Here is a 57,671-nt window from a genome sequence, read left to right as displayed (position 1 = left end):
GATGCCATTAAAGTTACTGTTAGCAATATAGAGCCTTATGGAGTTTTTGTGGATTTGGGGAATGATATTGAAGGTTTTTTACATATTTCTGAAATTTCTTGGAATAAAAATATCCAAAATCCAGAAGAGTTTTTAAAGACAGGGCAGGAAATTGATGTAGAAGTTATCGAAATTGATACAAAAGACAGACGCTTAAGGGTATCTCTTAAGAATCTCTTAGACAAGCCTTTTGACAAATTTGCTAAAAAATATAAAGAAGGTGATATTTTAAAGGGCTGTGTTGCAACTTTGACAGATTTTGGTGCTTTTATTAAATTGGACAATATTGATGGTTTGTTGCATAATGAAGATGCCTATTGGAATAAGAATGAAAAATGTAAAGATTTGATGAAAATTGGCGAAGAGATTGAAGTAAAAATTGCCAAAATTGATAGAAAAAAAGAACGAATTTCTCTAACGCGTAAAGGGATTATTGCTTCTCCAGTAGAGGATTTTGCTAAGAAGTATTCAATAGATGCTGAAGTAAGTGGTGTAGTAAGAGATATTAAAGATTTTGGCATTTTTATTAAAATTGATAATGAAGTGGATGCCCTTATTAGAAATGAAGATTTACCACCCCTTAAAAAAGAAGAGATTCAAATAGGCGATAATGTTACTGGTGTTATTTCACTGCTTGATTCCCCAAATAATAGAATTCGTGTTTCTATTAAAAGATTAGAAAAGCGAAAAGAAAAGGCAAAATTGAAGAGCTTTAATGATAATGTAGATGATAAAATGACTTTAGGAGATATTATTAAAGACCAAATTTCCTAATAGAAGATATTATGCAAGTAAGAGTATTGATGAGTATTTTAATCTGCTTTATCTTAATTACATTATTTGTGCTTATCCATAAATATATAGATGCGATGACTGTTGCCTTACCTACTTTTAAGCCTTATGAATTAGCTGTTAATAGTAATAAATTAGACTTCGTTGATACCTCGAATTGGGTTGATAAGCTTTCTAATAAAAGCAGTAACCCTTTTGTGTATCCAGCTCCGGTTTTGCAGGTTAAATTGCTTTTTGAAGATGATGTTCAAGAAAATAGTCAAGAAGTCTTTAGGGTTTCAGTAGGAGCAATTGATGATTATCAATTTTTTTGTATCAATCAAGTTTTCAATGCTCATAAAATTAAATATTCTTATTATAAGGCTGGAGAAAATGTTTGGTTGGTAGTATTAACGCAAGATGAAAATTATCTTCGTAGTGTTTTAGATAAGCTGAAATATTATGAAATTAATTATGTCTTAGCCAAAACTTAAAAGTGGAGTGTTAGAGATGTCAAAATTTACAATTATTGTCTGTGATCATATTCATCAAAGTGGCTTGGAATTATTAAAAAAAGACAAAGAAGTGGAGATGCTAAATTTAGCCCATTTACCAAAAGATGAGCTAAAAAAAGAGTTATACAAAGCCGATGTAGCAATTACTCGAAGTTCAACAGATGTGGATATGGATTTTTTAAATTCTGCTTCTAGGCTTCGTGCTATTGTACGCGCTGGTGTTGGTGTGGATAATGTAGATATTGAAAATTCTAGTAAAAAAGGTGTTGTTGTAATGAATGTCCCTACTGCTAACACTATTGCAGCAGTAGAGCTTACTTGTGCGCATATTTTGAATACCGTAAGAAGATTGCCTGAAGTTAATGCACAATTAAAAAATGAACGCAAATGGAAACGTGAGGACTGGTATGGAACAGAATTAAAGGGTAAGAAATTAGGCATTATTGGATTTGGAAATATTGGTAGCAGAGTAGGAAAACGTATGAAAGCTTTTGAAATGGAAGTTATCGCTTATGACCCTTATATCAATGCTACAAAGGCTACTGATTTAGGCATTGCCTATACGAAAAATTTTGATGACATTCTATCTTGTGATATTATCACTATACATACCCCAAAAAATAAAGAAACTATCAATATCATTAATAGCAATGAGATTGCAAAGATGAAAGAAGGCGTCATTTTGATTAATTGCGCAAGAGGTGGATTATATAATGAAGATGCGCTCTTTGATGCCTTACAATCCCAAAAGATTCGTTTTGCTGGAATAGATGTTTTTACGAAAGAACCTGCTATTTCTAATAAGCTTTTGGATTTAAATAATATTTATGTAACCTCCCATATTGGAGCTAATACTTTAGAATCTCAAGAAAAAATTGCTATTGAAGCAGCAAAAGCAGCTTTAGAAGCCGCAAGGGGTTCTAGCTTCCCTAATGCTCTTAATTTACCTGTTAGGGAGAATGAATTACCACATTTTGTAAGTGGCTATTTGGCATTGGTGCAAAAAATGGCGTTTTTTGCTATTCAGATGAATAAAGATGAGATTCGCTCTATTCAATTAGAGGCACAAGGAGAGATTAAAGAATATCTCTCTTCTCTTTCTACCTTTGCATTGGTAGGTATTTTAAATGCTACATTGGGGGATAAGGTTAATTATGTTAATGCCCCTTATGTTGCGAAAGAACGTGGCATTGAAGTGCATTTAGAGGGAAAAGAATCTCAAAATGTTTTTAAAAATCAGATTAAACTTACATTATTAACGCAAAAAGGCGAATTTAGTGTAAGTGGTGCAGTGTTTAACGAAGATACTTTAAAAATTGTAGAAATTAATAAATTTTCTTTAGATATTAAACCAGAAGGTAAAATGATACTCTTTAGGAATAATGATACTCCCGGTGTGATAGGTTTCATTGGAAGTATCCTTGCTAAGCATAATATTAACATAGCGGATTTTCGTTTGGCTCGTTATAAAAAAGAAGCTTTAGCTGTGATTATTGTTGATGATGAAGTGGAATCTGGAGTTTTAAAAGAGCTTTCAAGCATTGATGCGTGTATTAGCATACAATATGCTGTTTTATAGTCATTTACGATTCAGTATAAATTGAGTTAAATTATGTATAATTGTGGGCTATTTTGTAGCCGGGGTGGTGAAATTGGTAGACGCGCTAGACTCAAAATCTAGTGGGGGAAACCCCGTGTCGGTTCGATTCCGACTCTCGGCACCATATCTTAGAGACTTTGTTTTGTTCTTCTGAATATTTTATTGCTTATCCATAATGTGAAATTCCTAGTAGATACCTATATAGCATAAATTCATTAATATTTTTAATGAGCAATTTTGTGTAGGGACTTTTAAAATATGATTTAAATTTAGAAATTCATTGAATAATGTTTAATCCAATAAAGCTAGATTCTAATGAATATAAATTGATTTGCTTGAAGACTAAAACAGCTAAAAGTTTGGTATTACAGCTGACTTAAACATACTCTATAAAGAAATATTTACTGAAATGATAAATAGTCCCAAAACAAATTCTTGTATAATTTTGGTCTTTTGTGGTAGAGCAAAATAAAGTTTGAGGTAAATTTTCTGCTGAAAGCATAGGATTAGCAAACATATTATTAAAGATTTTTACAAATCATCTTTAAAGGTATAGAATTTCTACTATCGTTAAATATCTTTATGGCGTCAAAGGATAAAAGCAAATAGGCGAGTTAAGCTTTTTGTTTTTAGTGTTTCAAATATCAATATGGCAAGTTTTTATAAGTTGGTTTTTTGTAATGGGTTGCATTGCAATTCTTTAGTAATATTTTGTTTTCTCCAGGATTTGTTTAATTTGATTTTTCAAAATATAATCCTAGATTCTTAAAGTCCTAAACAGCATTTATGTTTTTTACTTGATACTTGCGTTGATTATGCTTTTGGATTTTATTGTAGTGTTGTTTAAGGTTTTCTTCATATTGCTAAAGAGTGTAATATGAAATTTTATTGGGGATTGTGTGGTGCTAAAGACTAAGTAAGGTTTATTTAAAATTAATGATGGTGCGGAAAAGAGGACTTGAACCTCCATGCCTTGCGGCGCCAGATCCTAAGTCTGGTGCGTCTGCCAGTTTCGCCATTTCCGCATAACTTAGGAAAGCAATTATATTTAAACAAGCTTAATTTAGCATTATATAGATGTATATCTAAATTTTTGGAGTGCTTCAAAATTAAGGGTTTTGTAGGGGAATTGCATACTAATGCAATGTAAGCTTCCGTGTTGTCTTATTAAAACAGAGCAATCAATAGGGATAATTTTATGTTTTGGTAAAGCATCTTGTAGAATTTTTATTGCTTTTTGGTCATTGCTGTCCTTATAGATTGGCAATAATACACGATTATTAATAAACAAAAAATTTGCATAAGTTGCAGGAAGTCGTTGCTTTGCGTAATATTTTGGTGTGCAAAAGGGTAGAGGGACAAGGGAGAAAGGTTTTCCTTCTAAGTTTTTAAAAGCCTTTAATTCTTTTTTCATTTTTAGTAGCGATTTATAGTGTATATCTTCTTTATCCTTGCATTCTAAGTAGGCTATGGTATTAGGATTTATGAATCTTGCAAGAGTATCAATATGACTATTGGTATCATCACCCTCTAAAAAACCATTATGAAGCCAAAGAATCTTTTTTAAACCAAAATCTTTTTTGAGGATTTTTGCGAGTTTTTTTTGAGAATAGGCAGGATTGCGATTTTTTTCTAAAAGGCATTGTGTATTAGTTAGTAAAATACCATTTCCATTAGATTCTATACTTCCTCCTTCTAAGATGAGTTTTTTTGTTTTGAGTTTTTGTAAAATTTTGAGTTTTTGTAAATTGCTAGTAATTTGGTTATCAAGATTTGCGGCAAATTTTAACCCCCATCCATTAAATCCATAATTTAGTGTAATATTGCAATCATTTTTATAAATGGTAATCCCTCCAAAATCTCTAACCCAAGTATCATTGGTTGGCATTTCTATGAGATAAAGATTGTAAAGAAGTTGTAAATCCCATTGGTGGGTTAGAAAATAATTTTGCAGATAGATTGTGGTCTCTTCTTTGTTTTGAGAGATTAATAGACAGGCTTGAACTTGCAAAATTTGGTAAATAATTTCGCAATAAACCGCTTGTGCTTCCTCTAAGTATTCCCTCCAATCAGAATCTTTATGGGGGAAGCAGAGTAATACACCATCTTGTTTTTCCCATTCGCCGTAAAGTTTTTTCATTTCTGCCCTTTTTTAAAAAAATGCCGATATTATTACATAAATTTTGTCAAGGAGGACATAATGGCTATAGAGAGTGTAAAAGGTAGTTTAGAATATAGTAAGGATTTGCAATCTGCGATGGCTTCTAATCCACTAAAAGAAGAAACAACAAGTGAAACGCAAAGGCAAAAGAATATTCAAGAAGCAGCTTCTAAAGTTGATGCAAAAGCTCTAATGAATAGTTATGTAATGGAATTTCAAATGAATATTAGTAGCACTAGCGAAACTAATTTTAATAGCCAAAATGGTGCTAATTTATTAGGAGGCAATGCTTTAAATGATTCTAATAGATTAACTAATATTCTTAATGGTTTAGATTTAAATGCTATTGGTTATAGAGGTAAGCCATTGCAGGAATTAACAGCTAATGAGGCTAAAGCTTTAATTGCAGAGGATGGATTTTTTGGTGTTGCAAAAACTTCAGTGAGGATTGCGGATTTTGTCATAGCAGGTGCAGGTGATGATGTAGAAAAGCTAAAGGCAGGGAGAGAGGGGATAATACGGGGTTATAATCAAGCACAAAAGGCTTGGGGAGGAGAGTTGCCAGATATTAGTAAAGAAACCCTCCAAAAGTCTTTAGAGAAAATTGATAAACGATTAACAGAACTTGGCGTAAATGTTTTAGAAGAAAATGCTTAAGGAATAATTTGAGTGGATTAATTTTAAGTATTGAAAGTAGTTGCGATGATAGCTCTATTGCACTTACAGAGATTCAAACAAAGAAAATTATTTTTCACCAAAAAATTTCTCAAGAAAAGGAGCATTCTGCATTTGGTGGAGTTGTGCCAGAGCTTGCAAGCCGATTGCACGCAGAGTTGCTTCCTCAAATTTTAGAAAAAACTCAATCTTATTTGAAAGACTTAAAAGCAATTGCTGTTACCACCCAGCCCGGTTTAAATATAACTTTATTAGAGGGGTTAATGATGGCAAAAACTTTGGCTTATGCTTTAAACCTTCCTTTAATTGGTGTTAATCATTTAAAAGGACATCTTTATTCCCTTTTTTTAGAAAAAGATTCTATTTTTCCATTGGGCGTATTATTGGTTTCAGGCGGACATAGTATGCTCTTTGAAGCAAGAAGTTTTACAGAGATGAAGATTGTAGCAAGGAGCATTGATGATAGTTTTGGAGAGAGTTTTGATAAGGTTTCTAAAATGTTAGGATTGGGGTATCCAGGAGGTCCTATCGTAGAATCTTATGCAAAAAATGGTAATGATTTGGCTTTTTCTTTTCCTCTCCCTCTAAAGAGCAAGAAGCAGTTTGCCTTTAGCTTTTCGGGTCTTAAGAATGCAGTGCGGTTAGAAATAGAAAAATCTAAAACTAAAACGATGGATTTAGAGAGATTTAAGGCTGATATTTGTGCGAGTTTTCAAAGGGTAGCTGTTGAACATTTATGCCAAAAATGTAATATTTTTTTACAACAAAACCAACAACAAGATAAGCAATGTCAATGGAAGCATTTTGCTATCGTGGGAGGAGCAAGTGCTAATTGCTTATTAAGAGAAAAGATTGCCAAACTTTGTGAAGATTATGCCCTTATTTTACTCCTATCGCCTTTAGAATATTGTTCAGATAATGCAGCAATGATAGGGAGAGTAGCTATTGAATCTTATATGCAAAAGGAATTTGATGATTTCAATCTTCAAGCAATTCCTAAAATGCAAACTTTTTAATTTTATTTTTAGTTAAAGTTATTTAAAATCGAGGCTCTTAAATAAAATATTGAAGGATAATGTTATGGTTACTTTTAAAGGAAGTTCTGTTAAATTGGCAGGTAAAGAAGTAAAAGTTGGTGATAATGCCCCTAAGGTAGAATTAGTAGCGGGTGATTTAAGTCTTAAGTCTATTGGTGGTTCAACTGGAAAGTATCAAATTATTAATGTTGTCCCATCATTGGATACTGGTGTTTGTGCGACACAAACAAGAAAATTTAATGAAAAAGCAGCGAGTTTAGATAATACAGAAGTTTTTGTTGTTTCTTTAGATTTACCTTTTGCGCAAGGTAGATTTTGCTCTACTGAAGGAATTAAAAATGTAGTAGCATTAAGTGATTTTAAAAGTAAAAAGTTTGGTGAATCTTATGGAGTATTGCTAGATGGTTCTCCTTTAGATGGACTTTTAACGCGTGCGGTTTTTGTTGTTGATCCACAAGGTAAAGTTATTCATAAAGAAATTGTTTCTGAAATCACAGAAGAACCTAATTATGAAAGTGCCTTGAGTTCTATAAAGTAAGAATGCTTTTATATTTGCACGGATTTAGAAGCGTAGGATTGTGCTATAAAGGCACAATCATTCGTAATTTTTCTTCTTGTTCTCTTACTCCCAATCTCCCTTATGTTCCGACTTTAGCTATAGAATTTATCCAATCCCTCATTGAAAAATATCAAAAACAACATAAGATTTGTTTAATAGGAAGTTCACTTGGAGGGTATTATGCTACTTTTTTAGCAGAAAAATATCATCTTAAAGCCATATTGGTTAATCCTGTTGTTGATGGGTATAAGACTTTGCTTCCAGCAGTTGGAAGAATCCATATTCCTTATAGTAATGAGACTTTTCTTTGGACTTTAGATTTGGCTTTGAGTTTAAAACAATATTTTGTGGAGAACATTACCCCTAGTCTTTATTATGTGATGTTGCAAAAGGGGGATAAGGTTTTAAATTATAGAAATGCTGCTCAGAAATTTAAAGATTCTAAAATACTTCTTCAAGAAGGTGGTTCGCACCGCTTTGAAAACTTTCAAGACCAAAAAGATTCTATTTTGCAATGGGCAAATGGTATAGAATAATAAATTTAATCAAGACTAAAAATTTTTATATTTTTAATCTTTTTTATAAAATAATATGGTTATAATACAAACTCTTTCCAAATTAAATTTATTTAAGGAATAAAATGGAGCAATCAACAATTGGTGTTTTAAGCACTTATATGCCTATGGCTCAACGATATAAATCTCAATTTATATCGCTTAATACATTGCTTAGTAAAACGACACTTACAGGAAAAATAAGCTCTTTAGATATAGCAGAAAATTTATTTGATTATATGGAAAAAACGCAAGAAAAATTTGAATCTTTGCAAGATAAGTTAATTCATACAATTATTGAGCAGAGTTTTTTAAATGGTTACGAAGAAGCACAAGTTTCTGTGAAAATTATAGGAGATAGAATTGTTAGTGTGTTGGAGGCTTGTTATAAAAGCATTTCTATTTTAGGGAGAAGTTCTCACGCCATACACTTGTATAAAGAATTTTATTCTAAATGCAACACAAATAAAGATGAGGCACTGGAAAAATTAGAAGAACTCCGGGGGTATTTGTCAGCTTTTAAAGAGAGTTATTTAGTCTATAAGGATGTTTTGTTGTTTGATACTCAAGGAAAAGTTGTATTTTCTTTAAGTGAAAATGTAGCATCAACAACAAAGATGTCGGCTATTTTAGAGGCTGATGGCATTGCTCTTTGTCAAGATTTTTACCAAAAAGTAGATTTTTATGGTGAGGATTTAGAATATCAAAATAATGAATACTTTTTTGTAGTGCCTATGCGTGAAGATAAAGACCAAAAATCATTTGCCACCATTGTTCTTGTTGTAAAATTGGATGATATTTTTAAAGAAGTTGTTTCTTTGTTCCCTTATAGATTGCCTCAAGCTAATATTTTTGTCGTGGATTCCAAAAATCATATTTTATACTCAGATAATAGTAAATTGTTTGCAGAAGGACAAGTGGTAACTTTTAATGTAAATAAGGATTTCACCTTTATGAGTGTCCGCTCCAAGCTTTGTCTTACAGCCTCACAATCTTTATCTGTTGTAGAATCTCATAAAAGTGTTGCCTCTGAATGGAGAATTTATCGTGTTGTTCCTTTATCGGTAGTGTTTGATGTTAAAAGTCGTAGTAAGCGCGACATAGAAGCCTATCTGTTAGAAGATTCTTTATTAATTACTGGAGATTTGAGTAATGTAATTATTGAGGCTGAAAACATCAATGAGGATTTAGGTGATGTTGTTATTAATGGGGAGATTATTGCTTCAAAGAGTCATTCTTATGCCCTTAATCCGATTTTAAATAATATTAGAACTCTCAGTGAAGAGATGAATGCCTTATGTATTACCTCCACTGAAGAACTCCAGAAAGGTATTTATTATACTTTGTTTAATGTAGTTGGGTATTATTCGCAATATTTTGTTAGCATAATGGATGTTTTATTGTCTAACTGCATCAAAGATATTCATTGGATTGAAAATCTTGTAGGCTTTAGGAAGTTTTTAGAAGAGCCTAATGCAGGAAATGAAGTGGATATGATTGCGCTTTTAGAGAGATTGGGTAATAACTTCCAGTCTTATTATAATATATTGTTTTTCAATGAAAGAGGAGAAATAATAAAAAATTCTAGGAAGCAAGATGATATTAATGGTCAAAAAGTTGCTATTGCGGAGAAAGTCTCACAAGTTTCTATTTATAAAAATGGTGTTTTAATATCAAATTATGAGAAAAGTAATTTTTATAACAATAAAGAAACTTTTATATTCTATATCCCAATCCTTAAAGAAAATCGTGTAATAGGGGGATTGGCTTTTGTTTGGGAATCCGACATTTTAGCAACGATTTTAAAATCTTCTTTATTGCAAGATCTCTCTATTATCTCCGAAAAGAGTGAGATTTTTACTGTTTTGTTTGATTCTAGCGGAACAATTTATGCTACCACAAAAGATGATTTTTCTTTTGAAAATTTCTTTGAAAAACAAATGGAGTTTAAAAGCCTTAAAAGCACTAAAGAAATTATCAAGATAGGCAATAAGTTTTATTTGATGTCTTTAGAGACTGCCAATGGTTTCCACACTATTCCTCAAAGAAAGTCGCTATATTGCGCTATTTTTGTTGCTATTAAAGAGGATAGTGAGATTCAGTAAATGACAAGATTTTCTAAAGCAGGATATGTTTTAGCAACTGCTGGTAGTGCCATTGGTCTTGGTGCTATATGGAAGTTTCCTTATATGACTGGACAAAATGGAGGAATGGCATTTGTTCTTGTATTCACTTTAGCTTTTTTATTATTTGGTATTAGTGTATTTATTGTTGAAATATTCTTTGGTAGAACCTCTGGACAAAACGCTTTCAAGACTTTTGAAGATTTGGCTCCAAAAAATATGAGATTCCTAAAATTTGGTGGATTGATGATATTTTCTGGAGTCCTCATTTTTTCTTTTTATGTCGTGGTTTTGGGCTGGTTATTGCATTATCTATTTTTAGTTATAGATGGAGGATTGCCAAAGAGTTTAGACACTGCTCAATCTTTATGGACTGAATTTGTAAGTGGTGAGATTTTTTATCAACTTCTTTGGCATTTTGTGATTGTTGCTATCTGTGCTTATGTTTTAAGCAAAGGTGTTAAAAAAGGGATTGAACGTTTAAATTTGATTTTAATGCCTTTATTGCTTCTTATTTTTATAGGACTGCTTGGGTATTCTATGCTTCAAGATTCTTTTATGCAGTCTTTTGAGTTTTTATTTACTCCAGATTTTAGTAAGCTTAATGCAAAAGTGATTGTAGAGGCGATTGGACAAGCTTTCTTTTCTCTTTCTTTAGGGGTGGGTGTGATTTTAACTTATTCTAATACAATGCCTAAAGAGGGGAACTTCATTCGTTATGCCATTATCATTGCTTTATTAAATTTCGTCTTTTGTTTGATGGCGGGATTGGTTGTTTTTACCTTTATTTTCGGTTATGGAGCAGAGCCTTCAAGTGGTCCGGGTCTTGTTTTTATTTCCCTTCCTTTAATTTTTTCTCATATGGGGACTGCTGGAGAGATTATTGCACTTTTATTTTTTATTGCTTTAATTTTCGCAGGAATCACTTCTGCGGTTTCTATGTTAGAACCTTTTAATGCTTATTTAATGGAACATTTTTATTGGAGTAGAAAAAAGACAAATCTCTTTAGTGTGGGCATTGCTTATATTTTAGGAGTGATTGCTTTGTTGAGTGAATCGCTAACTTTCTTTGATAAAAATCTTTTTGGATGGTTTGATTATATTACATCTTCTTTTATGTTGCCTTTAGCTGGGGTATTTATGTGTATTTATATGGGTTGGGTGCTTAAAAAAGATAAAGTCTATGCAATGAGTGGAGGATATTTAAAAGGCATTTATTTTCAAACTTGGTATTTTATCATTCGCTTTATTGCACCAATTGGTATTATTGTTGCGATGATAAATTTAATTTAAGAAATTCTATTATTCCCCATTTTGAAAAATACTCTCTTGAATGTTTTTTTGTAACTCTTGAGCCTTTTTTAATAATTCTTCTTGCTCTTTTGTTGTATTTTGTGTGGATTGTTGCGGAGATTTTAGTGGATTACTTTTATCTATGATTCCCATTTTTACAAAAGTATCTTCATAATTTTTACCACCTTTTTTAATACGAATATAGACTTGTCCGCTTGCTTGATCATAAAGATAGGTGTCATCTAAATCGCTAAACATCACCCAAGGTTGAGCATTTAAAGATTGAGTATTTAGTAGTGCTATGGTCAAGAAAATGATATATAGGGTTTTCATTCAAATATTCCTTTTTGAGGTTGTGGAATTTTAGCAGATTTTAAAGAGCAAAATTTGATAGAATATTGTTATTTGAAATTATTTTTAGGAATTTTATGAATTTTATAGAAGTGAATAGATTAAATAAAAGTTATGGCAATTTACAGATTTTAAAGAATATTAATCTTGCTATTAAAAAAGGTATAATTTTTGGTCTTGTTGGTCATAGCGGAGCAGGTAAAAGCACTTTACTTAGGACTTTTAATGGGTTGGAAAATTTTCAAAGTGGTATTTTAAGAATTAATAATGTAGAAATTAATACATTAAATAGCAAAGAATTAAGAGAATTTAGAAAAAAAGTTGGAATGATTTTTCAGCATTTTTCTTTGATGGGTAGAAAAAATGTTTATGAAAATATTATTTTGCCTTTACAATGCTGGAGAGAAAAAATCGACAAAAAGAATATTTATAATCTTTTAGAACTCGTGGGTTTAGAAGAAAAAGCCAAATTTTATCCCAATGAATTAAGCGGTGGGCAAAAACAAAGAGTAGCCATTGCTAGAGCTTTAGTAATGAATCCCCATTTATTGCTAAGTGATGAAGCTACAAGTGCGCTTGATCCCTCTACCACAGGCTCTATTTTGGATCTTTTAGAACAGATTAATTATGAGCTTGGTGTAACAATTGTGCTTGTAACACATGAGATGGAGGTCGTTAAAAAAATTTGTAAAGAAGCTGCTTTTATGGAAGGAGGAGAAGTTTTAAAGAGTGGGAATATTGAAGAATTATTTTTAGAGCCTGATAAAAAAATGCGGGAATTTTTAGGGGAAAACGAGATTTTACCTAAAGAGGGTATTAATATTCGCATCTATTTTCCAAAAGAAGTTGCCCAAAATCCCATTATTACAAAAATGGCTCGAGATTTAGAAATGAATTTTAATATCGTTTGGGGTTCTTTAGAATCTTTTAGTGGGATAGTCTTGGGTGTGCTTGTTATTAATATCCCCAAAGGATTTAAAGAAAGTGTTTGTAATTATCTTAGTAAGAGCGGAGCGCGTTGGGAAATTGTTCAAGGAGAATAGATGGACTTTAAAATATTAAAATTGCTTTTTGAAGCTACTTGGGATACTTTGTATATGAGTGTTAGTGCGACTTTTATCGCAACTCTTTTGGCGATTATACCTGCGGTTTTGCTTGTTCTTTGCTCCCCTAAGGGATTATCACCAAATTTAATAGTTTTTAGAATCTTAGATACTATTACTAATACTTTACGTTCATTCCCTTTTTTAATCCTTATGGTTGTCTTGTTTCCACTAACGCAATGGATTTTAGGCAGGAGCATTGGTGCTACTGCAGCAATTATCCCCCTTAGTATTGGAGCAGCTCCTTTTATTGTTAGGATTTTAGAAAATGCTCTTAAGGAGATTGATGGGGGTGTTATTGAAGCAGCACAGAGCTTTGGTGCTGGAAATATTCAGATTATTTTTAGGATTATGTTGGTGGAGGCTTTACCAAGTATAATTTCTGGTATCACACTTGCTTTAATTTTGGTGATTGGATTTAGTGCTATGGCTGGTGCAGTCGGCGGTGGAGGTTTAGGAGATATAGCCATAAAATACGGTTATTATAGGTTTCAAAGTGATATTATGTTATATACCGTTGTGATTTTAATTTTCTTAGTGCAAGTTATTCAAAGCTTTGGGGACTTTTTATATAGAAAATTAAAACATTAATCTTATTATAAAAGGAATGGAATGTTTAAAGCAATTATAGGTATTTTTGGAATAATCATTGCTTTGGTGTTGGGCGGTTGTGGTGATGATACAAAGATGGCTTCTAATGTGGCAGAAGAAAAAACTATTTTAGTAGTAGGTGCTACACCAGAGCCTCACGCAACAATATTAGAGCAAATTATTCCTTTATTGCAAGAAGAAGGAGTGAGTTTAGAGATAAAGGAATTTACAGATTATGTAACCCCTAATCTTTCTTTGCAAGATGGCTCTTTAGATGCGAATTTTTTTCAGCATAAGCCTTATTTGGATGAATTTAACAAAGAAAAGGGAATTACACTTGTAAGTGTTGCTGGTGTGCATTTAGAGCCAATGGGAGTATATTCTAATAAAATCAAAAATTTGGAAGAATTAAGAAATAATGACTTAATCTCTATCCCCAATGATCCCTCAAATGGAGCTAGAGCTTTAAGGATTTTAGAAAAAGAAGGGATTATTGCACTTAAAAAAGATGTTAAACTTGCTTCTGTGCAAGATATAGTAGAAAATCCTAAGAATCTAAACTTTAAAGAAATAGACGCCCCCCAACTTACCCGAACATTAGATGATGTTAGTGTGAGTGTTATTAATACGAATTTCGCACTTTTAGCCGGGCTTAATCCTCTTAATGATGCGATTGCCATAGAAGATAAAGATTCACCTTATGTCAATATTTTGGTTGTAAAAGAAGGTAGAGAAAATGACGAAAACATCAAAAAGCTAATTGGGGCTTTACAAAGTGCAAGGGTAAAAGATTTTATTCTGCAAAAATATAAAGGGAGTATTCTTCCTAGTTTTTAGGGATTCCCTAAATTCCACCAAAACGTCTTTGTCGCAAAGAGAATTCTTGAAGCATTTTAGCTAGTTCTTGATGAGAGAAGTCTGGCCAAAGTGTTTTGGTGAAAAATAATTCCGCATAAGCACTTTGCCACAACAAAAAATTAGACAATCTCTGCTCTCCTCCTGTGCGGATAAGCATATCAACTTCTGGAAAATCTGCTGTGTCAAGATATTGTCCAATGCTTTCTTGTGTAATAAGCAAATTTTCTTTATGAAGTTTTAAAAATGTGCGCCTTAATTCATCTTTAGAGCCATAATTAAGGGCAAGGATTTGTGTAAGCTTATTGCAATCTTTTGTGAAACTTTCTAGCTTTTTAATTTTTGTTTGTAGCTTTTGTGGAAAAATAGAGATATCTCCAATGCTTCTAAAACGAATATTTAAATCTAAGTAAATTTGTTTTTTTTGCGTTAGGTATTGGTTTAAAAGCTGTATTAAAAAGTCAATTTCTTTTTGGGGACGTTTCCAATTTTCTGTTGAAAAAGCATAGAGGCTTAAATACTCTATTCCCAAATGCAGACAGGATTCTGTTATGCTTTGAATCTTTTTAGCCCCCTCTTGATGTCCAAAAAAACGAGGTTTTAAACGCTTTTGCGCCCATCTTCCATTACCATCCATAATGATTGCTAAGTGTTTTACTTCCATTTATCCCTCTAAATCAAGAAGAAAATCATTAAAATCATAAAGGGGTTTAATTTCACTATTGGTATAGATATTGACTTGATTGATGAATGCTAATTCATTAAGATTGTTTTTCAAGAGTTTTGCAATGCTTTCATACATTACATTAATGTCGAGTTTGATGTGATTGTCTAATTTGTATAAATATCCCCAAGTAGCACCAAGATTAGCAAAAACAGAATAAAACTCTAAGTAATCTTGATTATTCACTCTTTTTTTTCGTAATTGTAAGAATCCATCTTTTTCTTTATCGTCGTAATGGAGAGGAAGTGTTAGGACTTTTTGTTTTAGAGACAGTAGCATATGGCTTAAAAAGGCAAATTCCCATTTAGATTCTGCTTGTGCTAGTCTATCGATTAAAAATCCTTTCATTGTTTCAAAGGGATTATCTCCTTCTTTTAGGAATTGCGCCATAGCTTCTGAACTAAGCTTTAAAGGGATATTTTGTGTTTTGAGTAAATCAGGTTGCTTAATAAGGTTTGATAGTGTAATAGAACCATTAGACTTTCCCATTATTGCCCAATACTTCCCTCCAATTTCTAATTCTTTTAAACTTTTGGTTTCCATAGTGATATTGCCAACTTTTAGCATATATCGGATACCTTGCATTTTTTCCATTACTTCTAAACGTATAGGCAAAGTTGCATTAAATTGTGCAGGTTGTGTTGCCAAATTTTGTAAATTGTTTTGAATCTGTGTAAGCTCTCTTAGTTGCTTAATCATAGATTTTTTGCCTCATTCAAAATAGCAAAGCTTAAATGCAGTTTATCGTTATACCCTAGATTTTTTTGTAAATCTTTTGTTATCCAAATAATCTTATTGTCTTTAGAATCCATAGGGCTAAAGCTAGGTGAAATCTCATTAAGGCAAATAGCATCTAAAGATTTTTTATTGAGTGTTTGTAAGGCATTGTTGATACCATTTTCATCTTCTAGCTTAAAACCAATGGTGATTTGGGATTTTTTTATGCTTTGTAAGATGTCTATATTTTCTTTTAAAGCCAGATTCCATTCTTTGCCTATTTCTTGTTTTTTTAATTTCTTTTGAATAAATGTCTGTGGGACATAATCACTAATGGCTGCATTCATTATTAAATACGCATTTTTTGGATTTTGGATTTTTTGTTGCCAATTTTGTATGGCTTGTAGATATTCCTGTGTGGTTTGCACTTTTATTTTTTTGATACCTAGTGGGAGAGGATAAGATTCTATGGAATAGATATAGCATACTTCTGCACCTAAAAAATAAGCACTTAAAGCAAGATTAGCCCCCATCTTTCCACTAGAAAAGTTTGACAAGTAGCGAACATTATCAATCTTTTCTTTGCTGCCACCGCTACTAATGCAAACCTTTTTTTGTAGCCAAAAATCATCTTTAAAAAACATTCTTAAGACTTCATAAATAATTTCTAAAGGCTCTGCTAATCCCCCATTGCCTATTTCTTTACAAGCCAATTCTTTGCTTTGGGAGGCAATAATAGTCATACCTATTTGTGATAGAGTTTCTAAGGATTTTTTGGTTATGGGGTTTTCTATCATTTTTGTATTTGCAGCTGGTGCAATGATTTTAATCTTATCAAAGGCTAAAAAACTTTCTAAAAGGATATTATCGGCAATACCACAAGCAAGTTTATTAATGGTATTAGCAGTTGTGGGAGCTATTAAAAACATATCACCCCATTTTGCTAATTCTATATGATTGCAAGGAGATTCTCCCCAATTTTGTGAATCTTTATGTAGGACCTGATGGTGGCTTAGGGCTTCAAAAAGAAGGGGTTGGATAAATGTTTTAGCCTTTTTAGTCATAACCACTCGAACTTCTGCACCGAGCTTTTCTAAGGAGCGTAAAATTTCAATAGATTTATAAATCGCAATACTGCCACAAACTCCCAAAATAATCTTTTTTCCCTTTAAAAGCTTTGGTAAATGCTCAATCATCTCTATCCTTTATAAGGCTATTTTGTTTGCTTGGAACATAGCCTAGATCCACTAAAACATTAGAGAGTTTAGCTAATATGGGTCCAGCAGTTCCTGAACCACTACCCCCGTGTTCTACTATAATAGTAATCACATATTGTGGGTTATTAGCAGGAAGGAATCCTGTAATCCAAGCTTGTGAGCGATGAAAATAGTCCATTTCTGCTTCTTTAAGTCTTTCTTTATCGGCTTGAGAAATTTCTATAACTTGTGCCGTTCCTGTCTTGCACGCTAAATAAGCTTTGCTTTCTTGTGTGGCTAAATGAGCTGTCCCTCCTGCTTCATTGCAAACTTGACGCATACCCTCTCTTAATATAGAGAGTTTGCTTTTTTGAAAATCTGTTAATGTATCTTGTGGCACTCTTGCAATGATTTGATCTCCCATTTGGTTAATAAAATGTGGAGTTGGGAGTTTTCCAGAGGCTATGAGGGCGGTATAATTTGCAATTTGTAAAGGGGTAGTTAAGAAAAAACCTTGCCCAATGGAGCTAACTATACTATCTCCAGCATACCAATCTTGTTTGTATCGTTCTTTTTTAGATTTTGGTGAAGGGACGATTCCTATGAATTCATTGGGTAAATCTACTCCGGTTTTTTGCCCTAAGCCCATTTGCCTAAGGACATTAGCGATGTTTTGAAAATCGGTTTTTTGTGAGAGAATATAAAAATAGACATCTACACTTCTTTTAATGGCTTTAAAAAGATCAGAGCTTCCATGCCCATCTTTTTTCCAATCACGGAATTTTCTCCCTCCTAATTCAATAAAAGGTGGAGTTTTAATTTCTGTTGTTTCATCAATTTGCGCATATTCTAAAAAGGCTAATCCCATTCCCATTTTTACAACAGAACCGGGTGCGTAGAGTCCATTGATGAATTTATTAATTAGTGGTTTATAGGGACTATCTCGCAGGGCATTCCAATTTTCATGAGAGATTCCACCAATAAAATGATTAAGATTGTATTCTGGATAGCTTCCTGCTGCTAGAATCTCTCCATTATGGGTATTCATTATAATGGCTGCACCATTTTGTCCTTCAAAAATTTTATCCATTTCTTTTTGAACTCTAATGTCTAAGGTTGTGGTTAAATGTCTATTTTCAACAGCTTCTTTATAAGATACGACTTCAACTTCTTTATTTAAAGCCGTTACTTTAACGATTCTTGAACCTATCTCACCTTGTAGATAGGTATCATATTGTCTTTCTAATCCTTCTTTACCTATGGTATTTGTGTATTTGGCAATAGGCTGTTTTTCTATATCTTTATTGTTTGCATTACTCACATATCCAATAATGTGGGAAGCACTTGTAAGATTTGGGTAATAACGTTTAGCAAAAGGGATAATGCGTAAGATATCACTTTGAGAAATCTCTGGGTAGTATTTTAATATCACATCGTGTTCTACAAAGTTAATAATAGGAATATAGTCGTGATTATAAGGAGAATCCCCCTTTTTGTAATTGTTAATAAGCTTTTCTTTGGTGTATTGTGGAAAAAATGGTAGAATTTTTTCTATTTCTTCTTCTAAGATTTTAGATTGAGAACGTAAGGATAAACGGGGTGGAAGAGAAATCATAAAACCCACAGTATTAGTAGCTAAGGGTAATCCATTGCGGTCTGAAATTTGACCCCTAGTGGGGATAATAGGATCTTCCCTTAAAGTATTATTAATGGCTTTTTCTTCATAGAATTTATAGGATAATATGCTGACATCAAAAATTTTTATTAATAATATTATCCAAACGACAATAAACACTGCAAAGACAATAAGGACTCTATTATTCATTCTATAATCCATAAAAATAACCAAACAAGGATAGATTCACATATCGTATAAGAGAGTAACAACCAAGAAAAACTTGGAACATCATAAAAAGAGCGAAAAAGGTATAAAAATCCAAAATAGCCAAAATAGGCATAAAAGATAAAAAGTGGAATAAAAATTTTATGATAGCCAAAGAGTTTTCTAAATCTTGGTAGGATTATCTTAAAAGAAAAAGCCATAAAAAGCACAACGCTTAAAAAAGGAAAGCCTTTACTTGCTTCAAAAAAGATACAAAAAGGGACAAGAAAATAGAATATATTAAATTCCTGATTTTCATAATGCTCTTGTGCTAAGACATAAATAATGCCAAATAAAGGGGGGAGATAATAAATAATATCTGTTATACAAACATAAACCACAAGTAAAATCCAAAAAGGGATTTTTAGATATATTTTATGAGTGCTACTTCGTCGCATAGAGGGAAATGTTTGCATAAGATACAATCCGCCCAAATTTTTTGATTAGGAATTTTTTCTTTATTAATTTCAATAAATCCTAATTTTTCGAATAAGACTTTTTTATAAGTCAAGACCAAAATTTCATTGATATTAAGTTTTGTTGCCTCCTGAATACAATCTAAGATTAGGGCTGTTGCGATACCTTTGCGTTGCGCAAAAGGTGCAACAATAAGACTGCGAATTTCTGCTAATGTTTGAGAGTGGATATGCAAGGCACAAAAGCCAAGCATTTTAGGATTTTTCATATCTTGTAAAGTTTTGAAAGATAGATTAAGTCTTTGATGAGTTTGTAAGTTTTCTTCTTCTTCCCAAGCGATATGGTAGGATCGAATCATATTTGCCATAACTTCAATGGGACGCTCTAAAATAACCCCACGTTCTACTTCTGGAGCTAGAAGCTCACGCATAGAAGGAATATCTTTAAGGGTTGGTTGTGTGATAATCATAGCACTTCCCCCAAAGCACTTTTGATAAGAAAATTTCGAATCTCTACAACATTGGTTTTTTGTAGGTTGCTACTAAATTTTGCCTCATTAAATACCTTTTTGAGTTTTGCCTTTTCATTGGCGTTTAATTTGTCAAATTTGGTAAAAATTTGTAAAAATTTTTGATCTTTTCTTAAAAATCTTGTGATAAAGCTTACCAAATTTTTATCAATCTCTAAAAAAGGATGCCGACTATCTATTAAATGGACAAAGAGTTTAATGCTATCACGTTGTTGTAAAAATTCTATAAGGTTTTTATTCCATAGATCTTTTTGGGTTTTTGAGACTTTTGCATAACCAAATCCGGGTAAATCTACAAAATAGAGCTTCAAAACTTCTTTATTTTGATTAGACCATTGCGTTAAAAAGAAATTAATAAGCTGTGTTTTACCAGGTGTTTGTGAGCTTTTTGCAAGGTTTTTTTGGTTGCAAAGGAGGTTAATAAAAGTGCTTTTTCCCACATTGCTTCTTCCTAAGAATACGACTTCACTAAAAAGTGGTGAGGGGCATTGTGAGATATTCTGCGCCGAAGTAACAAAAGAGCTTTGTAGCGGCTGATAATCTAGCATTATTGTTCTTTCTCAAATTTAAAGATTAAACGGGCAGGTTTGTTGCTATTACCTACGACATTGATATAGCCATCTTTATAGCGAATGATAATTTTATCTCCTTTTACTTCATTGTTTTGAGCGGGTTCTTTAACAACAACATTGCCCAATAATTGGTATTCTTGAATATTGGGTAGATAGATTACTTCATCGGATATCCCCTCTATTTTGCGGTTATTTTCTAAAGTGAGCCAAAATTTGACATTACCTAATGCTTGCATTTTATCTGGTTTGTTTTTGTTATCAAAATAAATATAAGCTTGATTAGATAGTAGCCTATCATCTTTGCGTTTAATATCTACATTTCCTTTTAAATGTGTGGTTTTCTTTTTTTCATCACCAATAAACTCTTGCGCACTTATTTCAATTTCATCGGCAAATCCGTTCTTGTATAGGAATGTTATCATTAATAATAAAAGCATTAGATTTTTCATTGTTCGTCCATTTTTAAAATACCTTTTATGGCATTTGCAGAGGTTTGGTTGTCTTTATAGATAATATCTTTACCCTTAATATGGTAGGCATTAGAAGAAATGATGAAATCCCCATTCCCTAAAAGTTCTTTTGAGGAGGGAGTATAAGCTGCCCTCTCACTCCAAAATTGTATATCATTACGAACATAATAAACTCCTTTGGGAAAATTGATAGTTTTATTATCATATATGGCAAGGTAGGAATATAAAGCTTCTTGTGTGTGAGTATCAAAAAGATAATGGTTAATATTGAAATTTTCTAATTCATTTTCTTGTTCTTTATTTTCTTTTCCAATTTTTCCATAAGCAAAAATTTCAACACCTAAAGGGGATATTTTGTAATAATTAAAATTAAAAATTTCAAAACGCGTAATAGATTCTTGAGAGAATAGCGATTTATTATTTTTATTAATACTGAAAGCACCAACCATAAGGATGCTAAAAAGACTTAAAATAACAAAAAAGTAAATTACAAGATTCCCTTTTGTGAAATGTGATGCAATAAAAGATCTTTGAAATTGTTGATGATTAGATAAAGATTCCATAAAATTGCTTTTTTAATTTTTCTTTTTTGATTAAATAATCAATCATCTCTCTAACAGCTCCCTTTCCACCCTTTTTTTTAAGGACTTTATAAACTTCCTTTTTAAGAACCTTTGCACAATCTTTAGGTGCAAATGAATATTTTACAGCTCTTATCATACCTAAGTCATTAATATCATCTCCTATTACAGCAACTTCATCACTAGCGATATTTGCGTGCTTTAGAATCTCTTTTAAGGCTTCGGCTTTATTGTGAATGCCTTGTTTTAGATAGGTAACTTGCAACTCTTTAGCACGATTTTCTACGATTTTAGAATTTCTTCCTGTGATAATAGCTACTTCTCTACCTAATTGAAGCCAAGCTGCGATTCCTAAGCCATCTTTAACATTAAAAGATTTAATTTCTTCATTATTGGTTGTATAGGTAATTTTCCCGTTGCTTAATGTTCCATCAACATCCAAAACAACAAGTTTTATCATAAAACACCCTTAGTGCTTGGAATTTCTATGCTTTCATCTTTAAAAGATGCTCTGCGGATTGCTACGGCAAATGCTTTAAAGGCAGCTTCTATTGAGTGATGATTATTTTTACCACGTTTTTGGATGATATGTGTTGATATTCCTGCATTAAAAACTAAAGCACGAAAGAATTCTTCTATTAATTCACAATCAAAGTTCCCAACCTTTCCTTGGATATTTAATTCAAAAACCAAAAAAGGTCGGTTGCTAATATCTAAATCACATTCTACACAAGATTCATCCATTACAACAGCAGCATTCCCAAAACGTTCTATATTTTGGATAGGAAAGAGGGATTGTTTTAATAATTGCCCTATCACAATGCCACAATCTTCTACGCTATGGTGGAAGTCAATATGCAAATCTCCTTTGCAATCTAACTCTAAATTCCATCTGGCGTGTTTGCAAAGAGAGTGGAGCATATGATCAAAGAAGCCTATATTCGTTTGGATATTTGCCTCTCCTTTGCCATAAATATCAAGTTTTGCAGTGATATTTGTTTCTTTTGTTATTCTCGTTAAAGATTCCATTGTTACTCCGTCGTGATAAATGCACCACTAATTTTTTGGGATGCAATAAAATCTCTAGCTTCTGTTTCGCTTTGAAATCCGCTTAACATTACTCTATAAATTGGTGTCTCATCTAGCATATATTCTTTAATGATGGCTTTATATCCATTTGATGAAGTGTGTGTGTGTTGGAATCGAATAGCTCCTTCTTTGTTTCTAAAAGCACCAATTTGGACAAGAAATTTTGAAAGTTGCATACTTGTTTGTGTCTGGCTTACTTTGTATTCACTTTGGGCTAAGGCGGTTTTTGTTAAGGGGATGGAATTAGAGATAGTGCCATTAAACCCAATAACTTCGACTTTAACCCTTGCTGTGCCTTTCTTTATCATATCAATATCCCTAGCAGCACTATTGGATAAATCTATGATTCTACCCGCTACGAAAGGACCTCTATCGTTGATTCTAACAATGGTTGATTTACCATTTTCTTTATTAGTTACACGAACGATAGTATTTATAGGTAGAGTTTTGTGTGCTGCTGTGTGGGCATACATACTATAAGTCTCTCCATTAGAGGTTTTTTTGCCGTGAAAATTAGGTCCATACCAACTTGCGATTCCATCATAACTTTCACCTAAAGCTACGGTGGTGGGATAATACCATTTTCCATTAATCTGGTAAGGGCGCATAGTGGCTTTTTGTATTTGAGGGCTATTCTTCATAGAACCATAACTGGGTGCATTTTTTCCGGGATTATAAAAGTTTATGCCTTTATAACTACAACTTACGAAAATAAAACTAATGAAAAAGAGTAAAAAGTAATGGAGTTTCATTATACATTATCCTTATTTATGGGAATGATGATTTCTTGATTGATAGATAGGGAGTTAGCATTTTTAATTGCATTGTATTGTGTAATAGTTTTTAAGGACACACCATAATGCCTTGCGATTGATGAAATAGTATCTCCTTTATTGACACGATGAATGAGAAATGATAGTGAGATTTTCTTGCCATCGCTTTTTTCTTTATAAGATGCTAAAAACTTATAGGGAAAGTGAATAGTATAAGTCCTTGCTTTTGTTGGAGTGATATTTTTCTTAAAATGAGGATTATATTGTTTTAGTTCTTTAAGGCTTAATCCAACTTCATTGGCAATTTGGATAAGAGGTGTTGCCGGAGGGACTTCAATAGAGGTTAGAATGGAAGTAGCACCACGATTTAAAAAGTAGTCATAATCATTAGTTTTGAGCGTGTCTATATTGTGAAACAATAAGGATACAGAGAGAATTTTACGAATATACATACGGCTCTCAAGCGGAATGTATTTTTCATTGGGATTTAGTAAAATTGCTAAGGAATCACTACCTGCTGCTGCTATGGCTCTTTTTAGTCTCCCTTCGCCTGAATTATAAGCTATGGCTGCTAGATACCATTTGCCAAAACTTTGCTTTAATGCTTTGAGGTAGGTTATGGCTGCTTGTGTGGATTTAATGGGATCTTTTCGTTCATCAATTTGTGCATTAATCTCTAATCCTAAGGATTTTGCCGTGCTTGGAATGAATTGCCACATTCCAACAGCTTGTTTCTTGGATCTTGCTGAAAGTGAAAATTCTGATTCAATCATTGCCAAATACAAAAATTCTTGAGGAATGTTTTCTTTAAGGAACATTTCTTTAAGGGTGGGGATAAAGTTATAGCCTTTTTGAAATTTTTCTAATAAATGTTTTTTACGCATATCACTTAAAAAGTTATTTTTAACATTAACAAAGTATTCATCATTTAAAAAATCAGGCTCTATATCAAAAGTCTTTAAAATTTCCTCGCTTTTTGCATTATAAACAACAGCATCAAATTGCGCAAAGCTAAAATTAAGAAATAATAAAAATAAAGAAAAGAATTTCATCAAAAAGCCTTAAATATTTGTTTTTTTATGTATTTGTGTTGCTGAATTTTCTTTTAATTTTATCTAAAATTTGTAAAGTTTTCAATGAAATTTAAAGAGTTTTATTCCAAAAATTAATGGATATTCAGGGTTTAAAGAGGTCGTGAATCTTTAGTTGCGTTTATTTTTTCTTTGGCTTCTAAAAGTTTATTTTTTAATTGTTTAAACCAATCAAAATATTCTTCTATTGTTTGCTTTTCTTCTTCTGTGGGTTTATTGGTAAAAAACAAATTCTTGTAATGTGCTGAAAAATCATCATAAATCCATTGAAGCTCTAAAAATTCTTGAGGGCTAAGTTTTGGTTTTTGGAGCAGTGTTAGCGCATTTTCGAAATTTTGTTTTGTTTTTTCTAGGAAATTTTGGATATTAATTCTTTGTTTAGAGAGGCTATGGATTTGAAAAGCAGATTTGTTGTAAATATCTTTTTCTAAAGCTTGTGCAGAGAATTCATAGGCTTTTTGAAAATCTTGTTGATTATAGGCTTTTTGGGCTTTTCGGCTTAGGGCATAGGAGGGAGAGAGAAAAAAATATCCTGCTATACTAATTACAAAAATAAGCCCAATAAGTAATATTTTCAAAATTTATCTTCTTCCATTTTGGATTTGATATATTCTTTGGATTCATCTAAAGAATAATTTTCTAATAAAAAAGGTTCTTTAATTGTGCAAGTTATTTTACTAAAGGGTTTTGGAATCTTAAAATAATCCCAGCTTTTAAATTCCCAAGCATTGTGATAGTAAATACGGGAGATAACAATAGGTTTATTAGACTTTTGGGATAATAGCACAATGCCATCGGCTATGCTATGATAAGGACCTCTTGGACCATCAGGTGTGATAGCAACTAAGTTTTGCTGTTGTAGTTTCTTAATGGCGTTTAATAAGGTTTTTACTGCGCCTTTGGAGCTAGAGCCACGAAGGGAGTAGATTTTAAAAAACTTCACCAAACGGCTAATAATTTCCCCATCAAAGTGTTGGCTAATTAAGACATAAACTCTCCTATTTTTATAAAAATGCCTTAAAACTATGGGTTGCATAAATAATTCCCCGTGCCAAAACGCAATAATAAAGGTTTGATTAGCCTTAATGAAGTCTAATGTTTGTGAAGATATTTTATATTCAAAACGGCACAAAAATGCAAGTATTCTAAGAGTGATAAAAGAAAAAAAGGGGATAACATAAAGGAATATTTTTTGGAGGAGTATCTTTTGGAGTTTTTTCTTAGTAATTTTCATAATTACATTAACTCACCTATGAGTTGAACACCTTTGATTTCAGAGATTCTAACTTTGCAAATTTCTCCTACAAGATTTCTCCCTGCCTTTACTCTAATGAGCTTGTTAGTATCACTTCTGCCTTCTAAGAGCTTATTTGTCTCATCATAGTTTTCAAAAAGGATAAAATGCGTATTGTTTAGTTCTTTTTGGTTATTTTGTCTTAGGATTTCCCTATGTCTGTCTTTTAAGAGGATAAGACGTCTTTTAGCTTCTTCTTCATCGATTTCTTCAATTTCTTTATTTTCAACCCATTTAGCGGCTTCTGTATGTGGGCGGGAGGAGTAAATAAAACTATAGAGCGTGTCAAATTGCACCTTTTCTAAGACATCTAAAGTATCTAAAAAATCCTCTTCATTCTCTGTGGGGAATCCGACAATAATATCTGTGCTAATGCTTAGATGAGGAATGAGGGAGTGCATCTTTTCTACCCTGTTTAAAAACCATTCTTTTGTATAGCCTCTTTTCATTTTTTGCAATATTTTTGTTGAGCCACTTTGTAAGGGCATATGAATTGCTTTGCAGAGTTTTGGATTATGTGCAAACTCTTCGATAAACTCATCATCCATATGCAGAGGATGGGGAGAGGTAAAGCGGATTCTTTGTATCCCATTAATTTGGGAGATCTCATAAAGAAGTTGTGTAAAATTAATTTTCCGATGAGGGGTGCTAAATCTTTTGCCATAGTTATTGACATTCTGCCCTAATAATAGTATTTCTTTAGTGCCTTGATCCGCTAAACGTTTAGCCTCATTGATGATTAAATCAGCAGGAATTGATATTTCATTACCTCTTGTGTGAGGAACAATGCAATAAGTGCATTTTTTATCGCAACCAATAGAGATATTAATCATTCCTTTAATGGTTGAATCTTGTTTGTAGCTAAAAGTATATGCGCTATCATCATAATCAATATCAACCCACGCAACGCGCTCTTTGTGGATAATTTGGGATATTTTAGAGACATTTCTAGCCCCTAAGACAAAATCAACAGCTTTAGAACGTCTTAAAATACTCTCACCCAGATGGCTTGCTGTGCAACCACATATCCCTATCTTAGCACCACTCTTTTTTATTTTTGCATATTGTCCAATTTCTGAAAACAACTTTTTTTCGGGTTTCTCTCTAACGCTACAAGTATTGATTAAAATCAAATCAGCCTCTTGTGGATTGGTGGTAATTTGATAATTTTCTTTTTCTTCTAGCTCTGCAATGATATGTTCGCTATCGCGTTCGTTCATTGCACAGCCTAAAGTTTGGATATAAAGTCTTTTACTCAAGGGTTAATCTCTACATAATGTGTATTTCATACATATAGTCGCCTTCGTCTAATCCATAACGAACTTCCCTGCAATAGGCGTGTTTTCCCTTTTTGGCAAAATATTCTATTAAATTTGTAATTTCTTTATGAGAGTTTTCTTTATCACAATAAAAAATATCAGTTTTTTTAGCTTCTAACATTTCTTCTAATTTCTTGATAGTTATTTTTACGGGTTTTTGATTAATATGTTCTCGTGCTAATTTAATATCCATAAGTTTTTCCTTAAAATTTTTAGAGAAAATGGCTAATTATATATTCCATTTGCTTAAAGAATAATATTTTTCCCTTATTAAGAGTTTAATAAAGCACTTATAAAGAAAATTTAAGTTAGAATCCTTGAAGTTAAAAACTTATATATTTATTTGGTAAAAAGGATAGCTTTGGAAAGGATATTGGATATTATTGAGGGTATTGCTTATGAAAAGGGATTGCCCATAGAGAGTGTTTCATTGGCAGTAAAAGAATCTATTATCAAAGTAGCGAAAGAAACTTTAGATTCAAATATTCATTATGATGCCGAAATTGATAAAAAGAATAAAACTCTTCATCTCTATCAAGTTATCAGTGTATGTGCTGATGATGATGAAGTGAGAGAGGATAAAAATAATTTTATTACCCTTTTAGAGGCTAAAAAACACGATAATGAGATTAAAATTGGTGATGAATTGCGTTATGAGCTAAGTTTAGAAGATATGAGCAGAAGTGCTATTAATGCGCTTTTTAGAGAATTAGAATATAAAATTCAACGACTTATTGAAACCCAGCTTTTTGATAAATACAAAGCTCAATTGGGAAAAATAGTTAGTGGTAGTGTTGTAAGGATAGATAATCTTGGGAATACTTATATAGAAATTGATGAGATTCGTGTAATATTGCCTAAAAAGAATCGCATTAAAGGAGAAGAATTTAATGTAGGACAAGTCGTAAGTGCTATTTTGCGTCATATCAATATTGATAGGCAAAATGGCATTGTTATTGAGCTTAGTAGAACCACCCCTAAGATGTTAGAAGAGCTTTTGAAGTTAGAAGTTCCAGAGATTAAAGATGGTGATGTTGAGATTGTTAATTGTGCAAGAATCCCCGGAGAGAGGGCAAAAGTTGCCTTAAAGAGTGTTTTGGCAAAAATAGATCCCGTAGGTGCTACTGTGGGCGTTAAGGGTGTGAGGATTAATGCAGTTTCTAAAGAACTAAAAAATGAGAGCATTGATTGTATTGAATACTCTTCCCAGCCAGAGATTTACATAGCAAGAGCATTATCTCCTGCTTTAGTTATTAGTGTAGTTCTTGAAGATAAAAAGGCGATTGTAACTATTTCTACTGATCAAAAACCAAAGGCAATTGGTAAGAATGGTATTAATATTCGTTTGGCTTCTATGCTTACAGGATATGAGATAGAATTAAAAGAAGTAGAAAGTGCCAATGAGAATTTAGAAAACAATAATAAAGAGCAAGAAGGCATAAAAAATAATTTAGATATTCTCTCATCACTTTTTAAAGGTTAAATATTCGAAATTTAACCACTTTATAAATATTTTTAACTTAGAATTGCAGAATTTATCAGTATCAAGGTTTTTTTATGATTGGTTTTATGCAAAAACATAAGAAATATTTTATTATCACTGTTTGGATTAGCACAATAGCCTTTGTAGGTGCGGGTTTTGTTGGTTGGGGGAGTTATAATTTTTCTTTGGCTGATAATAATGTGGCGATTGTGGGTGATACAAAAATTAGCTTTGAGAGAATGCAAAGAGAATATGCGAGGCTTTATAATATTTATAATCAATTAATGGGCGGGAGTCTTGATGAAGAACAAGCAAAGAAAATGGGGATTGAAGAACAAGCTATTAATAATCTTATCGTCAATGCGCTTATGTTGAATTATGCCTATGATTTGGGACTTAGAGTGAGTAAGGCAGAAATAATAGAAGAAATTACTAGTATGGATGCTTTTAAAAATGATGAAGTTTTTGATGAACAGCTTTATAAAAATATTTTAGAAGAGAATCGCCTAAGACCTAAGGACTTCGAAGAAAGTGTCCAAGAGAGCTTATTGCTCCAAAAACTTAATGCACTTTTAGATATGCCCCTTACTCCCTTAGAGGAAGATATGTTAAAGGCGGCTTACTTTGTTGAAGATTGGGTGCAGATTAAGGTGTTGGATAAAAAGGATATTAGACTTATTGCAAAAGAAGAAGAGATTAAAAAATATTGGGAAGAAAATCAAGACATTTACCAGACACAAAGGGGTTATGAAATCTCTAGCGTAAGTGTTAATATTAAAGATATAAATTACAATGAAGAAGAGATTAAAAAATATTATGAAGATTTTAAGAATCAATTCCTTAATGAGGAAGGACAAATCTTGTCTTTTTTAGAAGCAAAGAATAGGGTAATTGAAGCCTATAAAGATTCGCAGGCTCAAAAGGAAGCTTTAAAAGAATATATTAGTTTGCGTAAAGGGGAGAATCAAAAGGCTAAAAATTCTATTGTTTATGAGGGTGATGATTACTATGGTATTGAATTTATAAGTTCTTTAAGTCAAGCTAATGAAAAGGAAACGCTTAAGCCAATCAAAGTTAATGATTCTTATATAACTGCTGAATTGCTTAAGATTATCCCTAGTCAATCAAAAACCTATGAAGAAGCTAAAAATGATGCCAAGGAAGATTATGTAAATTTTGAGAAATCAAAAATCTTAGAAGAGAATGCAAAAAAAGAATTGGTAAATTTTAAGGGGATTGATGTTGGTTATTTAGGTAAAGATGTTACAAGAACATTAAAAGGATTAGATGAAAATGAAAGTAAAGATTTTATTAATCAGCTTTTTAGTGTAAAAAAAGAAAAAGGATATATTTTATTGACAAATAAAGCAGTTTTGTATCAAATTTTACGACAAAGAGTTAAAAAATCTGATATAATTTCGCATAATTTGGAATTTCTTATCCAAAATGGCATTCAAGTCAAGGGAAGATTGGTTGAATCAGAGTTTTTAGAGTATTTATCAAAGCTTTACAAAGTTGTTAGAAACTCTAAGAGTTAAAATGGAATTGCATTATAAAGGAATAAGTTTGGAACAGACCATTTTAGGTATTGATATTGGCTCAACAAAGATTTGTGCAATTATCGCTACTTCTAAAGACGAGATACCTCATATTATCGGTACAGGTTTCCATAAATCCCAAGGTCTAAAAAAGGGTTCTATTACTAATATCGAACAAGCTAGTCGTGCTATAAAAAATGCTGTTAATGATGCAAAAAGAGTAGCTGGCACAACTATTGAGAAGGCTGTTATTTCTATTTCTGGAGTTTATACTAAGAGTGTTAATAGTTCAGGTATTGTTAATATTCCTAATAACGAGATTGGTATTAAGGAGATAAATCGCGTTATACAAACAGCACTTTATAATGCTTCAATCCCCAGTGAATATGAGGTTATTCATATTCTACCTTATAACTTTAAACTTGATGAGCAAGATTTTATTGATGATCCAATGGGGATGACAGGTAGTCGTTTAGAGGTTTTTGTTAGAATCGTAACCGTGCAAAAATCAAGTTTAGGGAATTTGCGCAAAGCAGTAAAAGCTGCTGGAGTTGAAATTGAAAATATTGTTTTATCCGCTTATGCTTCTTCTATTGCTGTTTTAAGCGAAGATGAAAAGGAACTTGGAGTTGCTTGTATAGATATGGGCGGAAGCACTTGTGAAATGATGATACACGCAGGAAATTCTATGCGATATAATGATTTTTTAGGTGTTGGCTCTAATCACATTACTAATGATTTAGCAATGGCACTGCACACCCCGCAAACTATCGCTGAAAAAGTAAAAATAGAATATGGGAAGGTCTATAAAAAACAAGAAGATTTGGAAAATGTTATAGAGATTCCTGTGATTGGCGGAGATGATGGGGCAACTCATCAAGTCTCTTTAGAATTGGTTAATGATGTGATTTATGCAAGAGTAGAAGAAACTTTGATTATCCTTTTGAAAACTTTTGAACAAAGTGGGCTTAAAGAGCAATTAGGAGGTGGTATTGTTTTAACTGGTGGGATGACTCATTTAGAGGGGTTACGAGAATTAGCCTCTTCATTGTTTGGTATTCCTGTTAGACTTGCCAAACCTTTAGAAATTGAAGGATTATTTGATAATCTTAAAGGTCCAGAGTTTGCAACAGCTATTGGATTAATCCTCTATGCTTCTGGCAAATATACAAATTATGAGATTGATTCAGAGAAGAAAATTCGTTACAAAAGTGATAAGGTAGCCGAAGAGTTGGTGCCATTTAATAAGACTCCTATGACTTCTGCTTCAACACTTAATCCTCTCCATCAGAAAATGGGGACAACAGCAGCTGTTAATAGTATTTCTAAAAGTGCTACGGATATTAAGCAGGATTTATCTAAAATTACAGAAATTAAAAAAATACAAGCTAAAAATAATAATCTCTTTTCGCAGGTGTGGCAGAGATTAACCCAGATGTTTTGAGATTTTAAGAAGGAGTATATATGATAGAGATTCAAGAAGTTAATCCTAATGACTTTAGTGCTAAAATCAAAGTAGTTGGTGTTGGTGGTGGCGGTAGCAATATGGTAGCGCATTTGATTAACACAGGAACTTATGATGGGATTGAATTAGCCGTTGCTAATACAGATGCTCAAGCCATTAGTACTTCTAGTGCTCCTATTAGAATTCAACTTGGGGCGAAGCTAACTAAAGGTTTGGGTGCTGGGATGAAGCCTCAAGTAGGAAAAGATGCTGCTTTAGAGAGTTATGAGGATTTGAAGAATTTTTTAGAAGGCACAGATATTGTTTTTATTTCTGCTGGACTTGGAGGGGGAACAGGCACAGGCGCAGCACCTATTATTGCTAAAGCTGCTAAAGAAGCTGGTGCATTAACAGTTTCTATTGTTACAAAGCCTTTCAAATGGGAAGGAAGACAGAGGGCAAGATTAGCTGAAGATGGCTATAAAGAACTCAAGGCAGAGAGTGATTCTATTGTTGTAATCCCTAATGATAAACTCCTCTCCATTGTCGATAAGAATCTCGGGCTAAAAGATAGCTTTAGAATTGTTGATGATGTCTTGGTGCGTGCTGTAAATGGTATGAGTGGAGTGATTCTCTCTCATAGTGCAGGAGATATTAATGTGGATTTTGCAGATGTAAAAACTGTGATGAATCATAAAGGATTGGCTCTAATGGGTATTGGGGAAGCAAGCGGAGCGGACGCTGCTAGGGAAGCAATTAAAATTGCTATTGAGTCCCCTCTTTTTGATAATATGTCTATTAATGGAGCAAAAGGGGTTTTGATACATTTTTATTTCAATCCAGATTATCCACTCTATGAGATGCAAAATGCGATGGAGATAATTTATGAAAATACTGATCCAGAAGCAGAGGTTATTTTTGGAACGACAACTGATGAAAATATAGAACGTGATAAGGTTAGGATTACGATTGTGGCTACAGGTTTTGAAAAAGAAGCTATCCAAAATATTTCTGCAGAAATTGACGCAGCACCTCTTAAACTCGTTAGCCCTAAAGATATGAGCCAAAAGATTAATCAAGCTGATATGGTGAAAAAAAAGGTAAGTGGAGCAGATTTTATAGGTGAAGAGATTTTAGATGTTCCAACCTTTTTACGTAATCAAATGGATTAATTCATTAAGAGATAATGAAATTATTTTCTTAATGATTCCATTTATCTTTGCTTTAAAATAGATTTGAATTTAGATTTTACTTACTTTCTTTTTTTTTTATTATTTATTGAAAAATAAAAACAATCTTTCTTTGTTGGCTTATTTGGATTTGGTAAGAAAACCGCATTCTCTTACTAAATAAGTGGATTTTTAATAATTAGCAAAGGTCTTTTATGAAGCATTAGAACTTTCTCTTGTGTTTTGAGGCTAAGAGTAATTTTTATAAACACATAATTTAAAAATATTGAATTTTCCGATATTTTGAAATTTTAAAGCTATTTTTGTATTAAAACAAGTTGATTCTTACCTAGTAAATCTACAAGAGAGTTTTTATTATTCCACAGTTACACTTTTTGCTAAATTTCTAGGCATATCTACATCATTGCCTAATCTTAAAGAAACTTCTAGGGCAAAAAGTTGTAATGCTACCATCATTTCAAAAAATTCTTCCATATAAGTTTGTGATTGGGAGGTTTTAATCCAATCATCACTTCCCTCATAATATTTAGAAGTAATAGCGCAAATCGTTGCATCTCTAGCACTAAGTTCTTCGACATTGCTTTTTATTTTCTCGTATAATAGGTTTTGTGGCATAAGTGCTACACAAAATAATCGCGTATCTGCTAATGCAATGGGTCCGTGCTTCATTTCACCACTTGCATAGCCTTCAGCGTGAAGATAGCTAATTTCTTTAAGCTTTAATGCTCCCTCTAGTGCCAAAGGATAAAAAATATCTCTCCCAATAAAAAAGAAACCATGTCCGTGTAAATAACGTTTTGTGAGACGTTTAATGTGTTCGTGCATTTTAGGATTAATCTTTGTTAGGTGGGCAGCTTTAAACATACTTTGGGTAATTGCTTGAGCTTCAGTTTTTTGTAGTATTCCTTTTGTTTGCGCTAAAAATCCTGCTAATATCCATAAAACCATCACTTGAGTTGAGAATGCTTTAGTGCTTGCAACACCTTTTTCAATCCCAGCTCTTGTAAGGATTGTTGTATGGCTTTCTCTTACAATACTGCTATTATCAACATTGCAAATACTAAGGGTTTGGAATCCTTGTTTTTTGATGAGTTTTAAAGCCTCTAAAGTATCTGCTGTTTCACCACTTTGTGAAATAACAATAAATAATTCTCCGCTATTAAGAATAGGCTCTTTATAGCGAAACTCACTAGCAATTTCGACTTTAGTTTTAATTTTGGCTATTTTTTCTAGTAAATAGCTTCCAGCAAGTGCGGAATGATAACTTGTTCCACAAGCACATAGGGTAATAGAAGAAATAGAATTTAAGTCTATAACCATTAATTCTTCTAAAATAAAGCAATCCTCTTGCACTCTCCCTATCATTGTTTCTAGTAAAACCCTGTGTTGTTCATAAATCTCCTTTTCCATAAAAAAAGTAAAACCATCTTTTTGTGCCGATAATTTATCTTGTAATAAGGGATGGATATTTTCTAGGTTTTTAAAGCTTTGTGGATTCATAGCTCCTATCGCACCATCTTCTAAATAGCTTACTTCCTTAACAAGCCCTATTAAAGGTGCATCAGAAGAAGCAAAAAAGATTTCATCATTGTTCTTCCCAATAATAAGTGGTGAGCCATTTTTGGCATAATAAATAGTATCGGGAGATTTTTGGGTAATGAGTAAGATAGCATAAGCACCTTTGAGGCTATGAATTGTTTTTGTGAAAGCTTCAAGAATATTTTGGGATTTCTCTATATAGGATTCAAATAAATGCACAATGACTTCAGTATCTGTTTGCGAGATGAAATGTTTTCCTTCTTTTTGCAGGGATTCTTTAAGGCTTTGGTAGTTTTCAATAATGCCATTATGGACAATATTGCTAAAATTCCCAAAATGTGGGTGTGCATTGACTTCTGTTGGTTTGCCATGTGTCGCCCAACGCGTGTGTCCTATGCCAAGCCCAAAACCTTTAGAGACGAAGTTATGGCATTTTCTTTCTAAATTAATGATTTTTCCTACTGCTTTAAAGGTTTGTAAAACTCCATTTGATAAGACGGAGATTCCAGCAGAATCATAGCCACGATATTCTAATTCTTTTAATCCATTTAAAAGCATAGATTTTTTTTCGGAATTACCTATATAACCAACGATTCCACACATATATAAATCCTTAGAGTGTTTTTTGGATTCTTGCATAAATTTTGTAAAAGAAAAGTAAATCCACTCTTTAATTGTCTATTAGGAATTTTCAAAGATAATAGCGTTTTTTAGTTATTATCTAATATAATTAGCATTATAGAACGAAGTTGGTTGAATGTTGCGAGATGTTTTTTATATAGGAGGATATGATCCTCGAAGTTATCGTTATTACTATGCATTGTTAAAAAAGAATCTTTTGAAACAAAATGCTATTAATCATCTTGATTTAGAGATTTCCTCTTGTTTTACTAATTCGCAATTCCCTTTTTGTAAAATTACCCATCAACAAGCTCTAAGTTATTATTATTTTTTAGAATGGAATGAGATTGTTAAGAAGTATTGGTCAAGGAGTATTTTAGATTTTGTTTTAGATTTTATATATTTTTTTAAAATGTATATTTTATCGGGAATTTTTGTTACCTTTATTAAAGAATCTAAGACGCAATTAGTTGCTGGACTTTATCCTATTTTGTATTTTACTTTGGGATATAGCCTAGCTTTTGCTTGTATTTATTTTTTGTTTTTAACACTTAAAGAGTGGAATCTTTTTTTTGCTATTTTTATGGCTTTTGTGATGGTATTAGCTTTTAGTAAGCTTATTATCTATGGAGGGAAGAAAATAGCAGTTTTTTGGCTTTCAAATATTTATGCCTTTTGCGCTAAATACGCACTTAATAAGATTGAAGAGATAGATGGTTTAATTGATGGTTTTGCAAAAGTGATTTATCACAAATTCAAAGAACATCGCAATATTAAAGATTATGAGCTTATTTTATCCGCTCATAGCGTAGGAACAATCTTAGCTGTTAATATAGCTGCAAAGGTTATTGCAAGAGCTAATAAAGAGGGAATTTCTTTGGAGGGGTTTAAGATGCTAACGCTTGGAGAATGTATCCCTTTGGTGAGTTTTCAAAAAGACTATCAAGCTTTCAAGAGAGATTTAGAGCTTTTGGTAAATACCCCCATTGTATGGTTTGATATTACCTCCCCCATTGATGGTGCTTGTTTTCCTTTTGTGGATTTTGTGAGAATTTCTAAGATTGAAGCGAAGTTTCCCCCTATTTATCTCTCTGCTAGATTTCATAAGCTTTTTACTCCTCAAAGCTATAAAGAGATTCGTAGAAATAGATATTTGGCACATTTTTTGTATCTCTATGCGACAGAAATAATAGGAGTTTATGATTATTTTAATTTTATTGGTGGGATTGATACTTTAGAAACTAAACTTTTAAGGAGTAAGAATGAATGAGTGTCCATTTTTTCCAAAACCTCATAAAAATAAGGCAACTTTATGGACTACCTTTTTTCTTAAAAGAAGATCTTGGCTTGATGGATTGTATGAACGAAGTTATAAGATGAAATCTGGGAGAGTTAAAATGCCCGGATTTGATTTATATATTGCCAATCACCCCCAAGATATTAGAAGAATAATGGTTGATGAGGTAAGAGATTTTCCTAAAAGTGATCTATTGCATGAATTATTAAGCCCTCTTTTAGGGGAGAGTATTTTTACTACTAATGGGAAGTTATGGGAGAAGCAAAGAGAGCTTTTGCGTCCATCTTTTGAACAAGCAAGAATTACAAAAGTATTTAGTTTGATGAAAGAGGCTGTTGATGAGATGATGCAAAAAATCCATCAATATCCCAATAATAGTGTTATTGAAGTTGATGAAATAATGACTTTTGTAACTGCTGATGTAATTTTTAGAACAATTATGTCTAAAAAACTTGATTCCCTAAAGGGTAAAGAAGTTTTAGAGGCGTTTGCGATTTTTCAAGAAGAGACAGTGCATACTGCCATTTGGAAAATGTTTTGCTTCCCTAAATGGCTATCTTATCTCCTTGGTGATAAGAATAGAATGAAGGCTGGAGAGGTTATACGCAAAGTTTTGAGTGATATTATTAAACCCCGCTATGAAGAGATTCAAAGAGGAGAGAAGGGGGATTATGAAGATATTTTATCTTCTTTATTAGAAGTAGTGGATACACAGACTAATAAGAGATTTACTTTTAAAGAAATTTTAGATCAAGTAGCTATGCTTTTTTTAGCAGGTCATGAGACAAGTGCAAGTGCTTTAAGTTGGACGCTTTATATTTTAAGTATATCCCCAAAAGAACAAGAGATTGCTTATAAAGAGATTTATGATATTGCCAAAGATGAAGAATTTAGTTTGCAGCATCTAAGAAAAATGAAATATTTAACCAATGTTTTTAAAGAGTCTTTGAGGCTTTATCCTCCTGTTGGATTTTTCGCACGAACAGCTATTAAAAAAACAAAAATTAGAAATAAACTCCTTAAAGAAGGTTCTGGTGTTGTAGTAGCTCCTTGGCTAATACAGAGGCATAGCGATTATTGGAAAAATCCTCATCATTTTAATCCTTCAAGATTTGAAGAAAAGCAAGGGATTATCAAAGATACTTATATTCCTTTTGGTGTGGGTGAGAGGATTTGTATAGGACAGGGCTTTGCTATGCAAGAAGCGGTGTTGATTTTAGCCAATATTTTAAGGACTTATAAGATAGAATTGCAAGAAAATTTTGTTCCAGATGTGGTGGGACGCTTGACAATCCGATCTAATAATGGAATGTATATTAAATTTACAAAGAGAGAATAATTAAATAATGAAAGAAAAGTTAGCTGGAACTCTTTTGCTTTGTATTCTTGTCCCTTTAATGATTATAGGATATTTATTTATTGTTATAGTGGGGATTTTTGGTAAAGTTAGTCGTGTAAGGCAAGGAGTTAGGGCTTTAGATCATTTTGTTAATGCAACACTCTTTAATGGATATGCGTGGGAATCTATTTCTTCTCACGCTTGGAGAGAGAAAGAGAGAAAATGGGCAAAGATTGTTATACAAATTACAGATTTATTCCAAAAGGATCATTGCAAACGAGCCAATCAAAGAGAACAGCCTGTAATTGATTTAATTTTGCGTAAAGGCTTAAACCAACAAACTATAGGCAAACAACTATAAAGGCTAAAGATGAAAGTTTATTTATTTACAGGTGCTGCTGGTTATATCGGATCTCATACAGCCTATGCTTTTTTGCAAAATTGCGATTGTAAGATTATTATTTTAGATAATCTAAGCACTGGCTTTATGGAAAATATTTTCTTTTTACAACAGAGTTTTCCTAATAGGGTGGAATTTATACAAGGTAGTTTTGGGGATAGGGTGTTATTGGAGAGTATTTTTAAGCAATATGCTTGCAAAGCCGTTATTCATTTTGCTGGTAGCTTGATTGTTTCAGAATCTGTGAAAAATCCCTTATTGTATTTTCATAATAATGTTGCTAATACTTTAGTGTTGCTGGAAGTTATACAAAAGTTTAATATCCATCAATTTATTTTTAGTTCTACGGCTGCAGTTTATGGGGAGCCAACCAAAAAAGATTGTATTGATGAGACTACCACAACTTGTCCTATTAATGCTTATGGAGAATCTAAACTTATGGTTGAAAAAATCTTATCGCATTTTGAGGTGGCTCAATCAGAGTTTAGAAGTGTTATTTTGCGTTATTTCAATGTTGCTGGTGCTTTAATGGATAAACCCAAATTAGGACAAAGAACTAAAAATGCTACCCATTTGATTAAAATTGCATCTGAATGTGCAGTAGGGAAACGTAAAGAAATGGGGATATTTGGGAGTGATTATCCAACCTATGATGGGACTTGTATCCGTGATTATATTCATATTGATGATTTAGCTAGTGCGCATTTTGAGGCTCTAAAAACATTGGAGCAAACTTCACTCTCACAAATTTATAATGTAGGATATGGAAAGGGTTTTAGTGTTAAAGAAGTGATAGAATGTGTAAAAGCTGTTAGTGGGGTAGATTTTGTTGTGAAAAATCAAGCAAGAAGAGTAGGAGATCCTGCAACTTTGGTAAGTGATAATAAGAAGATTCTACAATTCACGCAATGGAGACCCCAATATGCAAATTTAGAACTTATTTGTAAAAGTGCTTATTTGTGGGAGAAAAATTTAGTTTAAGAGTTTCCCATAGAAGCTTCCATTAATCTGTGTATTATCAATAAGGTAGCTTCTAAATTTCTTATAAAGTTGCATATTGATTTTATACTTTTTAGCTGATTTCCAAAATTTATCCAAACTTTCTTGAAAAGTTAATTCTTGAATGTCATAAAAAGCATTCCCGCAGACTTTAGTTGGACAATTATGCAAAAGTGCAGATAAGCCTGTTGTGCTATTAATAACAATACAACCTAAAGCATTATGGAGTAGGGTTGGCAAGTGGGAATCGTGGATGTAAATAACGCGATGACTAATATTATATTTTTTTGTTTGTCTTTTAATAAAGTTTTTATAATTGCGATACCCTCTATCCATAGGATGATGTTTGATGACTAAGAAATGTTGGGGTTTAGAATTTTTGGCAAAAGATTTAATGCTGTTTTTAATAAAGTTTTCAATTCTCCTTCCAGTGAAATGATTTTTGATTTGTGTATCATTATGGACTTGCAAGATGGCAACAAAATATTTTTTCTTCGAAGCTAGAATAAGTGCATTATCGTCTTTTTCGCTCCAAATATAAAGCCATTTTCTAAAAAGGGATAAAAACCAAGGAAACATTTCTTTGGGACTAAGACTCCTATGATGGAGTGAGTTATTAAAATACCAGCTAAGACAAAATGAAGCTAACCAATATAAAAAGCTAAACCAAGCCATATTTCTAAAAGAATGTCGAACCTTTTTTATTGGGAATGTAGTTTGTTCTTGATATTGAAGATAGAAATTCTTGCTTTTTGGGATTTTAGAGTAAGCATTAACGCCACTTTTTTCAAAAGTAATGAAATCTGGACGAATATACCCTTCTTCAAAAACATAGCAGGGAATTTGTAAATTTTTAGCGAGTTCAAGAGATATTTTGTGAATAGGGCGGCAGTCATTAAATAAAATAATGCACTCAATCCCAAATGTTTTAATAATTTTTTCTAAAAAGAGAGGAAAAGTTTCAAAATTTTTGCGATAACTGAAGGCATTAAAGGGATAAAATAGAAAATCCCCCCCATTAAAGTTAATTTTATAGATTTTGCAATCTTGTTGTTTAAGCTTTTTTGATAAAGAATAAAAAAATGGTCCAACAGGACCTTGCAAAAGAAGTATATTTTGCGATTGAAATTTTTTAATTATGCTATCTAATTGCATTCCACTTTCCTGTGGGGAGGTGGTATTGCCCCCCCCCCCCCATTTTTTAGTTTTTAATTATTTATTAATGTCTAATACTACTTTTGTAGCAATAGCAATTTGGTAAAGAATTTGTGTTAGGATACTTGTAACTTGCAAGTTTCTACCTGTTTCTATGGCAGGTAGCACTAATAAGGAATCTCCCGGATTTAATCCCGGGGCGCTTGAGAGAGCATACCAGCTACCATTATAACGTTCTGCCTTACCATTGGCTCGTATGAGCAAGATTCTTTTTTTGTTTGCTCTTTCTGTGAAATCACCAGCTAATTTAATATAGTATTGTAAATTTTTATGAGGTTCATAGATGAAAGCACCGGGAATGGCTACCTCACCTTGAACAAGCACAAGATTGTTTTTTGTCGGGATATTAATGATATCGCCTTCTTCTAATATAGTCGTGGCATAAGCCTCCTGATTATCAAGCGTAATCTGTCCTTTTGGTTGTATATTTTTAGCCCTTTGGATGAATTCTAATATCATACTTGCCTGACTGCTTCTTACAGCTGATTCTTGTGTTGTTATAGAAGATGAAGTTAAGGCAAGCGTTTCGAGTTCTTTTAGCTGGGATTGTATTAATTGCTTTTGAGAGTTTGCAACACTTTTGCGGAAAACTTGAATAGCCTCTATGTTGGATTGGCGATTAACTTTAATTAATCTTATAACCTCTTTAAGTGTTGTGCCTTTTTTTACCACAAGAGAGTGTAAGCCATCGTGCTCACCCTCGATAGAGATATTAATATTCTTGCTATTATAATCGGGACGAAATTCTATCTCATCTCCTGTTTTTAATAAGACATTTTGGAATTGATTTTTATTATAAGAGGTAATATCTAGGACATTATTTTGGAGATAAGAGCGCACAATAGCATTAGTTACTATGGGTTTAGCACCAGAGATAGTGGCAATATCTTCTAGTGTTTTTATATCGTCTTTTAATTCGAATCGGTAAGGTTTTTGGACTTCTCCAGTAACTGAAACATATTGTTGGACATTTTTTACCAAAATAACATCACCTGTCCTAAAAGGAAATAATTGGACTTTACCATTTAAGAGAAAATTGTATAAATCTATTTTTAAAATAGGTTTGTTATCTCGCAGTATTTCAATATCTCTAAAGCTACCATATTCTAAGTTGATTCCACCGGCTTTATCTAGGTATTGCACGATAGAATCGGAGCTTAATCCTTGATAGAGACCCGGCTTATTGACATTTCCTGTAATAAAAATAGATACATTTTGATAAACATTCATATCCGCATAAACAAAAACATTATTCTTATAAATTTTAGCAATACTAGATTTTAAAACTTTGACTAAATCCCCATTTCTAACACCTAAGAGATTAACAGCTCCAACAGCTGGAATGAAGATATTTCCTTGAGAATCGACCATTAATTCTTTATGAAATTCAACAGCACCCCACATTCTGAAGTTTATCTTATCACCTATAGCAATTTTGTAATCTGGATTGTAAAGGAATTGAGAAGCTTGGGTGAAGTTACCATTAAAGAGATGGAAGCCAAATACTTTTGTAGTAGTTGAATTTTGGATATGATTGAGGGCATCTTGAGAGTTTGGTATCAAATTATCTGTTAGCATATCCGTTGATTGGGTAGAGGTTGTGTTTGTATTGTTTTGTGCTTGAGCAAAGATTTGGGAGATATTAGCAGAGGTTGTAGAGGATTCTATGCTGTAAGCAAAAGAAAAAAGAAGTATATTAATAAATAATAATTGGAATAAAGTTTTCATTAGTATCTGTGCTCCTCTATAATCATATTGATGAGTTTTATAATCCCAAATAAAAGTGCTAAGATAGCAAAAATCGTAAGAATATTATATAACTTTTTTGGATAAGTCGGGGATTGTGGCTCATTAGCTCCTTGTATGACAATAAGTTGTTTAATCTTACGACTAGATTCAATACGTGCTGATTCAATAGCTTTTAAAGCGGTAGTATAAGCATCTTGTGCAAATTTTACTTCAATACTTAAATCTTGGAATTTAGCTATCAAATCATTCAGTCGTTGAGAGGTTTTAGAAGAGACGATTTTTGAAACTTCTTTATTTAATTGTCTTTTAAGGGCTTCAATTTCGGATTTTAATAGAATAATTTGCGGTGCGTTATCGTTAAGATAGCTTTGTATTGTAAAGAGTTCGGATTCTTTTTGGGCTAATTTGCCTTCAATATCAGCCGTTAATTTGGCTTTAGCTTCAGCTTGTTTTAAAGGGTCAAAGACTCCATATTGACTTTGAAAAGTCAATAAAGCATTTTGAGAGTTTTGTAATCGTTCCTTGGCATTGGAGAGTTCTTTTTCTGCAAAAATCATTTGCTCTCTAGCGGCTTTGTGAGAGATTTCATTAATAAAACGTTCTGATTCTTTTAAGATGGCATTAGCAATGGTTTGTGAATCTTGGGGAGTGAAGCCCTCAACTTGAATTTCTAATAATCCAGTATCTTGATTTAATACAATTTTTGTCCGATTTTGATAGAATTTTAGGAAGTTTTCTATACTATCTTCTTGGGAGAGGGTATAGAAAAAATCTAGTTTTTGGTTTTGGTAGAGTGTGTGTAGATTAATCTCTTTATCTAATAACTTTAGCATATCTACGGAGTGAATATACTGCTGTAAGAATAAAATATCTTCTCTAGCACCTGTATGGACACCTACAAGAGAGGCTAACCCCAAAGCAGGTGCAATATCACCGCTGATGGATCGAACACTCAAAATCATAGAGCTTACATAGCGATCAGAGGCGATGAATAGATAATAAATAATAACTGGAATCATTAATACATAAATGATTTTAAAGCTTTTTAAAAAGGGCAATGTCTTTTGAAAAGTGGGTTGTTTTTGAAATAATCTTTCTAATTTTCCCATTTATTGTCCTTGATAGATTTGGATACCTTCATCAACATCGTCATATATTGTAGCAATCCCTTCTTTTAAAATGATAATTTTATCACACCATTTTTTAATCTCTGCCACATTGTGAGATACAATAATAACCTTTGCGTTACTTAGCTTTTCTTGATAAAGTGCTTCGCTTTTTTTCTTAAAAGTAGGGTCTCCAACCGCTCCTGCTTCATCTACTAAATAATAATCAAAGTCAAAAGCCATACTCATTCCAAAGGTTACTCTAGCACGCATACCAGAAGAGAGAATCCCAACAGGCTCATCAAAAAACTTCCCAATATCTGCAAAGTCTTCTACAAAAGCAACTTTTTCTCTTAGTTTATCCCCTTTATTGCCATAAACTCGTGCAAGGAATTTTATGTTATCTCTTGCACTAAGAGAAGCTTGAAAAGAGGAGCCAAGTCCTATGGGAAAAGATATTTTTTTGTCTGTAATGACTTTGCCTCTATCTGGCATATCCATTCCTCCTAGTATTCGCATTAAAGTGGATTTTCCAGCACCATTTTTACCCATAAGTCCAATGCTGCAATCATCAGGGAATTCAAAGCTTAAGTCTTTAAACACATAGTGCCTTTTTCCATTACTTAATGGATAGGATTTTGTAACATTTTTAAGTGTAATCATTTAATGCGTCCTAAGTATTTATACCTAAAATAATAATACCAAAGCCCCATAAAAAGCAAAATGATACTAAAGGAGAAAGGATAGATGAAACTAACGCCTGATATAGTAGGATACCCTCTAAAATAATTCTCTCGAAGAATTTCTAGGAATTGTAATATGGGATTATAAAGTAAAACATCTACAATATGATTAGGCAAAATCCATAGAGGATATAAAACAGCCGAAGCAAAATACAAGATATTGATTCCATAGTTAATAAAGATTTGTGTATATTCTAATTCGCTACTAAGGAAAGCCAAACAAACTCCTAAGCTAAAACCCAAGAGTGCTAGTCCTATAAAGGCAGTTGCAACTTCTAAAAAATTCATAGGTAAAATGGGTAAATCTAAAAACCAACCAAAACCAATCATAAATAAGACAAAAACCGTGAAGTAAATACATACTTCTAATAATGCCCTAGCAATGAAAATATGAATGGGCTTAACGGGTTTGTATGCCATTAAGGCAAGATTAGCCGAAACTCCTGCCATAATTTGTTGGATAATATTTCTAAACATAAAAAAAGGGACAAATCCGGTTACTAAAAACATTTCAATGGGGACTTGTGGAATGTCTCTAACACGAATAAGTGTGAAAATAATAAGAAAAAAAATAATATGAGACATTGGTTCGCCAATTACCCAAAAATAACCAAGTCTCTTGTTTTTTCCAAATCGTGTTTTTAACTCACGTAAAAACAAAGCACCAATAATGTGTGTCATCTAAAGCCTATTTATCTATAATTTATCAAATCTTAACACTCCTGCTATTATATTTTAAATTAACTTAAAATACACACTATTAAAGAATTGACAAAAGTTTTTGTAAGTTGTTATAATTTATCACCTTTCTTAAAAATTTAATCTGGATCTTTGTTGTGCAAGTTATAAAAATTATACTTTTATTTTTAGCATCTTTAATGTATTTGTTTAGCGGACAAATTGATATTGATGAGGAGAATTTTAAGTTTCAGCCTGATAAAAATTTAAAATTTCTTATTTTAGATAGCAATATGAAGATTAAAGAGATTATAGATGTCAATACACAGCAAACAAAAAATCTCCATTTGACACTCCCTGATAATGAAAATTTTTATATTACTATCTTACAAGATGATTCCCCAAATACCCCGCAAGATGAACTTGTCCAATCCTTAAAAAATAGTAATTTAGAAGATAAAATGGAGATAGATAAAAATAATTCATCTGATAGTAATGCCATAGAAGTTCATCAAAAAACTGCTTATGAGAGTTATTTTGAGCGCAATCGGTTTTTTGGTGAATTTTTAGGGTTTGAGCCAGATAAATTTAATTATGCTTTACCCTTTAATGCAACTAATAATAAAGAGACAAAACAAGGCAAAAAAGTGGAAGCAAAGTTTCAAATTAGTATCAAAAAACGATTGTATAGCAGTTTATTTATTGAAGATTTGGATTTATATTTTGCTTACACGCAAAGGAGTTTTTGGCAACTTTATGATAATGAAAATTCGCGACCATTTCGGGAGAGTAATTATGAGCCAAAACTCTATCTTAGTTATCCCATTAAAGATTATCCTTTGTTTTTCCATAGAATCGATGTTGGCTATATGCATCAAAGCAATGGGGGAGATGTATTGAATTCTAGGAGTTGGGATAGACTTTTTATCAAAGGGATTTATAGTAAGAATGATTTTATTATGGGTCTAAAAATGTGGTATAGAATACCAGAGAATAGGGATAAAGATGATAATCCTGATATTACAAATTATTTAGGTTTTGGAGAGTTGTTTTTGGGGTATTTATACTCTAAGCATCTTTTTACTTTTTCTATAAGGAATAATTTAAAATATTCTAATAAAGGTGCTGTTTTAGTAGATTATTCTTATCCTATTTATAAGAATCTTTACTTTTATTTGCAGTATTTTAATGGTTATGGGGAGAGTTTGAGAGATTATAATAATTCTATTAATCGAGTTGGGATAGGTGTGCTTTTTAATCGTTAAGATTAAAAAGCTTTAATCATTTTATTTTTTCTTTTTCTTTTCCTTTTTTTCTTTTTCTTTCTCTTTTTTATCTTCTGTGGAAAATGTTTTTACGCTGGAATAATGAGTAACAATTCCCGGGTCAGCTAATAAGCAAACACTTGTAGCGTCTTTATCTTCATAATCAATCTTTGATAAGAGAATTCTAGCAAGATTTATTCTTGCGCGTTTTTTATCATTTGAATCTATGATAAGCCAAGGTGCAAAAGGAGTATGTGTGCGAGAAAACATTTTTTCAAAAGCTTCTGTATATTCATCCCATAAATTAAGCGAAAGTTCATCAATAGGGCTTAGTTTCCATCGTTTTAGTGGTTCATCTTTACGGCTTTCTATTCTCTTTCTTTGCTCTTCTCTCCCGACATCTAAGAAGAATTTAAATAAAATATAGCCACTTTCAATAAGCATTTGTTCCAAATGAGAAACTTGAATGATGAATTCTTTATATTGTTCATTTGAGCAAAAGTTCATTACTTTTTCTACTCCAGCGCGATTATACCAGCTTCTATCAAAAAATACTATTTCTCCACCATTGGGTAATTCATCAATGTATCTTTGAAAATACCATTGTGTTTTTTCTACATCACTTGGTTTTTGTAGTGCTACTACTCTTGCACCTCTGGGATTTAGATGTTCTCTTAAGGCTTTGATAGTTCCACCCTTTCCAGCTGCATCTCTTCCTTCTAGGATTACAATAATCTTTTTTTGATGCTTTTTAACCCAATTTTGCAGTTTAATAAGTTCTATTTGTAGCTTTTCTATCTCTTTTTCGTAAAATTTTTTATTTAACTTTCCTTTTGAGTTATACACTTCTTCTGGATTTTCATCTTCTGGTCTAACGACTAAAACCTTGCTCATAATTACCTCCGCAATAAATTCTAAAGTTAATTTATTTTACTATTAAAAAGATAAAATTTTACCTTAAGGATTAGAAATTGAATAGTTTATTTTGTGTTGGCGAGAAATTTTATACTCTAAAGCCCCTTAGAGATTTTTCCATACGTTATGGAGAAGAGATATTTGGAAAGATTCATAAAATCATTTTTTCTGATTTAGATCCTATGGATTTTGATGCTCTAAGGTTTGTATTACAAAGTTCTAAACAATGTTTGATTTTATCCCCAAAAGGACATTTTCCCTCAATCTTAGAGTGGTTTCACCAAAATTATAGAGTGTCCATACAAGAAGAAGTTGATACTTATAAGGTGTTTTATGGAGAGAAAAAAATATTTTTGCAAGATTATCCTAAAAATTCTGAAGATTTTTTAGGCATTTGCAATAAATACCTTGTTTTATTTCTCTTGGGGTTGGATTGCAAGAGTGCTTTAGAGCTACTTAAACCTACAATGCGCACTTTTAAAGTAGATTTAGAGATAATGAGTGATTTTTCAGGATTGGAGATTTTAGTCGCCAAAAATGGGGATTTAGAAAATTTTTTGCTAGAAGTTAATAGTATTTTTAGGAATAAAATTATCCCTAGTTTTAATTTGGCAAAAACTATTATTCATCTTTTAAAAACTTCTTGTCAGAAAGTTACAACAGCAGAGAGTTGCACAGGTGGATTATTAGCTTATTATTTAACAAAGGAATCTGGTGCTAGTGAGGTTTTTGATGGTGGGGTAATAAGTTATGCTAATATCGTTAAAGAATCTTGGCTAAAAGTTTCTTCTAATAGTCTTATGAGTTTTGGTGCAGTTAGTGAAATGGTTGTTAGAGAGATGTTAGATGGGGCTTTAGAGATTTCATCTGCAGATTTTGCTATTGCTACAAGTGGTATTGCTGGACCTAATGGAGGCAGTATTAATAAGCCTGTTGGATTAGTTTTTATAGGTGTAAAATCCAAAAGCGGTAAAGAAGTTATCGAATCCGTTCTTTTTAAAGGTGATAGGAATTATATACAAGAGCAAGCTTGTTTATATGCCTATGGTTTATTCTTAAAGGTTTTTTTAGAAGTCTATTGACTTTTGGATATTTTATCTATATAATTGCAACTCTTTTTGTTTTAGAATTTAAAAGACCCGCTAGCTCAGTTGGTAGAGCAATTCCCTTTTAAGGAATGGGCCGTTGGTTCGAATCCAACGCGGGTCACCACTTAAATAAAAGTGGCTCCTTCATCTAGCGGTTAGGATACCACCCTTTCACGGTGGCTACAGGGGTTCGAGTCCCCTAGGAGTCACCACTTTTATTACATACTGGTTTAACTTCAAAATGGTCGCTTAGCTCAGTTGGTAGAGTGCCACCCTTACAAGGTGGATGTCATAAGTTCGAGTCTTATAGCGACCACCATTGGAGCGGTAGTTCAGCTGGTTAGAATACCTGCCTGTCACGCAGGGGGTCGCGGGTTCGAGCCCCGTCCGCTCCGCCATTTTATTATTTTCTTTTGTATCGTCTCTACTCTGATAAGTTTCCTAAATATCAAGCTATATAATCATAAAGTTATTGTGGATAAAGTAAGCAATGGTGTGTAAATAATGGTACGCCCAAGAGGATTCGAACCTCTGACCTACGGCTTAGAAGGCCGTTGCTCTATCCAGCTGAGCTATGAGCGCATTTGGTACCAAAGGGGGGACTCGAACCCCCGACCTCCGGCTTATGAGACCAGCGCTCTAAACCAGCTGAGCTACCTTGGCATACCAAACAAAAAAGAAGTGAATTGTAGCATTTTTGTTTTAAATTATCATTAAAGAGTATTAGCTTAAAGTGTCAATTTGTGTATTGCCAAGGTGGATTGCATGGGCAAATTCCCGCAAGATTCTTTGTGTTTTGGCGTCTTGGTTTTTTCTTAAAATATCATTATAATTGCTTGTTGGATTCTTATTATAAGTTTTAGAGTAGAGATTATTATCGTGGTTTAGATTGTTAAGATTGTTTTGAAAGTCTTTGGCGATATTTTCCCATCCTTGTTGAGTAATGCCTAAAAATCCTTTGACTTCTTCTTGGGCTAAGTTTTTCTCTTGCTGTTTAATCCTCTCCACACTCACATTTAAATTTCCAGCCCTTGTTAGCATTTGGGCGATGGAGATTTTTTCATTATGCGACATACTTGCAGTTACTCTTTGGAAGGCTCTGTATTGTTCATCATTCATAAGCTCTAAGCTAATTAGCCCATAAGTGGTTCGCTCTTGTTGTGCTGCATTTTCCTCATTTTTTGGGGATTCTTGAGTTTTAGGAGTGATTTTATCTAGCTTTTGTGATGAAATGGAAGCTTTTTTCTCATTGCTTAAGAGGCGATTTGCTTCATTGAATACATCATTAAGAGCACCTAAGCCTTGATTTATAACCATAATATCCTCTAAATTTTAATCTTTAGAGGACAAAGCAAAAAGGATTCCATTATATTTTTAACTTTTAAGATATTGTTTCCAAGATATTGCTTGAGTGTACGTGTTTTGGGTGTATTTATTTGTGTGCAATAGTGCATTTTGTCTTAAGTGTGAGGTTTAATGATGTAAAACTTTGATAAATCTCTAAAATGGAGTTTTTAAGGGAGGGATTTTAACTATTTTTCTAAAATCTCTCGCACACCTTTTGCATTTGGCTCACTTAAAAATCCTCTTGTTTGCATTTGTTCGATAATATTTGCTGCCTTATTGTATCCAATACCTAGTCGTCTTTGTATGTAGCTAATAGAGGTTTTTCCGTCATTTAAGATAATTTGCTTGGCTTCTTCATAGAGTTCATCAGTTTCCCCTTCATAACGCAATCCTAAAGTCTCATCTTCGCTTGGTGTGAAGTTTTCATCATAGTTTGCACTTCTTTGGGATTTAATAAAATTTACAATTTCCTCAATTTCTTGTTCTGTACTCCAAGGTGCGTGTAGGCGGACGATACCTCCACTTGGTGGAGTAAATAACATATCCCCTTTTCCTAAGAGTGATTCAGCACCAAAGGTATCTAAAATCACTTTAGAATCTATTTTTTGCCCTACTTTATAGCTAATGCGAGAGGGTAAATTGGCTTTAATGATACCTGTAACCACATCAACGCTTGGTCTTTGGGTGGCAACGATTAAGTGGATTCCGCTAGCCCTTGCCATTTGCGCTAAACGAGAGATGGAAATTTCCGCTTCTTTGCCCCCACTCATCATTAAATCTGCTAATTCATCAATGATAACAACAATATAAGGGAAGGGTTCAAAGCCTTCTATTTGGGCTTTTTGGTTATAGCCCTCTATGTTTTTTGTCCTTACTTCACTCATTAGCGCATAACGTCTCTCCATTTCTTTTACGGTGTTATCAAGTGCGATAATGGCTTTTTTGGGCTGCGTGATAACAGGGGTTAATAGATGGGGAATATCGTTATAAATGCTAAATTCTAGCATTTTTGGATCAATCATAATAAGCTTTAATTCATCAGGTGTATTTTTATAGAGTAAGGAGAGAATCATCGCATTAATCCCCACGCTCTTGCCACTCCCTGTGGTTCCTGCAATAAGCAAATGAGGGAGCTTTTTTAAATCCGTGATAAAGGGGTTTCCTACGATATCTTTGCCAAGTGCTAGGGTAAGCGGAGAGGTTGAGCTTTGGAATAAATCATTTTCTAAAATCTCTCTTAGGTAAATGGTTTGGATTTGATTGTTGGGAATTTCTATTCCTACGACATCTTTACCCGGAACAGGAGCTTGAATCCTAATGGTTTTTGCCCTTAGTGCCATTGCTAAATCATCTTGAAGGGTTAGGATTCTTGAAACCTTGACATTAGGGCTTGGGCGGAATTCAAAGGTTGTTACAATAGGTCCAGAATAAGTGCAGACAATATCACCTTCAATCTTAAACATTCGTAATTTACTTAATAAATCATTGATTTTTTTGTCAATTTCACTCTCATCAATTTCGATTCTTTCTTCTTTGGGTAGTTGTAGAAAGTCTAGTTTAGGCAATATGAAGTTTTGATCTTTAGATTCTTGCGTGGCATTATAATCCATTTGGTGTAGCAAAGCCTCATTTTCTTTTAGAGTCTTTATTTGAGGGACTTGTGGTGTTTTGGCTGAAGAAGTTTCTTTAGGGGGTAATTCTTGGGATATGTCTTGAGATTGCAAGGGTGTTGGGGTGGATTGCACCTTATCTTGTTTGGGTTGTGTGTCAATGGGATTAGGTGATGGATTTTGCGGTGTAGGGATTTGATGATGAGGGGTAACATTAGTAAGTCCATAAAGGGGAATTTCATTATTGCAAAAGAAATCGGTTGAATAATTTTTAGGGCTTTCATAAGTCCGATTTTGTGGCAAAGACTGCGAAGTTTTAGATTCTGTTTGTATGGGAGTAGTTGTGGGTAAATCACTTTTTGTGTGGTTTTCTTTAGAGGGGTCTTCTGTGGTCTGCGTTGTGGGAGCAGTTAAAGGAGTATTTTGCAAATATTCTGTGGTTTGTGGAATTTTTTCTTCTTGTGGCATTTCTTGTGGAGTTTGAGTGTCTTTTTTGGTGTAGTAAAAAATCGTATTAGGAAGTGTTGTATCTTCGTTAATAGAGGGAATAATTTCTTTTGTAGGGGTATTATTATCTTCTAAATAAGCACTAAAGGGTTTGGGGGAATAGAGATCTTTTGGGTAGGTTTTAATGGGTTTAATTTTTTTAGATTCTTTTGGAGGTTCTTTGATGAATTCTACAGGCTGTTCGGGGGGTTGTGGAGATTGAATCTCTGATTTTGGGATTAATTTTAAGGTGTTTTCTTGAGATTGTGGCTCTTTATAGAGGGTTTTTTCGATTTTTTTTAACCTTTCCATAGCGTCTTTTGGGTCAATATGCACGAAATTTTGCAGATTTTTTTGTTGAATGTCTTTAATGGGGATTAACCTAATTTTTGAAGAAATATCTTCTTTCTCTTCTTCTAAAAAGGATTCTTCTGAACTTTGTTCATCTTTTTCATAAATAAGTAATTCACTGCCATCTCTTGCCTCATCAATACTTTCAGTGGTGTTTGGTGAAGGCATTAATAGCATATCTTCTTTGGCATTATCTTGAATATCTTGGTCTTGAATATCTTGGTTTTTTTCTTCTTCTTTGGGTTGATGGAAGTTTTCTTGATTTTGTGAAGATCTATCAATTAATTCTTCAAGGGTTAAAGGACGAGGGGAGGGGGACGAAGATTGTATTTTGTTTAAAGAATTTTTAGAATATGAGAAGAGGTTTTGGAGTTTTTTATAAAAACTAAGGTTTTTTGATAAATTATTCCAATCTTTTTTAATATCTTTGATAAACAAAGAATAAGATTCTTTGAAGTTTATTTGTAGAAAAAGCATAATTCCAAGGGATAAAATTATACAGCTTAATAAAAACACACCAACGGCTCTAATAAGAGGTTGCAATATGCTATTAAGTGCTATTCCAAACATACCACTATCTGTAAGAAAAAGGCTTTGCAACATTAAAAGGGCAATAATAATTAGGCTAATGCCTAGAGATTTTTCTAAAAATTGTTGATTAAACTTTAGAGGGTAGTTGATTTTAGCGCATAAATAAGCCAGAAAAAAAAGCCAAATGTATCCTAAATATCCAAAAAGCTTGAAATGTAAATTTGCATAAGATTGACCAAAGTTTCCCAGCCAACCAAGACTTCCAAATATTGAAAATATCCCAGAGATAATCAAAAAGGCAATAAACGTTATTCTATAATTTAACTTTGGCAATGTTTTAATAATACACCTCTAATGACTAAGTGGCGAGAGGGTGAGAGAATCGAACTCTCCAGCAAATAGACACCTATCCGCTCAAATGGGTTTGAAGCCCACGATGCCCACCAGAGGCATATACCCTCCTTTGTTTTTTAAAGAAGCATATTCTACTAAGATTTTTCTTAAAAATATTAAAAATATCCTTAGAAAGTATTCTTAAATAGGGGCTATTCATTTTACGAAAACTTTATAATGTTTTTGTAGAATTTCAAATAAATTTACTAAGAGGGCTTTATATGGCAGTTGTTTTACAAATTGGTGCGGGGGGTGTTGGTGGCGTGGTGGCGCACAAAATGGCGAAAAATCGTGGGGTATTTTCACGCATTGTGCTTGCTTCACGTACACTTGAGAAATGTAAGGTGATTGCGGATTCTATCCGCTCTAAGGGATTGGGCGAGATTGAGATTTGCTCTGTGGATGCGGATAATGTAGAGGAGCTTGTGGCATTGATTGAACGTGTTAAACCTAAGCTTGTCGTGAATGTCGCGCTTCCCTATCAAGATTTGAGCATTATGGAAGCGTGTTTAAGGACGAAAACACATTATTTAGATACGGCAAACTACGAACACCCAGATTCTGCGCATTTTGAGTATAAAGAGCAATGGGCGTATGATACGCGTTACAAAGAAGCGGGGATTTTCGCCCTGCTAGGCAGCGGGTTTGACCCGGGTGTTACAAATGTCTTTTGTGCTTATGCGCAGAAGCATTATTTTGATGAGATTCACGCTATTGATATTTTGGATTGCAACGCAGGGGACCACGGCTATGCGTTTGCGACAAATTTCAATCCCGAAATTAATTTGCGTGAGGTTAGCTCAAAGGCTAGGTATTGGGTGTGGGATTCTAGCAAGTATTTTTGTCATTCTGAAGTCTTGCAAAGCAAGGCTGAAGAATCCTTTAGAGGTACTTCGGCTTTTTTAGAGCCTCAGTATAACAAAGGGAAAAATTGTCATTCTGAGCCTTTAGGCGAAGAATCTCAGCCTACTCCCCCCTCTCTTGCGGAGGATTCTACCATCGTCCCCCCCCTCCCGGAACGAGAGGGCAGGGGGGTGGATAAAGAATCCCACAACCAACAATCAAGCAAAGCTGAAGTAAGCATTGTTTCAGAGCTAGATTTAAATCTAAACCCCGATTTGCAACAAGATAGAATCTATCGCAAGTTTGAGCGTGAAGAGAAGCATTTTGCGCTTGAATCCAACACGCAGGATTTACGAAATGAGAGTTATTTTGGCGGGGAGTGGCGCGACATCGCACCTCTTGCATTGATGAAAGAATGGGATTATCCCGAAGTGGGCGCGAAAAACTCCTATCTTTTATATCACGAGGAATTGGAATCTTTGGTGCGCAATGTGCGGGGGCTTAAAAGAATCCGCTTTTTTATGACCTTTGGAGAAAGCTATCTCACGCATATGAAATGTCTTGAGAACATCGGGCTTTTGCGTGTGGATAGTGTGGAGCATAAGGGGCAAAAAATCGTGCCTATCGAGGTGCTAAAGACGCTTCTGCCCGACCCTGCGAGCCTAGCAAGCCGCACAAAAGGCAAGACAAATATCGGCTGCTATATGCGTGGGGTGAAAGACGGAGTGGAACGCACGATTTATATTTATAATGTATGTGAGCATGAGAAATGCTATGAGGAAGTCAATGCGCAAGGGGTGAGCTATACCACAGGTGTGCCTGCGATGATTGGGGCGAAGTTAATATGTGAGGGTAAATGGGGGATCGGTGCAAGCAAGAATGTGTCTCTTACTCAATCTTCGCAGGAGCTTGAAAAATCCTCAATCGATAGGCACACAGCCTTATCTCAATCGGATTTTTCGGCACAACCTGCAAATCTTAAGCAAGATACACATTCTTTAGATTCTAATGTGAAATCTTACAATACCAAGCGTTTAGAGCTTAATAAAGATATGCCAAAAGGTGGCGAGACGCAGGGTGTGGATTCTCAAAATGGAGCAGGGGTGTGGAATATGGAACAAAACGACCCCGATTGTTTTATGCAAGAGTTAAATAAGCAAGGATTGCCTTATGTGGTTTTGGAGATAGAATCGAGTGGGGAAATAAAAGTGCTAGAAGATGGGAGGGGGTAATGATAACATCCAATATAAATATGCTAATGGTAACATCAAAATTAAATGTATTAAAGTTATGATAGCAACAAATCCCATTAATCAAATATTATACAAATCTAGCACTGATATGAAGGAGGTATTGAATAACAGTGTGGATTTAATCATCACATCCCCACCTTATTTTAATATCAAAGATTATTCTAAAAATGGCTACCAAAATATACAATATTCAGAATCTAAAAAAGAGGATTTAGGTGCAATCAACGATTATAAAGAGTATATTAATGGTTTATTGCAAGTTTGGGAGGAATGCTATAGGGTGTTAAAACCAAATGGCAAACTCTGTATCAATGTGCCTTTAATGCCTATGCTTAAAAAGGATTTAAACACACATTACAATCGCCATATTTTTGACTTGCAAAGCGGTATTCAGCATAGTATTTTAGAATCTACCCCATTATTTTTGCTTGATTTGTATATCTGGAATCGCACGAATACGACAAAATCACTAATGTTTGGAAGCTATCCTTATCCACGCAATTTTTATGCACAAAATACAAGCGAATTTATAAGTGTTTATGTTAAAGATGGCAAACCAAACAATAAGATTCCACAAGAGATAAAGGAACAAAGCAAACTTAGTCAAAAAGAATGGGTGGAATACACAAAACAAATTTGGCATATTCCTATTCCAAACAAAAGCGATAGTGCTTTTGGGAAGCATTCAGCCATTATGCCCGAAGTTATACCTTATCGCCTTATTAAGCTTTATTCTTTTGTAGGAGATGTAGTGTTAGACCCTTTTGCGGGAAGTGGGACAACATTAAAGGTTGCTAAAGAACTCAAAAGAAATTATATAGGGTATGAACTTTATGCACATTATAAGAGTGTCATAGAGGAAAAATTGCAAGGAGAATTGTTTTAATGAACTCCGCTTTGCAATATAACACAATTTACATACAAAATATAATAGATTTTTTAGAATCTTTGCCAGATGATTATGCGGATTTGGCAATTATTGACCCTCCTTATAATCTTAAGGTAGCAGATTGGGATAAGTTTAAAAATGAGCAAGAATTTTTAGATTTTAGCTTTGTTTGGATTGATTTAATGTTGCAAAAAATAAAACCAAATGGGAGTTTTTATATTTTTAATACGCCTTATCATTGTGCTTTATTTTTGCATTACTTACGAGGAAAGGCGGTATTTCAAAACTTTATTACTTGGTATAAAAAAGACGGCTTGAGTTATACAAAAAAGAGATTCTTAAACAATCAAGAATCCATTTTATTTTATACAATGGATTCTAAAAATTACTATTTTGATTGTGATTCTATAAGAATACCTTATGAATCTACGCAAAGAATGGCACACGCAAGAGAAAAAGGAATCTTAAAAAATGGTAAGCGTTGGTATCCTAATGAGAAAGGAAAGCTTTGTCCAGATGTGTGGGAGATAGTGAGTGAGAGACATAAGCAAAAGGTTAATGGCAAGGTGCAAAAACTCAATCACCCTACCCCAAAACCAAAAGAAATGATAGAGAGAATGATTAAAGCAAGCTCTAAAGAAGGGGATTTAGTGCTAGATTTATTTGCTGGTGGTGGCACTACAAGTATGGTGGCTAGAGAATTAGGGAGAAATTACATAGGATGTGAATTAAATAGGAATTATTTAGATTCTAGTTTAGAGATAAAGGAGGGTAAATGACGCAAAAAGAATTTGAAGATAAATTAATAGGAATAAATCCTGCGCTTGATTGTTTAAAATTTCTTTATCATAGAGTGTTGAGAAACGATTATAGAGGAACACATAAGTTGCAACATTATCGTTGGAGTGCAGAATATATCAAAATAGTTTTAAAACATTTGCCGCAAGATGATTTGCTGCTACATACTCAAGGCGATATACGCGATAATTATCGTTATGGTGATGAGGAGCAAGATTTTTGCAAATATTTAAAAAATGTTAATAGAGATTTGTTGAATCTTGGTAAAAGTATTACGGATATGGGTATGCGTAAGATTATTTTTGTGAATCTGCAAAGAATGGGATTTATTGACAGATTTAACAAGAGAAAAGAATTGTGTGATATTGATAAAAAATCACGATATAGATATGTCAAGATTTCACAAAAAGGCTTGGATTTTATCCATTCAAGAGATATTTTTGAAGTGCAAAGAATATTAGGGATTGCTTTGGATTTCGTCTTTGATGGAGTAGTGCAAGATGTTTTAGATATTTTGAATGCACTTAAACCACAATATATAAGTGTTAGCGAAATGATGTTTTTTGTAACTTATCTTGGCAAGGAATATCAGGATAGCATACTAACAAAAGATAAAATAGTAGAATTTATTAATGAATTTAGAAGTTTAAAGTCCAGAGCCAAAGTTGTAGAAGATGTAATAAATGAATTCTGTTTGCCTGAAAATTTTATGGGCAACAAAACAAACAAGAGAGACTTTCATAATTGGAGAAATGAAACGCAAAGTATGTTTGATAGCTTTGATTTAATGTCTTTATTTGAATACGATACAGAAAAACAAAGACTATTGCTTAAAGCTAATATCAATGGTCAAGAGATTACATTTAAACGCAGCAGTTTAATCAAAACAGAATATTTTGAGCAACACGGAGTGCAAAAAGATGTTCGTTTTGAGCTTCACCATATCGTGCCTTTTTATTACGCAAAGGATATTGATGCGCTAAAAGCAATTGATAATTGGCAAAATTTAATCTATATTGATGCAAACTCCCATAAGATTTTAAGCCTTGATAAAAGTGCTAAAAAAGCAATAAGGTTAAACTTTAAAGATTCAGACGCCATACTTGATAATTTAGTGGGTGATAAAATTGTATTAAAGTATGTAGATAATATTAAATATAAAGTAGAACTGCGACAAAGATTAATAAAATATAATCAAAGCTTGTTGGGTATAGAGGTAGAACATAGAGGTAGAACAATGAACTACAAAAAAGCATTTTACAGCAAACCAAAAGATTGCTACTTGCGTTAAATTTCAAGGTTTCAAGGATAATGCCGCCAAAAGCAGTTTTAATAATTTAAAATTTAAAAGAAAGTATAAGTGATGCAAAAATCTCCCTATCAAAATTATCTTAACAACAACCTTTTTACAAGCCACACCCTAGAAGTGTCTTTTCCACAAATCTATGCGTTTGCCAAAAATGAATCAAAAGCCAAACTCGCCCTAGAATCCATAAAAGCCCTCTATGATAAAACAAGATTCCAAAAGCAAAATGAGCATCAATTTGAAGATGATTTCATCGCTAAAGTGCTAGAGATTTTGGGCTGGGAGTGTATAAGACAAGAGGAAAAAATCATTCAAGGCAAGCTAGAAAAGCCAGATTTCTTGCTTTTTAGCTCCAATAAAGAATATACAAGCAC

54 protein-coding genes, 9 tRNA genes and 2 pseudogenes (1 of these 65 running past the window's edge) are annotated in these 57,671 nt (G+C 33.0%); 33 read left to right on the top strand and 32 right to left on the bottom strand.

What is annotated here, in order from left to right; genetic code table 11:
* The 4 genes from C6H18_RS01460 to C6H18_RS01445 all read left to right on the top strand — a co-directional run.
* Positions 1-813: the final stretch of a 30S ribosomal protein S1 gene (locus C6H18_RS01460; RefSeq protein WP_233704023.1), read on the top strand. Its footprint begins 858 nt before the window's first position; only the last 813 of its 1,671 coding nucleotides appear in the window; its start codon lies off the left edge, out of view; it ends in the stop codon at positions 811-813.
* Positions 814-842: 29 nt separating this feature from the next.
* The gene (locus C6H18_RS01455; RefSeq protein ID WP_233704022.1) at positions 843-1,304 is read left to right on the top strand and encodes a hypothetical protein; all 462 of its coding nucleotides are present in this window, start codon (positions 843-845) and stop codon (positions 1,302-1,304) included.
* 16 nt (positions 1,305-1,320) lie between these two features.
* Positions 1,321-2,904, top strand: a complete 1,584-nt coding sequence (serA, locus tag C6H18_RS01450; RefSeq protein ID WP_104721342.1) for a phosphoglycerate dehydrogenase — start codon at positions 1,321-1,323, stop codon at positions 2,902-2,904.
* A 58-nt stretch (positions 2,905-2,962) separates the two neighbouring features.
* Positions 2,963-3,049: transfer RNA gene (locus C6H18_RS01445), tRNA-Leu, on the top strand.
* 816 nt (positions 3,050-3,865) lie between these two features.
* Here the strand turns inward: C6H18_RS01445 and C6H18_RS01440 are convergent.
* Together C6H18_RS01440 and C6H18_RS01435 are read right to left on the bottom strand one after the other, a co-directional pair.
* Positions 3,866-3,950, bottom strand: a tRNA-Leu gene (locus tag C6H18_RS01440).
* A gap of 44 nt (positions 3,951-3,994) precedes the next feature.
* Complete coding sequence (locus C6H18_RS01435) at positions 3,995-5,065, bottom strand: agmatine deiminase family protein (RefSeq protein WP_104721341.1); 1,071 nt, start codon at positions 5,063-5,065, stop codon at positions 3,995-3,997.
* A 60-nt stretch (positions 5,066-5,125) separates the two neighbouring features.
* Between C6H18_RS01435 and C6H18_RS01430 the strand changes: the two genes are divergently transcribed.
* From C6H18_RS01430 to C6H18_RS01405, 6 genes are all read left to right on the top strand, one after another.
* Positions 5,126-5,743, top strand: a complete 618-nt coding sequence (locus C6H18_RS01430; protein ID WP_104721340.1) for a hydrogenase-4 component G — start codon at positions 5,126-5,128, stop codon at positions 5,741-5,743.
* Between the two features lie 8 nt (positions 5,744-5,751).
* On the top strand, positions 5,752-6,777 hold the full coding sequence (gene tsaD, locus C6H18_RS01425; protein ID WP_104721339.1) for a tRNA (adenosine(37)-N6)-threonylcarbamoyltransferase complex transferase subunit TsaD: 1,026 nt from the start codon (positions 5,752-5,754) through the stop codon (positions 6,775-6,777).
* A gap of 64 nt (positions 6,778-6,841) precedes the next feature.
* The gene (gene tpx / locus C6H18_RS01420) at positions 6,842-7,336 is read left to right on the top strand and encodes a thiol peroxidase (protein WP_104721338.1); all 495 of its coding nucleotides are present in this window, start codon (positions 6,842-6,844) and stop codon (positions 7,334-7,336) included.
* Positions 7,337-7,338: 2 nt separating this feature from the next.
* Positions 7,339-7,893 (top strand): YqiA/YcfP family alpha/beta fold hydrolase, encoded by a 555-nt coding sequence (locus C6H18_RS01415; RefSeq protein ID WP_104721337.1) that lies wholly within the window; start codon positions 7,339-7,341, stop codon positions 7,891-7,893.
* A 104-nt stretch (positions 7,894-7,997) separates the two neighbouring features.
* Entirely contained in the window at positions 7,998-10,016 is a 2,019-nt protein-coding gene (locus tag C6H18_RS01410) for a cache domain-containing protein (protein WP_104721336.1), read from the top strand.
* Positions 10,017-11,327: a sodium-dependent transporter gene (locus tag C6H18_RS01405; protein ID WP_104721335.1), complete on the top strand. Its 1,311-nt coding sequence runs from the start codon at positions 10,017-10,019 to the stop codon at positions 11,325-11,327. It begins immediately after the preceding gene.
* Positions 11,328-11,336: 9 nt separating this feature from the next.
* Here C6H18_RS01405 and C6H18_RS01400 read toward each other — a convergent pair whose 3' ends face one another.
* Positions 11,337-11,660, bottom strand: a complete 324-nt coding sequence (locus C6H18_RS01400; RefSeq protein WP_104721334.1) for a hypothetical protein — start codon at positions 11,658-11,660, stop codon at positions 11,337-11,339.
* Positions 11,661-11,755: 95 nt separating this feature from the next.
* Between C6H18_RS01400 and C6H18_RS01395 the strand changes: the two genes are divergently transcribed.
* From C6H18_RS01395 to C6H18_RS01385, 3 genes are read left to right on the top strand one after another with little or no spacing between them, the layout of a single operon-like run.
* On the top strand, positions 11,756-12,721 hold the full coding sequence (locus tag C6H18_RS01395) for a methionine ABC transporter ATP-binding protein (RefSeq protein WP_104721333.1): 966 nt from the start codon (positions 11,756-11,758) through the stop codon (positions 12,719-12,721).
* Complete coding sequence (locus C6H18_RS01390) at positions 12,722-13,372, top strand: methionine ABC transporter permease (RefSeq protein ID WP_104721332.1); 651 nt, start codon at positions 12,722-12,724, stop codon at positions 13,370-13,372. It abuts the gene before it with no gap.
* Positions 13,373-13,393: 21 nt separating this feature from the next.
* Positions 13,394-14,209, top strand: coding sequence for a MetQ/NlpA family ABC transporter substrate-binding protein (locus C6H18_RS01385; RefSeq protein WP_104721331.1), 816 nt, complete (start codon positions 13,394-13,396; stop codon positions 14,207-14,209).
* Positions 14,210-14,216: 7 nt separating this feature from the next.
* On the opposite strand, the gene C6H18_RS01380 is transcribed toward C6H18_RS01385, so the two are convergent.
* The 17 genes from C6H18_RS01380 to C6H18_RS01300 form a co-directional block, all read right to left on the bottom strand.
* Positions 14,217-14,891: a di-trans,poly-cis-decaprenylcistransferase gene (locus tag C6H18_RS01380; protein ID WP_104721330.1), complete on the bottom strand. Its 675-nt coding sequence runs from the start codon at positions 14,889-14,891 to the stop codon at positions 14,217-14,219.
* The gene (locus tag C6H18_RS01375) at positions 14,892-15,650 is read right to left on the bottom strand and encodes a hypothetical protein (protein WP_104721329.1); all 759 of its coding nucleotides are present in this window, start codon (positions 15,648-15,650) and stop codon (positions 14,892-14,894) included.
* Positions 15,647-16,864, bottom strand: coding sequence for a bifunctional phosphopantothenoylcysteine decarboxylase/phosphopantothenate--cysteine ligase CoaBC (gene coaBC / locus C6H18_RS01370; protein ID WP_104721328.1), 1,218 nt, complete (start codon positions 16,862-16,864; stop codon positions 15,647-15,649). The genes C6H18_RS01375 and coaBC overlap by 4 nt, the downstream gene beginning before the upstream one ends.
* The gene (gene mrdA, locus C6H18_RS01365) at positions 16,857-18,689 is read right to left on the bottom strand and encodes a penicillin-binding protein 2 (protein ID WP_104721327.1); all 1,833 of its coding nucleotides are present in this window, start codon (positions 18,687-18,689) and stop codon (positions 16,857-16,859) included. Before mrdA ends, coaBC begins: the two co-directional genes overlap by 8 nt.
* Positions 18,686-19,087 (bottom strand): hypothetical protein, encoded by a 402-nt coding sequence (locus C6H18_RS01360; RefSeq protein WP_233704021.1) that lies wholly within the window; start codon positions 19,085-19,087, stop codon positions 18,686-18,688. Before C6H18_RS01360 ends, mrdA begins: the two co-directional genes overlap by 4 nt.
* Positions 19,088-19,110: 23 nt before the next feature.
* Positions 19,111-19,632 carry a GNAT family N-acetyltransferase gene (locus tag C6H18_RS01355; RefSeq protein ID WP_104721326.1) on the bottom strand — a complete coding sequence of 174 codons (522 nt, stop codon included), beginning with the start codon at positions 19,630-19,632 and terminating at the stop codon, positions 19,111-19,113.
* Positions 19,629-20,240 (bottom strand): ribosome biogenesis GTP-binding protein YihA/YsxC, encoded by a 612-nt coding sequence (yihA, locus tag C6H18_RS01350; protein WP_104721325.1) that lies wholly within the window; start codon positions 20,238-20,240, stop codon positions 19,629-19,631. Before yihA ends, C6H18_RS01355 begins: the two co-directional genes overlap by 4 nt.
* Complete coding sequence (locus tag C6H18_RS01345; RefSeq protein WP_104721324.1) at positions 20,240-20,713, bottom strand: LptA/OstA family protein; 474 nt, start codon at positions 20,711-20,713, stop codon at positions 20,240-20,242. The genes yihA and C6H18_RS01345 overlap by 1 nt, the downstream gene beginning before the upstream one ends.
* Positions 20,710-21,297: a hypothetical protein gene (locus C6H18_RS01340; protein ID WP_104721323.1), complete on the bottom strand. Its 588-nt coding sequence runs from the start codon at positions 21,295-21,297 to the stop codon at positions 20,710-20,712. Before C6H18_RS01340 ends, C6H18_RS01345 begins: the two co-directional genes overlap by 4 nt.
* Positions 21,281-21,775 (bottom strand): KdsC family phosphatase, encoded by a 495-nt coding sequence (locus C6H18_RS01335; RefSeq protein WP_104721322.1) that lies wholly within the window; start codon positions 21,773-21,775, stop codon positions 21,281-21,283. Before C6H18_RS01335 ends, C6H18_RS01340 begins: the two co-directional genes overlap by 17 nt.
* On the bottom strand, positions 21,772-22,344 hold the full coding sequence (hisB, locus tag C6H18_RS01330; RefSeq protein WP_104721321.1) for an imidazoleglycerol-phosphate dehydratase HisB: 573 nt from the start codon (positions 22,342-22,344) through the stop codon (positions 21,772-21,774). Before hisB ends, C6H18_RS01335 begins: the two co-directional genes overlap by 4 nt.
* Before the next feature lie 2 nt (positions 22,345-22,346).
* Entirely contained in the window at positions 22,347-23,156 is an 810-nt protein-coding gene (locus C6H18_RS01325) for a septal ring lytic transglycosylase RlpA family protein (protein ID WP_104721320.1), read from the bottom strand.
* The gene (locus tag C6H18_RS01320; RefSeq protein WP_104721319.1) at positions 23,156-24,229 is read right to left on the bottom strand and encodes a lytic transglycosylase domain-containing protein; all 1,074 of its coding nucleotides are present in this window, start codon (positions 24,227-24,229) and stop codon (positions 23,156-23,158) included. The genes C6H18_RS01325 and C6H18_RS01320 overlap by 1 nt, the downstream gene beginning before the upstream one ends.
* Positions 24,230-24,360: 131 nt before the next feature.
* The gene (locus C6H18_RS01315) at positions 24,361-24,846 is read right to left on the bottom strand and encodes a hypothetical protein (protein ID WP_233704020.1); all 486 of its coding nucleotides are present in this window, start codon (positions 24,844-24,846) and stop codon (positions 24,361-24,363) included.
* Positions 24,843-25,502, bottom strand: a complete 660-nt coding sequence (locus C6H18_RS01310; protein ID WP_104721317.1) for a lysophospholipid acyltransferase family protein — start codon at positions 25,500-25,502, stop codon at positions 24,843-24,845. The genes C6H18_RS01315 and C6H18_RS01310 overlap by 4 nt, the downstream gene beginning before the upstream one ends.
* Positions 25,503-25,504: 2 nt before the next feature.
* Positions 25,505-26,821: a tRNA (N6-isopentenyl adenosine(37)-C2)-methylthiotransferase MiaB gene (miaB, locus tag C6H18_RS01305; RefSeq protein ID WP_104721316.1), complete on the bottom strand. Its 1,317-nt coding sequence runs from the start codon at positions 26,819-26,821 to the stop codon at positions 25,505-25,507.
* Positions 26,822-26,831: 10 nt separating this feature from the next.
* Positions 26,832-27,074: an HP0268 family nuclease gene (locus C6H18_RS01300; protein WP_104721315.1), complete on the bottom strand. Its 243-nt coding sequence runs from the start codon at positions 27,072-27,074 to the stop codon at positions 26,832-26,834.
* A 168-nt stretch (positions 27,075-27,242) separates the two neighbouring features.
* Here C6H18_RS01300 and nusA point away from each other — a divergent pair, with 168 nt between their 5' ends.
* The 4 genes from nusA to ftsZ all read left to right on the top strand — a co-directional run bounded on the left by nusA (position 27,243) and on the right by ftsZ (position 32,518).
* Positions 27,243-28,364 (top strand): transcription termination factor NusA, encoded by a 1,122-nt coding sequence (gene nusA / locus C6H18_RS01295; protein ID WP_104721314.1) that lies wholly within the window; start codon positions 27,243-27,245, stop codon positions 28,362-28,364.
* A 74-nt stretch (positions 28,365-28,438) separates the two neighbouring features.
* Positions 28,439-29,902 (top strand): peptidylprolyl isomerase, encoded by a 1,464-nt coding sequence (locus tag C6H18_RS01290; RefSeq protein ID WP_104721313.1) that lies wholly within the window; start codon positions 28,439-28,441, stop codon positions 29,900-29,902.
* A 28-nt stretch (positions 29,903-29,930) separates the two neighbouring features.
* The gene (ftsA, locus tag C6H18_RS01285) at positions 29,931-31,346 is read left to right on the top strand and encodes a cell division protein FtsA (protein WP_104721393.1); all 1,416 of its coding nucleotides are present in this window, start codon (positions 29,931-29,933) and stop codon (positions 31,344-31,346) included.
* Between the two features lie 20 nt (positions 31,347-31,366).
* Positions 31,367-32,518 (top strand): cell division protein FtsZ, encoded by a 1,152-nt coding sequence (gene ftsZ / locus C6H18_RS01280; RefSeq protein ID WP_104721312.1) that lies wholly within the window; start codon positions 31,367-31,369, stop codon positions 32,516-32,518.
* A gap of 372 nt (positions 32,519-32,890) precedes the next feature.
* Here the strand turns inward: ftsZ and glmS are convergent, their stop codons facing one another.
* On the bottom strand, positions 32,891-34,678 hold the full coding sequence (glmS, locus tag C6H18_RS01275; protein WP_104721311.1) for a glutamine--fructose-6-phosphate transaminase (isomerizing): 1,788 nt from the start codon (positions 34,676-34,678) through the stop codon (positions 32,891-32,893).
* Between the two features lie 154 nt (positions 34,679-34,832).
* Between glmS and C6H18_RS01270 the strand changes: the two genes are divergently transcribed.
* From C6H18_RS01270 to galE, 4 genes are read left to right on the top strand one after another with little or no spacing between them, the layout of a single operon-like run.
* Positions 34,833-35,966 (top strand): hypothetical protein, encoded by a 1,134-nt coding sequence (locus C6H18_RS01270; RefSeq protein ID WP_104721310.1) that lies wholly within the window; start codon positions 34,833-34,835, stop codon positions 35,964-35,966.
* Positions 35,959-37,332, top strand: coding sequence for a cytochrome P450 (locus C6H18_RS01265; RefSeq protein WP_104721309.1), 1,374 nt, complete (start codon positions 35,959-35,961; stop codon positions 37,330-37,332). Before C6H18_RS01270 ends, C6H18_RS01265 begins: the two co-directional genes overlap by 8 nt.
* A 7-nt stretch (positions 37,333-37,339) precedes the next feature.
* A complete protein-coding gene (locus C6H18_RS01260) occupies positions 37,340-37,693 on the top strand; it encodes a hypothetical protein (RefSeq protein ID WP_104721308.1) in 354 nt (117 codons plus the stop codon).
* A 9-nt stretch (positions 37,694-37,702) separates the two neighbouring features.
* Positions 37,703-38,713: a UDP-glucose 4-epimerase GalE gene (gene galE / locus C6H18_RS01255; RefSeq protein ID WP_104721307.1), complete on the top strand. Its 1,011-nt coding sequence runs from the start codon at positions 37,703-37,705 to the stop codon at positions 38,711-38,713.
* On the opposite strand, the gene kpsS is transcribed toward galE, so the two are convergent.
* Genes kpsS through kpsM form a run of 5 tightly spaced genes read right to left on the bottom strand, consistent with a single transcriptional unit; the run spans position 38,705 to position 44,225 of the window.
* Positions 38,705-39,886 (bottom strand): capsule polysaccharide modification protein KpsS, encoded by a 1,182-nt coding sequence (kpsS, locus tag C6H18_RS01250; protein WP_104721306.1) that lies wholly within the window; start codon positions 39,884-39,886, stop codon positions 38,705-38,707. The genes galE and kpsS overlap by 9 nt on opposite strands.
* A gap of 57 nt (positions 39,887-39,943) precedes the next feature.
* Complete coding sequence (locus C6H18_RS01245; RefSeq protein WP_104721305.1) at positions 39,944-41,674, bottom strand: polysaccharide biosynthesis/export family protein; 1,731 nt, start codon at positions 41,672-41,674, stop codon at positions 39,944-39,946.
* Positions 41,674-42,804, bottom strand: coding sequence for a capsule biosynthesis protein (locus C6H18_RS01240; RefSeq protein WP_104721304.1), 1,131 nt, complete (start codon positions 42,802-42,804; stop codon positions 41,674-41,676). Before C6H18_RS01240 ends, C6H18_RS01245 begins: the two co-directional genes overlap by 1 nt.
* Entirely contained in the window at positions 42,805-43,464 is a 660-nt protein-coding gene (locus C6H18_RS01235) for an ABC transporter ATP-binding protein (RefSeq protein WP_104721303.1), read from the bottom strand. It lies immediately after the preceding gene.
* A complete protein-coding gene (gene kpsM, locus C6H18_RS01230; RefSeq protein ID WP_104721302.1) occupies positions 43,461-44,225 on the bottom strand; it encodes a capsule polysaccharide transporter KpsM in 765 nt (254 codons plus the stop codon). The genes C6H18_RS01235 and kpsM overlap by 4 nt, the downstream gene beginning before the upstream one ends.
* A gap of 155 nt (positions 44,226-44,380) precedes the next feature.
* Here kpsM and C6H18_RS01225 point away from each other — a divergent pair, with 155 nt between their 5' ends.
* The gene (locus tag C6H18_RS01225; protein ID WP_158654850.1) at positions 44,381-45,487 is read left to right on the top strand and encodes a phospholipase A; all 1,107 of its coding nucleotides are present in this window, start codon (positions 44,381-44,383) and stop codon (positions 45,485-45,487) included.
* Between the two features lie 21 nt (positions 45,488-45,508).
* On the opposite strand, the gene ppk2 is transcribed toward C6H18_RS01225, so the two are convergent.
* Complete coding sequence (gene ppk2, locus C6H18_RS01220) at positions 45,509-46,384, bottom strand: polyphosphate kinase 2 (protein ID WP_407645584.1); 876 nt, start codon at positions 46,382-46,384, stop codon at positions 45,509-45,511.
* A gap of 74 nt (positions 46,385-46,458) precedes the next feature.
* On the opposite strand from ppk2, the gene C6H18_RS01215 reads away from it, so the two are divergent.
* The 5 genes from C6H18_RS01215 (at position 46,459) to C6H18_RS01195 (ending at position 47,888) form a co-directional block, all read left to right on the top strand.
* Positions 46,459-47,484 (top strand): CinA family protein, encoded by a 1,026-nt coding sequence (locus C6H18_RS01215; RefSeq protein WP_104721299.1) that lies wholly within the window; start codon positions 46,459-46,461, stop codon positions 47,482-47,484.
* A gap of 54 nt (positions 47,485-47,538) precedes the next feature.
* A tRNA-Lys gene (locus C6H18_RS01210) sits at positions 47,539-47,614 on the top strand.
* 13 nt (positions 47,615-47,627) lie between these two features.
* Positions 47,628-47,702: transfer RNA gene (locus tag C6H18_RS01205), tRNA-Glu, on the top strand.
* A 31-nt stretch (positions 47,703-47,733) separates the two neighbouring features.
* Positions 47,734-47,809 (top strand) — tRNA-Val (locus tag C6H18_RS01200).
* A gap of 2 nt (positions 47,810-47,811) precedes the next feature.
* Positions 47,812-47,888 (top strand) — tRNA-Asp (locus tag C6H18_RS01195).
* A gap of 107 nt (positions 47,889-47,995) precedes the next feature.
* Here the strand turns inward: C6H18_RS01195 and C6H18_RS01190 are convergent.
* The 5 genes from C6H18_RS01190 to C6H18_RS09390 form a co-directional block, all read right to left on the bottom strand.
* Positions 47,996-48,072 (bottom strand) — tRNA-Arg (locus C6H18_RS01190).
* A gap of 3 nt (positions 48,073-48,075) precedes the next feature.
* Positions 48,076-48,153: transfer RNA gene (locus C6H18_RS01185), tRNA-Met, on the bottom strand.
* 60 nt (positions 48,154-48,213) lie between these two features.
* Positions 48,214-48,807, bottom strand: coding sequence for a hypothetical protein (locus C6H18_RS01180; protein WP_104721298.1), 594 nt, complete (start codon positions 48,805-48,807; stop codon positions 48,214-48,216).
* Positions 48,808-49,022: 215 nt separating this feature from the next.
* The gene (locus C6H18_RS01175; protein WP_233704018.1) at positions 49,023-52,148 is read right to left on the bottom strand and encodes an FtsK/SpoIIIE family DNA translocase; all 3,126 of its coding nucleotides are present in this window, start codon (positions 52,146-52,148) and stop codon (positions 49,023-49,025) included.
* 30 nt (positions 52,149-52,178) lie between these two features.
* Positions 52,179-52,277, bottom strand: a tRNA-Sec gene (locus C6H18_RS09390).
* A gap of 152 nt (positions 52,278-52,429) precedes the next feature.
* Here C6H18_RS09390 and C6H18_RS09755 point away from each other — a divergent pair.
* From C6H18_RS09755 to C6H18_RS01150, 6 genes and pseudogenes are all read left to right on the top strand, one after another.
* Positions 52,430-53,026, top strand: a pseudogene (locus C6H18_RS09755) (saccharopine dehydrogenase family protein); the annotation flags it as partial.
* 435 nt (positions 53,027-53,461) lie between these two features.
* Positions 53,462-53,911 (top strand): annotated as a pseudogene (locus C6H18_RS09750) (saccharopine dehydrogenase family protein); the annotation flags it as partial.
* A 481-nt stretch (positions 53,912-54,392) separates the two neighbouring features.
* Positions 54,393-55,190 (top strand): DNA-methyltransferase, encoded by a 798-nt coding sequence (locus C6H18_RS01165; protein WP_104721391.1) that lies wholly within the window; start codon positions 54,393-54,395, stop codon positions 55,188-55,190.
* Positions 55,190-55,972, top strand: coding sequence for a DNA-methyltransferase (locus C6H18_RS01160; protein WP_104721296.1), 783 nt, complete (start codon positions 55,190-55,192; stop codon positions 55,970-55,972). Before C6H18_RS01165 ends, C6H18_RS01160 begins: the two co-directional genes overlap by 1 nt.
* Positions 55,969-57,282 carry a hypothetical protein gene (locus C6H18_RS01155; protein ID WP_104721295.1) on the top strand — a complete coding sequence of 438 codons (1,314 nt, stop codon included), beginning with the start codon at positions 55,969-55,971 and terminating at the stop codon, positions 57,280-57,282. Before C6H18_RS01160 ends, C6H18_RS01155 begins: the two co-directional genes overlap by 4 nt.
* A 72-nt stretch (positions 57,283-57,354) precedes the next feature.
* On the top strand, positions 57,355-57,671 hold a 317-nt coding region (locus C6H18_RS01150), incomplete at its 3' end, for a hypothetical protein (protein WP_158654849.1).

Source organism: Helicobacter mesocricetorum, from assembly GCF_900198605.1.
Lineage (GTDB): Bacteria > Campylobacterota > Campylobacteria > Campylobacterales > Helicobacteraceae > Helicobacter_D > Helicobacter_D mesocricetorum.
The sequence above is the reverse complement of the archived record's forward strand: the minus strand, read 5'-3'. Positions and strand labels throughout refer to the sequence as shown.

Bases quoted from the DNA above. Each gene is read 5' to 3' on its own strand.
- C6H18_RS01395 (WP_104721333.1), top strand. From the start codon at position 11,756: ATGAATTTTATAGAAGTGAATAGATTAAATAAAAGTTATGGCAATTTA.
- C6H18_RS01320 (WP_104721319.1), bottom strand. From the start codon at position 24,229: ATGAAATTCTTTTCTTTATTTTTATTATTTCTTAATTTTAGCTTTGCG.
- C6H18_RS01355 (WP_104721326.1), bottom strand. From the start codon at position 19,632: ATGATTATCACACAACCAACCCTTAAAGATATTCCTTCTATGCGTGAG.
- C6H18_RS01165 (WP_104721391.1), top strand. From the start codon at position 54,393: ATGAAGGAGGTATTGAATAACAGTGTGGATTTAATCATCACATCCCCA.
- C6H18_RS01455 (WP_233704022.1), top strand. From the start codon at position 843: ATGAGTATTTTAATCTGCTTTATCTTAATTACATTATTTGTGCTTATC.
- C6H18_RS01290 (WP_104721313.1), top strand. From the start codon at position 28,439: ATGATTGGTTTTATGCAAAAACATAAGAAATATTTTATTATCACTGTT.
- galE (WP_104721307.1), top strand. From the start codon at position 37,703: ATGAAAGTTTATTTATTTACAGGTGCTGCTGGTTATATCGGATCTCAT.
- C6H18_RS01180 (WP_104721298.1), bottom strand. From the start codon at position 48,807: ATGGTTATAAATCAAGGCTTAGGTGCTCTTAATGATGTATTCAATGAA.
- tpx (WP_104721338.1), top strand. From the start codon at position 6,842: ATGGTTACTTTTAAAGGAAGTTCTGTTAAATTGGCAGGTAAAGAAGTA.
- C6H18_RS01270 (WP_104721310.1), top strand. From the start codon at position 34,833: ATGTTGCGAGATGTTTTTTATATAGGAGGATATGATCCTCGAAGTTAT.
- coaBC (WP_104721328.1), bottom strand. From the start codon at position 16,864: ATGATTGAGCATTTACCAAAGCTTTTAAAGGGAAAAAAGATTATTTTG.
- C6H18_RS01380 (WP_104721330.1), bottom strand. From the start codon at position 14,891: ATGGAAGTAAAACACTTAGCAATCATTATGGATGGTAATGGAAGATGG.
- kpsS (WP_104721306.1), bottom strand. From the start codon at position 39,886: ATGCAATTAGATAGCATAATTAAAAAATTTCAATCGCAAAATATACTT.
- hisB (WP_104721321.1), bottom strand. From the start codon at position 22,344: ATGGAATCTTTAACGAGAATAACAAAAGAAACAAATATCACTGCAAAA.
- C6H18_RS01235 (WP_104721303.1), bottom strand. From the start codon at position 43,464: ATGATTACACTTAAAAATGTTACAAAATCCTATCCATTAAGTAATGGA.
- kpsM (WP_104721302.1), bottom strand. From the start codon at position 44,225: ATGACACACATTATTGGTGCTTTGTTTTTACGTGAGTTAAAAACACGA.
- ftsZ (WP_104721312.1), top strand. From the start codon at position 31,367: ATGATAGAGATTCAAGAAGTTAATCCTAATGACTTTAGTGCTAAAATC.
- C6H18_RS01325 (WP_104721320.1), bottom strand. From the start codon at position 23,156: ATGAAACTCCATTACTTTTTACTCTTTTTCATTAGTTTTATTTTCGTA.
- C6H18_RS01385 (WP_104721331.1), top strand. From the start codon at position 13,394: ATGTTTAAAGCAATTATAGGTATTTTTGGAATAATCATTGCTTTGGTG.
- C6H18_RS01300 (WP_104721315.1), bottom strand. From the start codon at position 27,074: ATGGATATTAAATTAGCACGAGAACATATTAATCAAAAACCCGTAAAA.
- C6H18_RS01245 (WP_104721305.1), bottom strand. From the start codon at position 41,674: ATGAAAACTTTATTCCAATTATTATTTATTAATATACTTCTTTTTTCT.
- C6H18_RS01435 (WP_104721341.1), bottom strand. From the start codon at position 5,065: ATGAAAAAACTTTACGGCGAATGGGAAAAACAAGATGGTGTATTACTC.
- serA (WP_104721342.1), top strand. From the start codon at position 1,321: ATGTCAAAATTTACAATTATTGTCTGTGATCATATTCATCAAAGTGGC.
- C6H18_RS01260 (WP_104721308.1), top strand. From the start codon at position 37,340: ATGAAAGAAAAGTTAGCTGGAACTCTTTTGCTTTGTATTCTTGTCCCT.
- C6H18_RS01340 (WP_104721323.1), bottom strand. From the start codon at position 21,297: ATGGAATCTTTATCTAATCATCAACAATTTCAAAGATCTTTTATTGCA.
- C6H18_RS01240 (WP_104721304.1), bottom strand. From the start codon at position 42,804: ATGGGAAAATTAGAAAGATTATTTCAAAAACAACCCACTTTTCAAAAG.
- C6H18_RS01400 (WP_104721334.1), bottom strand. From the start codon at position 11,660: ATGAAAACCCTATATATCATTTTCTTGACCATAGCACTACTAAATACT.
- C6H18_RS01335 (WP_104721322.1), bottom strand. From the start codon at position 21,775: ATGATAAAACTTGTTGTTTTGGATGTTGATGGAACATTAAGCAACGGG.
- C6H18_RS01265 (WP_104721309.1), top strand. From the start codon at position 35,959: ATGAATGAGTGTCCATTTTTTCCAAAACCTCATAAAAATAAGGCAACT.
- C6H18_RS01390 (WP_104721332.1), top strand. From the start codon at position 12,722: ATGGACTTTAAAATATTAAAATTGCTTTTTGAAGCTACTTGGGATACT.
- C6H18_RS01310 (WP_104721317.1), bottom strand. From the start codon at position 25,502: ATGAAAATTACTAAGAAAAAACTCCAAAAGATACTCCTCCAAAAAATA.
- glmS (WP_104721311.1), bottom strand. From the start codon at position 34,678: ATGTGTGGAATCGTTGGTTATATAGGTAATTCCGAAAAAAAATCTATG.
- C6H18_RS01415 (WP_104721337.1), top strand. From the start codon at position 7,339: ATGCTTTTATATTTGCACGGATTTAGAAGCGTAGGATTGTGCTATAAA.
- C6H18_RS01405 (WP_104721335.1), top strand. From the start codon at position 10,017: ATGACAAGATTTTCTAAAGCAGGATATGTTTTAGCAACTGCTGGTAGT.
- yihA (WP_104721325.1), bottom strand. From the start codon at position 20,240: ATGCTAGATTATCAGCCGCTACAAAGCTCTTTTGTTACTTCGGCGCAG.
- C6H18_RS01160 (WP_104721296.1), top strand. From the start codon at position 55,190: ATGAACTCCGCTTTGCAATATAACACAATTTACATACAAAATATAATA.
- mrdA (WP_104721327.1), bottom strand. From the start codon at position 18,689: ATGAATAATAGAGTCCTTATTGTCTTTGCAGTGTTTATTGTCGTTTGG.
- C6H18_RS01410 (WP_104721336.1), top strand. From the start codon at position 7,998: ATGGAGCAATCAACAATTGGTGTTTTAAGCACTTATATGCCTATGGCT.
- C6H18_RS01375 (WP_104721329.1), bottom strand. From the start codon at position 15,650: ATGATTAAGCAACTAAGAGAGCTTACACAGATTCAAAACAATTTACAA.
- C6H18_RS01345 (WP_104721324.1), bottom strand. From the start codon at position 20,713: ATGAAAAATCTAATGCTTTTATTATTAATGATAACATTCCTATACAAG.
- C6H18_RS01430 (WP_104721340.1), top strand. From the start codon at position 5,126: ATGGCTATAGAGAGTGTAAAAGGTAGTTTAGAATATAGTAAGGATTTG.
- C6H18_RS01155 (WP_104721295.1), top strand. From the start codon at position 55,969: ATGACGCAAAAAGAATTTGAAGATAAATTAATAGGAATAAATCCTGCG.